The 55,549-nt window shown below is 61.8% G+C and carries 51 protein-coding genes (1 of these 51 running past the window's edge); 29 read left to right on the top strand and 22 right to left on the bottom strand.

All coding sequences use genetic code 11. The features are described 5' to 3' along the window. The first annotated feature begins 52 nt into the window (after window positions 1-52). The 3 genes from ACGK9R_RS07770 to mmuM all read left to right on the top strand — a co-directional run bounded on the left by ACGK9R_RS07770 (window position 53) and on the right by mmuM (window position 3,252). A complete protein-coding gene (locus tag ACGK9R_RS07770; RefSeq protein ID WP_394579947.1) occupies window positions 53-682 on the top strand; it encodes a LysE family translocator in 630 nt (209 codons plus the stop codon). Window positions 683-868: 186 nt separating this feature from the next. Beyond that, on the top strand, window positions 869-2,287 hold the full coding sequence (locus tag ACGK9R_RS07765) for an amino acid permease (protein ID WP_394579946.1): 1,419 nt from the start codon (window positions 869-871) through the stop codon (window positions 2,285-2,287). After that, window positions 2,284-3,252 carry a homocysteine S-methyltransferase gene (gene mmuM / locus ACGK9R_RS07760; RefSeq protein WP_394579944.1) on the top strand — a complete coding sequence of 323 codons (969 nt, stop codon included), beginning with the start codon at window positions 2,284-2,286 and terminating at the stop codon, window positions 3,250-3,252. The genes ACGK9R_RS07765 and mmuM overlap by 4 nt, the downstream gene beginning before the upstream one ends. A gap of 13 nt (window positions 3,253-3,265) precedes the next feature. Here mmuM and ACGK9R_RS07755 read toward each other — a convergent pair whose 3' ends face one another. Further along, complete coding sequence (locus ACGK9R_RS07755; protein WP_394579942.1) at window positions 3,266-4,174, bottom strand: LysR family transcriptional regulator; 909 nt, start codon at window positions 4,172-4,174, stop codon at window positions 3,266-3,268. A 101-nt stretch (window positions 4,175-4,275) separates the two neighbouring features. Between ACGK9R_RS07755 and trpB the strand changes: the two genes are divergently transcribed. From trpB to ACGK9R_RS07735, 4 genes are all read left to right on the top strand, one after another. Further along, window positions 4,276-5,505 carry a tryptophan synthase subunit beta gene (trpB, locus tag ACGK9R_RS07750; protein WP_394579940.1) on the top strand — a complete coding sequence of 410 codons (1,230 nt, stop codon included), beginning with the start codon at window positions 4,276-4,278 and terminating at the stop codon, window positions 5,503-5,505. Next, on the top strand, window positions 5,502-6,359 hold the full coding sequence (gene trpA / locus ACGK9R_RS07745; protein WP_394579938.1) for a tryptophan synthase subunit alpha: 858 nt from the start codon (window positions 5,502-5,504) through the stop codon (window positions 6,357-6,359). Before trpB ends, trpA begins: the two co-directional genes overlap by 4 nt. A 386-nt stretch (window positions 6,360-6,745) precedes the next feature. Then, complete coding sequence (locus tag ACGK9R_RS07740) at window positions 6,746-7,258, top strand: hypothetical protein (RefSeq protein ID WP_394579936.1); 513 nt, start codon at window positions 6,746-6,748, stop codon at window positions 7,256-7,258. A 506-nt stretch (window positions 7,259-7,764) separates the two neighbouring features. After that, complete coding sequence (locus ACGK9R_RS07735; RefSeq protein WP_394579934.1) at window positions 7,765-8,760, top strand: glycosyltransferase family 2 protein; 996 nt, start codon at window positions 7,765-7,767, stop codon at window positions 8,758-8,760. A gap of 639 nt (window positions 8,761-9,399) precedes the next feature. Here the strand turns inward: ACGK9R_RS07735 and ACGK9R_RS07730 are convergent. After that, window positions 9,400-10,134: an SDR family oxidoreductase gene (locus ACGK9R_RS07730; protein ID WP_394579932.1), complete on the bottom strand. Its 735-nt coding sequence runs from the start codon at window positions 10,132-10,134 to the stop codon at window positions 9,400-9,402. 240 nt (window positions 10,135-10,374) lie between these two features. Between ACGK9R_RS07730 and ACGK9R_RS07725 the strand changes: the two genes are divergently transcribed. Genes ACGK9R_RS07725 through ACGK9R_RS07715 form a run of 3 tightly spaced genes read left to right on the top strand, consistent with a single transcriptional unit; the run spans window position 10,375 to window position 11,560 of the window. After that, a complete protein-coding gene (locus ACGK9R_RS07725; protein ID WP_394579930.1) occupies window positions 10,375-10,716 on the top strand; it encodes a hypothetical protein in 342 nt (113 codons plus the stop codon). 15 nt (window positions 10,717-10,731) lie between these two features. Beyond that, window positions 10,732-11,115, top strand: a complete 384-nt coding sequence (locus tag ACGK9R_RS07720) for an NUDIX domain-containing protein (RefSeq protein ID WP_394579928.1) — start codon at window positions 10,732-10,734, stop codon at window positions 11,113-11,115. Between the two features lie 13 nt (window positions 11,116-11,128). Continuing rightward, window positions 11,129-11,560 (top strand): GNAT family N-acetyltransferase, encoded by a 432-nt coding sequence (locus tag ACGK9R_RS07715; RefSeq protein WP_394579926.1) that lies wholly within the window; start codon window positions 11,129-11,131, stop codon window positions 11,558-11,560. Window positions 11,561-11,578: 18 nt separating this feature from the next. Here the strand turns inward: ACGK9R_RS07715 and ACGK9R_RS07710 are convergent, their stop codons facing one another. After that, on the bottom strand, window positions 11,579-12,547 hold the full coding sequence (locus ACGK9R_RS07710) for a putative zinc-binding metallopeptidase (RefSeq protein WP_394580552.1): 969 nt from the start codon (window positions 12,545-12,547) through the stop codon (window positions 11,579-11,581). A gap of 209 nt (window positions 12,548-12,756) precedes the next feature. Here ACGK9R_RS07710 and ACGK9R_RS07705 point away from each other — a divergent pair, with 209 nt between their 5' ends. The 3 genes from ACGK9R_RS07705 (at window position 12,757) to ACGK9R_RS07695 (ending at window position 14,739) form a co-directional block, all read left to right on the top strand. After that, window positions 12,757-14,103, top strand: a complete 1,347-nt coding sequence (locus ACGK9R_RS07705) for a carboxylesterase family protein (RefSeq protein ID WP_394579924.1) — start codon at window positions 12,757-12,759, stop codon at window positions 14,101-14,103. 111 nt (window positions 14,104-14,214) lie between these two features. Further along, window positions 14,215-14,472: a DUF4160 domain-containing protein gene (locus tag ACGK9R_RS07700; protein ID WP_394579923.1), complete on the top strand. Its 258-nt coding sequence runs from the start codon at window positions 14,215-14,217 to the stop codon at window positions 14,470-14,472. Between the two features lie 3 nt (window positions 14,473-14,475). Further along, window positions 14,476-14,739: a DUF2442 domain-containing protein gene (locus tag ACGK9R_RS07695; RefSeq protein ID WP_394579921.1), complete on the top strand. Its 264-nt coding sequence runs from the start codon at window positions 14,476-14,478 to the stop codon at window positions 14,737-14,739. Between the two features lie 181 nt (window positions 14,740-14,920). Here ACGK9R_RS07695 and ACGK9R_RS07690 read toward each other — a convergent pair whose 3' ends face one another. After that, complete coding sequence (locus ACGK9R_RS07690; protein ID WP_394579919.1) at window positions 14,921-15,172, bottom strand: hypothetical protein; 252 nt, start codon at window positions 15,170-15,172, stop codon at window positions 14,921-14,923. A gap of 92 nt (window positions 15,173-15,264) precedes the next feature. After that, entirely contained in the window at window positions 15,265-16,158 is an 894-nt protein-coding gene (locus ACGK9R_RS07685) for a LysR family transcriptional regulator (protein ID WP_394579918.1), read from the bottom strand. 174 nt (window positions 16,159-16,332) lie between these two features. On the opposite strand from ACGK9R_RS07685, the gene ACGK9R_RS07680 reads away from it, so the two are divergent. From ACGK9R_RS07680 to ACGK9R_RS07665, 4 genes are all read left to right on the top strand, one after another. Continuing rightward, entirely contained in the window at window positions 16,333-17,517 is a 1,185-nt protein-coding gene (locus ACGK9R_RS07680) for a YbfB/YjiJ family MFS transporter (RefSeq protein WP_394579916.1), read from the top strand. A gap of 16 nt (window positions 17,518-17,533) precedes the next feature. Beyond that, entirely contained in the window at window positions 17,534-18,136 is a 603-nt protein-coding gene (locus ACGK9R_RS07675) for a glutathione S-transferase family protein (RefSeq protein ID WP_394579914.1), read from the top strand. Between the two features lie 525 nt (window positions 18,137-18,661). Further along, window positions 18,662-18,964 (top strand): hypothetical protein, encoded by a 303-nt coding sequence (locus tag ACGK9R_RS07670; RefSeq protein ID WP_394579913.1) that lies wholly within the window; start codon window positions 18,662-18,664, stop codon window positions 18,962-18,964. A gap of 202 nt (window positions 18,965-19,166) precedes the next feature. Further along, window positions 19,167-19,610, top strand: coding sequence for a hypothetical protein (locus tag ACGK9R_RS07665; protein ID WP_394579911.1), 444 nt, complete (start codon window positions 19,167-19,169; stop codon window positions 19,608-19,610). Window positions 19,611-19,637: 27 nt separating this feature from the next. Here the strand turns inward: ACGK9R_RS07665 and recD are convergent, their stop codons facing one another. Together recD and recB are read right to left on the bottom strand one after the other, a co-directional pair. Then, window positions 19,638-21,986: an exodeoxyribonuclease V subunit alpha gene (gene recD, locus ACGK9R_RS07660; protein WP_394579909.1), complete on the bottom strand. Its 2,349-nt coding sequence runs from the start codon at window positions 21,984-21,986 to the stop codon at window positions 19,638-19,640. Next, window positions 21,983-25,639, bottom strand: a complete 3,657-nt coding sequence (gene recB, locus ACGK9R_RS07655) for an exodeoxyribonuclease V subunit beta (RefSeq protein WP_394579906.1) — start codon at window positions 25,637-25,639, stop codon at window positions 21,983-21,985. The genes recD and recB overlap by 4 nt, the downstream gene beginning before the upstream one ends. A gap of 202 nt (window positions 25,640-25,841) precedes the next feature. Here recB and pncB point away from each other — a divergent pair, with 202 nt between their 5' ends. Then, window positions 25,842-27,026: a nicotinate phosphoribosyltransferase gene (pncB, locus tag ACGK9R_RS07650; RefSeq protein WP_394579904.1), complete on the top strand. Its 1,185-nt coding sequence runs from the start codon at window positions 25,842-25,844 to the stop codon at window positions 27,024-27,026. Between the two features lie 15 nt (window positions 27,027-27,041). Here the strand turns inward: pncB and recC are convergent, their stop codons facing one another. Beyond that, on the bottom strand, window positions 27,042-30,572 hold the full coding sequence (recC, locus tag ACGK9R_RS07645) for an exodeoxyribonuclease V subunit gamma (protein ID WP_394579902.1): 3,531 nt from the start codon (window positions 30,570-30,572) through the stop codon (window positions 27,042-27,044). 87 nt (window positions 30,573-30,659) lie between these two features. Further along, complete coding sequence (locus tag ACGK9R_RS07640; protein WP_394579900.1) at window positions 30,660-31,022, bottom strand: DUF5362 family protein; 363 nt, start codon at window positions 31,020-31,022, stop codon at window positions 30,660-30,662. Between the two features lie 211 nt (window positions 31,023-31,233). On the opposite strand from ACGK9R_RS07640, the gene ilvD reads away from it, so the two are divergent. After that, entirely contained in the window at window positions 31,234-32,967 is a 1,734-nt protein-coding gene (gene ilvD, locus ACGK9R_RS07635) for a dihydroxy-acid dehydratase (RefSeq protein ID WP_394579898.1), read from the top strand. Window positions 32,968-33,031: 64 nt separating this feature from the next. On the opposite strand, the gene ACGK9R_RS07630 is transcribed toward ilvD, so the two are convergent. Next, window positions 33,032-33,304, bottom strand: coding sequence for an XRE family transcriptional regulator (locus ACGK9R_RS07630; RefSeq protein WP_394579896.1), 273 nt, complete (start codon window positions 33,302-33,304; stop codon window positions 33,032-33,034). A gap of 204 nt (window positions 33,305-33,508) precedes the next feature. On the opposite strand from ACGK9R_RS07630, the gene purE reads away from it, so the two are divergent. The 3 genes from purE to ACGK9R_RS07615 all read left to right on the top strand — a co-directional run bounded on the left by purE (window position 33,509) and on the right by ACGK9R_RS07615 (window position 36,906). Beyond that, window positions 33,509-34,021: a 5-(carboxyamino)imidazole ribonucleotide mutase gene (gene purE / locus ACGK9R_RS07625; RefSeq protein ID WP_394579894.1), complete on the top strand. Its 513-nt coding sequence runs from the start codon at window positions 33,509-33,511 to the stop codon at window positions 34,019-34,021. 9 nt (window positions 34,022-34,030) lie between these two features. Beyond that, complete coding sequence (locus ACGK9R_RS07620; RefSeq protein WP_394579892.1) at window positions 34,031-35,149, top strand: 5-(carboxyamino)imidazole ribonucleotide synthase; 1,119 nt, start codon at window positions 34,031-34,033, stop codon at window positions 35,147-35,149. A 161-nt stretch (window positions 35,150-35,310) separates the two neighbouring features. Further along, window positions 35,311-36,906, top strand: a complete 1,596-nt coding sequence (locus tag ACGK9R_RS07615; protein WP_394579890.1) for a diguanylate cyclase domain-containing protein — start codon at window positions 35,311-35,313, stop codon at window positions 36,904-36,906. Here ACGK9R_RS07615 and ACGK9R_RS07610 read toward each other — a convergent pair. The 7 genes from ACGK9R_RS07610 to ACGK9R_RS07580 all read right to left on the bottom strand — a co-directional run bounded on the left by ACGK9R_RS07610 (window position 36,884) and on the right by ACGK9R_RS07580 (window position 42,772). Continuing rightward, a complete protein-coding gene (locus ACGK9R_RS07610) occupies window positions 36,884-37,726 on the bottom strand; it encodes a TraX family protein (protein ID WP_394579888.1) in 843 nt (280 codons plus the stop codon). The genes ACGK9R_RS07615 and ACGK9R_RS07610 overlap by 23 nt on opposite strands. 140 nt (window positions 37,727-37,866) lie before the next feature. After that, window positions 37,867-38,637, bottom strand: coding sequence for a transporter substrate-binding domain-containing protein (locus ACGK9R_RS07605; protein ID WP_394579886.1), 771 nt, complete (start codon window positions 38,635-38,637; stop codon window positions 37,867-37,869). Between the two features lie 126 nt (window positions 38,638-38,763). Next, a complete protein-coding gene (locus ACGK9R_RS07600) occupies window positions 38,764-39,495 on the bottom strand; it encodes an ABC transporter permease (RefSeq protein WP_394579884.1) in 732 nt (243 codons plus the stop codon). 1 nt (window position 39,496) lies between these two features. Next, a complete protein-coding gene (locus ACGK9R_RS07595) occupies window positions 39,497-40,198 on the bottom strand; it encodes an ABC transporter permease (RefSeq protein WP_394579882.1) in 702 nt (233 codons plus the stop codon). Window positions 40,199-40,212: 14 nt separating this feature from the next. Further along, on the bottom strand, window positions 40,213-40,983 hold the full coding sequence (locus tag ACGK9R_RS07590) for an ABC transporter ATP-binding protein (protein ID WP_394579881.1): 771 nt from the start codon (window positions 40,981-40,983) through the stop codon (window positions 40,213-40,215). A gap of 208 nt (window positions 40,984-41,191) precedes the next feature. Further along, complete coding sequence (locus ACGK9R_RS07585; RefSeq protein ID WP_394579879.1) at window positions 41,192-42,178, bottom strand: succinylglutamate desuccinylase; 987 nt, start codon at window positions 42,176-42,178, stop codon at window positions 41,192-41,194. A 153-nt stretch (window positions 42,179-42,331) separates the two neighbouring features. Then, window positions 42,332-42,772 (bottom strand): hemerythrin domain-containing protein, encoded by a 441-nt coding sequence (locus ACGK9R_RS07580; protein WP_394579877.1) that lies wholly within the window; start codon window positions 42,770-42,772, stop codon window positions 42,332-42,334. 172 nt (window positions 42,773-42,944) lie between these two features. On the opposite strand from ACGK9R_RS07580, the gene wrbA reads away from it, so the two are divergent. Continuing rightward, window positions 42,945-43,544, top strand: coding sequence for an NAD(P)H:quinone oxidoreductase (gene wrbA, locus ACGK9R_RS07575; RefSeq protein WP_394579875.1), 600 nt, complete (start codon window positions 42,945-42,947; stop codon window positions 43,542-43,544). A gap of 110 nt (window positions 43,545-43,654) precedes the next feature. Then, window positions 43,655-44,833, top strand: coding sequence for an alpha-hydroxy acid oxidase (locus ACGK9R_RS07570; protein WP_394579873.1), 1,179 nt, complete (start codon window positions 43,655-43,657; stop codon window positions 44,831-44,833). Here the strand turns inward: ACGK9R_RS07570 and ACGK9R_RS07565 are convergent. Continuing rightward, on the bottom strand, window positions 44,830-45,903 hold the full coding sequence (locus ACGK9R_RS07565; protein ID WP_394579872.1) for a tartrate dehydrogenase: 1,074 nt from the start codon (window positions 45,901-45,903) through the stop codon (window positions 44,830-44,832). The two genes, ACGK9R_RS07570 and ACGK9R_RS07565, sit on opposite strands and share 4 nt — an antisense overlap. A gap of 178 nt (window positions 45,904-46,081) precedes the next feature. Here ACGK9R_RS07565 and ACGK9R_RS07560 point away from each other — a divergent pair, with 178 nt between their 5' ends. After that, window positions 46,082-47,017, top strand: coding sequence for a LysR family transcriptional regulator (locus ACGK9R_RS07560; protein ID WP_394579870.1), 936 nt, complete (start codon window positions 46,082-46,084; stop codon window positions 47,015-47,017). Here ACGK9R_RS07560 and ACGK9R_RS07555 read toward each other — a convergent pair. Then, window positions 47,009-47,788 carry a zinc-dependent peptidase gene (locus ACGK9R_RS07555; RefSeq protein ID WP_394579868.1) on the bottom strand — a complete coding sequence of 260 codons (780 nt, stop codon included), beginning with the start codon at window positions 47,786-47,788 and terminating at the stop codon, window positions 47,009-47,011. The two genes, ACGK9R_RS07560 and ACGK9R_RS07555, sit on opposite strands and share 9 nt — an antisense overlap. Window positions 47,789-47,900: 112 nt before the next feature. Here ACGK9R_RS07555 and ACGK9R_RS07550 point away from each other — a divergent pair, with 112 nt between their 5' ends. Together ACGK9R_RS07550 and ACGK9R_RS07545 are read left to right on the top strand one after the other, a co-directional pair. Continuing rightward, window positions 47,901-48,320, top strand: a complete 420-nt coding sequence (locus tag ACGK9R_RS07550) for a secondary thiamine-phosphate synthase enzyme YjbQ (RefSeq protein WP_394579866.1) — start codon at window positions 47,901-47,903, stop codon at window positions 48,318-48,320. Window positions 48,321-48,416: 96 nt separating this feature from the next. Further along, window positions 48,417-50,672 (top strand): glycosyltransferase, encoded by a 2,256-nt coding sequence (locus ACGK9R_RS07545; protein WP_394579864.1) that lies wholly within the window; start codon window positions 48,417-48,419, stop codon window positions 50,670-50,672. Here ACGK9R_RS07545 and ACGK9R_RS07540 read toward each other — a convergent pair. The 3 genes from ACGK9R_RS07540 to ACGK9R_RS07530 all read right to left on the bottom strand — a co-directional run bounded on the left by ACGK9R_RS07540 (window position 50,654) and on the right by ACGK9R_RS07530 (window position 53,566). Next, window positions 50,654-51,355: a TVP38/TMEM64 family protein gene (locus ACGK9R_RS07540; RefSeq protein ID WP_394579862.1), complete on the bottom strand. Its 702-nt coding sequence runs from the start codon at window positions 51,353-51,355 to the stop codon at window positions 50,654-50,656. The genes ACGK9R_RS07545 and ACGK9R_RS07540 overlap by 19 nt on opposite strands. Window positions 51,356-51,420: 65 nt before the next feature. Beyond that, complete coding sequence (locus ACGK9R_RS07535) at window positions 51,421-52,356, bottom strand: ABC transporter substrate-binding protein (RefSeq protein WP_394579861.1); 936 nt, start codon at window positions 52,354-52,356, stop codon at window positions 51,421-51,423. A 31-nt stretch (window positions 52,357-52,387) separates the two neighbouring features. Continuing rightward, the gene (locus tag ACGK9R_RS07530) at window positions 52,388-53,566 is read right to left on the bottom strand and encodes a TauD/TfdA family dioxygenase (RefSeq protein WP_394579859.1); all 1,179 of its coding nucleotides are present in this window, start codon (window positions 53,564-53,566) and stop codon (window positions 52,388-52,390) included. A 127-nt stretch (window positions 53,567-53,693) separates the two neighbouring features. Between ACGK9R_RS07530 and ACGK9R_RS07525 the strand changes: the two genes are divergently transcribed. Together ACGK9R_RS07525 and ACGK9R_RS07520 are read left to right on the top strand one after the other, a co-directional pair. Then, complete coding sequence (locus tag ACGK9R_RS07525; RefSeq protein WP_394579857.1) at window positions 53,694-54,557, top strand: LysR substrate-binding domain-containing protein; 864 nt, start codon at window positions 53,694-53,696, stop codon at window positions 54,555-54,557. A gap of 99 nt (window positions 54,558-54,656) precedes the next feature. After that, window positions 54,657-55,549 carry the 5' portion of an alanine/glycine:cation symporter family protein gene (locus tag ACGK9R_RS07520; protein WP_394579855.1) on the top strand. The gene runs 559 nt beyond the window's last position, so 893 of the gene's 1,452 nt are visible here — the first part of the coding sequence; the start codon lies at window positions 54,657-54,659; its stop codon lies beyond the right edge, outside the window.

Raw genomic sequence — 55,549 nt, 5'->3', positions numbered from 1 at the left:
TTCAGTCGGCGGCCAGCAGGGTCACCACCCACCGATAAAAAGGAAATATCCCGTGGATGCACTAACGTGGCTGACCTATGTCGGCGTCATTTTCGCCCTGATCATCTTTCCCGGGCCGGTGGCGCTTCTGTGCACCAGCCACGGGCTGAAGTTCGGCCGCAAGCAGGCCGCGGCCACGGTGCTGGGCGGCGTGGCAGCCTCGCTCTTGCTAATGACGATCTCATCGCTCGGGCTGGGCGCCGTGCTTGCCACGTCCGAAACCGCCTTTTACGCGCTCAAGATGGTGGGCGGGGCCTATCTGATCTACTTAGGGATCATGGCCTGGCGCGATACGTCCAGCCCGGCGATGCCATGCCCGAACGCGGTCGCGGGGCCGAAGGTATCCGCCACAACGCGCTTTCGCCGCGGCTTTACCGTGGGCATCAGCAATCCCAAGGATCTGCTCTTTTTCGCCGCACTGTTTCCCAACTTCATCGACGTGAGCCAGCCGCAGCTTCTCCAATTCGTCATTCTGGCGCTGAGCTGGCTGGTGATCGATTTCACCCTGATGTCGACCTACGCGGGGTTGGGCGCCAGCATCAGCCGCTGGTTCCAGACCCCGCGGCGCTACAAGCGGTTCAACCGGGCGACCGGAGGGCTGTTCATGGCTGCTGGCGGGACGCTGATCGCCTCGAATCAGTAGCGCGGGGCTCACTCTTTGGCGTGGCATCATTCTCAGCCATTGCGCTGCGCGCCTTCATATGTCATTAAAATATAGATGATCAGTTTTTAATTCCTTTTTGCTTTCCTGAGTTTGCACTAAAATGGCGCGCCCATTGAGCGGGATCGCGAGCCCTATGGGCCGAACAGGCAATTTTCAGGACGTATCATGAACGAGCAAGAGGGCGCGCACTTCAAGCGCAGTATGAGCACGCGGCACCTGGTGATGCTGTCGCTTGGCGGCGTGATTGGCACCGGGCTCTTTCTGAGTTCGGGCTATACGGTGCAGCAGGCGGGCCCGCTGGGTGCGGTGCTGGCGTACCTGGTGGGCGGTATCGTCGCCTGGCTTGTGATGATGTGCCTGGGCGAGCTGGCCGTGCACATGCCGGACTCCGGCGCCTTCAGCGCCCACGCCACGCGCTATATCGGCCCCGGCACCGGCTACATGGTCGCCTGGATGTACTGGCTCACCTGGACGGTGGCGCTGGGCTCGGAGTTCACCGCGGCGGCGGTGTTCATGGGACGCTGGTTTCCCGATATTCCCGGCTGGTACTGGAGTGGGCTGTTCGCCGCCATCGTCTTCGGCGTCAATGCCTTCACCTCGCGCTTTTTCGCCGAATCCGAATTCTGGCTTTCGCTGATCAAGGTGCTGGCGGTGGTCGCGTTTGTGCTGATCGGCGCCGCGGCGATCATTGGCTTCGTGCCGCTGCAGGATGAGACCGGCGCCGCCGTAGCGTCGCCTGGGCTCTCGGCACTGTGGGGCGAAGGCGCGATGCCGCCAAGCCTTCTGACCATCGGTATGACGCTCTTGGCGGTGATGTTCGCCTTCTCCGGTACCGAGCTGATCGGCATCGCCGCCGGCGAAGCTGAAAACCCGGCGCGCAACGTCCCCAAGGCGATTCGCGCTACCCTCTGGCGGCTGATTCTGTTCTTCGTCGGCACCATGATCGTGATCGCCGCACTCTTGCCGCACACCGAGGCCGGGCTCAGCCAGAGCCCGTTCGTCGCGGTCTTCCAGCGCATCGGCGTGCCGGGTGCGGCCGACATCATGAACTTCGTGATCATCACCGCGCTGCTCTCGGCGGCCAACTCCGGGCTTTACGCCTCGGCGCGCATGCTCTGGACGCTCTCGGACCAGGGTACGCTGCCCAAGTCGCTTGGCCGGCTCAACAAGCGCGGTATCCCCATGAACGCGCTGCTACTGAGCATGATCGGCGGCTTCGGGGCGCTTTTCTCGAGCGTCTACGCGCCGGAAACCGTGTATCTGGTGCTGGTGTCGATCTCCGGGCTTGCGGTGGTGGTCGTGTGGATGGCGATCGCGCTGAGCCAGTTCAACTTTCGCCGCCAGTATCTGCGGGAAGGCGGTCGGCTGGAGGATCTGATCTACCGCACGCCCGGCTACCCGTTCGTGCCGCTGATCGCCTTCGGCGCCTGCCTTGCTGCCTGTATCGGCATCGCGTTTGATCCGCAGCAGCGCGTAGCACTCTACTTTGGCGTGCCGTTCATCGCGCTGTGCTACCTGATCCACTACCTGCACCGCCGCCAGTCGGCCAAACGTGCCTGCACCGCCAAGGAGACCAGCGCATGAGCCAGCACGCCAACCCCATCCAGACCCTGCTTCGCGACGTGCCTTTCATGGTGATCGACGGGGCGCTGGCCACCGAGCTCGAAGCGCTGGGCTGCGATCTCAACGACAGTCTCTGGTCGGCGCGGCTGTTAAGCGAGGCGCCGGAGACGATTCGCCAGGTGCACCAGGCCTACTTCGAGGCCGGCGCCGACTGTGCGATCACCGCAAGCTACCAGGCGACGATTCCGGGCTTCGTCCAGGCGGGGCTTACCGAGCAAGAGGCGCGCACGTTGATCACGCGCTCGGTAACGCTTGCAGTTGAGGCCCGAGACGCCGTCTGGCAGCCTGAAAGTGGGCGTCCGAAACCGCTGGTGGCCGCCTCCGTGGGTCCGTATGGCGCATATTTGGCCGATGGCAGCGAGTACCGCGGTGGCTACGACCTGGATCGCGCCGGGCTGATCGATTTCCACCGCGAGCGGCTTGCGCTGTTGCTGGAAGCCGGTGCGGACCTGCTGGCGGTGGAAACGTTGCCATCACTCGACGAAGCGCTGGCGATCACCGACCTGCTCGCCGAGCACCCCGGCGCGCAGGCGTGGATTACCTTCTCGGCCAAGGATGGCGCGCACATCAGCGACGGCACGCCGATCACGGAGTGCGCCCGGGCGTTGGCGGGCCTCCCCGGTGTGGCAGCGGTCGGTGTCAACTGCACCGCGCTTGCCCATATCGAGCCATTGATCGAGGTGATCAAGCAGGCATGCGATTTACCGGTGCTGGTCTACCCGAACTCTGGTGAGGAGTACGATCCGGCCACCAAAACCTGGCACCCGGCCAAATGCGGCCACACGCAAAGCGCACCTTCGGGGCTTATCCAAGGAGCAGCGGCCTGGCTTGCCGCAGGTGCGTCTGGCATTGGCGGCTGCTGCCGTACCACGCCCGACGACATTCGCGCGCTGGCACTGTGGCGTGAAAAGCTTACAAGAGATTGACTGTTAAACTGCCTTAATCGTCGCTAAGCGCCTGTTTGAACCACTCGACCAGCCGCTCACGCCGCTGCGCGCCCGAGCGGCTTCCGTTCTTATCGAGCAGCCAAAGGCAGAGCCTGGCCGGGGTTTCGATGCTACCCCAGGGGGCGACGAGCCGCCCGCTTTTCAAGTCGTCCTCCACCAGCAAGCGGGGCGCGATGGCAACGCCGAGGCCCGCCGTTGCGCCTTCCAGCAGGTAATAAAGATGCTCGAAGCGCTGGCCCTTGCTGAGTGCGGCATCGAGCGCCGCTGATGAAAGCCTCTGGGCGCGCGCCCACTGTGGCCAGGCCTGGGGGCGCGATGCGGTGGTCAACAGCGGCTGCTCGAAGAGCGCCTCCGGGCGGGCCGGGTCGAGTCGGGCGGCGAGGGCAGGGCTTGCCACGGCGCAGATCTCTTCGGCCATCAGTTCGACGACCGTGACGTTCGCGGGCCAGGGCGGTTCGGCAAATAAGAGCATCGCGCTTACCCGTTCGGCCTGCTCGGGTATCTCGCTTTGGCTGACCACCACCTGCAGGTTGAGCTCGGGCAGCGCCAAGTGAAGCGGCTCCAGCCGTGGAATCAGCCAGCGCGCCAGAAGGCTTCCGGGGCAGGCGAGGGTAAAAGGCGCGCCTTCCACCTCACGCTTGAGCGTAGCGCAACTCTCATGCAGGCGGGCAAAGGCTTCACTCAACCCGCTTTGCAGCGTTTCTCCGTGAGGCGTGAGCGCAATCCCGCGCCCCGCCCTGGCGAAAAGCGCGGTGTTGAAATGGGCATCCAGACTTTTCAACTGGCGGCTCACGGCGCCGTGGGTCACGTTGAGCTCCCTGGCGGCAGCGCTCACGCTACCCTGGCGCGCGGTGGCTTCAAAGGCGCGCAGGGCGCTCAAGGGGGGCAGGCTCTGGTTCATCGATAGGTGATCTCAGCTCACAGGTAGGTGATATCTTATCGATTTTTTTACCGCTTGGCTTTGGGTAGCGTGAAGGCATTCGCCCATGACCCGAGGTCGCCATGAATCAACCCGTGAATCCCGCGCTCACCCTGCCCGATGCCAATGGCCTGTTCGGCCAGTTCGGCGGGCGCTTCGTGGCCGAAACGCTGATGCCGCTGATCCTCTCGCTGCAGGAGGAGTACGAGAGCGCCAGGCAGGATCCCGATTTCCAGCGCGAGCTGGACTACTTCCAGAGTGACTACGTGGGGCGGCCGAGCCCCTTGTATTTTGCCGAGCGGCTCACCGAGCACTTCGGCGGCGCGAAAATCTACTTGAAGCGCGAGGAGCTCAACCATACCGGCGCGCACAAGATCAACAACTGCATCGGCCAGGTGCTGCTCGCCAAACGCATGGGCAAGAAGCGCATCATCGCCGAAACCGGCGCGGGCATGCACGGCGTGGCCACGGCCACCGTGGCGGCGCGCTTTGGCCTTGAGTGCGTGATCTACATGGGCAGCACCGACATCGAGCGCCAGCAGCCCAACGTGTTCCGCATGAAACTGCTGGGCGCCGAGGTGATCCCGGTCACCTCCGGCACCGGCACGCTGAAGGACGCCATGAACGAGGCGCTGCGCGACTGGGTAACCAACATCGATGATACCTTTTACATCATCGGCACCGTGGCAGGGCCGCACCCGTACCCGGCCATGGTGCGCGACTTCCAGGCGGTGATCGGCCATGAAACCCGCCGCCAAATGGAAGAAAAAGAGGGCCGCCTGCCGGATTCGCTTATTGCCTGCATTGGCGGCGGCTCTAACGCCATGGGGCTTTTTCATCCGTTTTTGAACGATGAAAGCGTGCACATGGTCGGCGTCGAGGCGGGCGGCAAGGGCGTGGCGACGGGCCAGCACGCCGCAAGCCTCAACGGTGGCGCACCCGGCGTGCTGCACGGTAATCGCACCTTTTTGCTCCAGGACGAGGATGGTCAGATCATCGACGCCCACTCTATTTCGGCGGGGCTCGACTACCCCGGTATCGGCCCCGAGCACGCATGGCTTCACGAGCAGGGCCGCGTCGAGTACGTATCCGCCACCGACGACGAAGCGCTCGAAGCATTCCAGATTTGCTGTCGCGAAGAGGGCATCATTCCGGCGCTTGAAACCGCCCATGCCCTGGCAGAAGTCGCCAAGCGCGCGCCCACGTTACCCCGCGATCACCTGATGGTGGTCAATCTGAGCGGGCGCGGTGACAAGGACATGATGAGCGTTGCCCACCATCTCAAAGACACGCTAGGAGACAAGTTCCAATGAGCCAGGCCAACTCGACCGTCGGCACCAAACGTATTGAGCGCTGCTTTGCCGCCCTAAAATCGCAAAACCGCCCGGCGCTGGTAAGCTTCCTGACCGCCGGCGACCCGGACCCGGAGACCTCGCAGCGCCTGCTCGATGGCCTGCCGGACGCGGGCGTCGATATCATCGAGCTGGGCATGCCTTTCAGCGACCCGATGGCGGATGGCCCCGCGATTCAAAAAGCCGCGCTGCGTGCGCTGGCGGCAGGGCAAACCCAGGCCAAAACGCTTGCCATGGTGAAGCGCTTTCGTGAGACTAACCGCGAAACGCCCATCGTGCTAATGGGTTACTACAACCCCATTTACCGCTACGGCGTCGATCGTTTTCTAAAAGATGCCGCTGATGCGGGGGTAGACGGGCTGATCGTGGTCGACATTCCCCCGGAGCACGACGACGAACTTTGCACCCCCGCCGCGCGCTACGGTATCGATTTCATCCGCCTGGCGACCCCCACCACCGATGCCAAGCGTCTGCCCCGTGTGCTTGAAAGCGCCTCCGGCTTCATCTACTACGTCTCGGTCGCCGGTGTGACCGGCGTCGGCGCACCGACGCCGGAGAAGCTCGAGCGCGCCGTGGCTGAGCTGAAAAAGCACACGCCGCTTCCTGTGGGCGTCGGTTTCGGCATTCGCACGCCGGAACAGGCCGCCACTATCGGCTGCTTCAGCGACGCCTTGGTGGTCGGCTCAGCGCTGGTCGAGCGCATCGAGCATGCCAAGAACGGTGACGAGGCCGTCGAAGGCGTGCATGGGCTCGCGCGCGAGCTGGCCCAGAGCGTTCGTGCGTGCCGCTACGCAGCCGAGCCTCTGGACAGTTGATCTCCCGCCGTTAATACGGTCGTCATGAGCGTATCCCGGCACATCGAGTGTGGCGCGATGCGCTCATAAAATCATTGCCTGAGCCCCTTATCCCTTAATGGCCTCTGACCAAATGAATAACCTCATGCCAAATGAGGTGGAGCTGTCATTTTTTTAGAAGTGTGGATAATTTTAATTAACTTCTGCTATTTCGCCCGCTCGTCGACCCCTGGCCGTAATCGAATGATTTTATTTGGTTTTGTCTCCCATGCGCTTAATGGCGCACGGGCAGGTGTCGTTGCAAGTATTAATTATAATTAATTTCCATTGGGGTGCTCGTCCCAAAACGGTATGCAAGGGAGGCCGACCGCGGTCGGCTCGAAATATCGAATATGTTTGGAATATAAGTGAAACTGTTAAAACTCACCGCCGCCGTCGCTACGCTTTCCATCATGACCGGCTGCGCGTCGATCGTCGGCGACAAGGAGCAGTCGGTCACGATAAGCTCCGTACCCAGTAACGCGCAGGTCATCATCGTCGACGAGCGCAGCCAGCAAGTACACTCGGCGACGACGCCCACTACCGTGATGCTGCGTAAATCCGATGGCAGCTATTTTGGCGGTAAAACCTGTAACGTCGAAATTTCAAAAGAGGGCTACGAGAGCCGGTTCGTGCCCATCAACTCTACGCCGAACGGCTGGTACATCGGCGGTAACATTCTGTTCGGGGGGCTGATCGGCTGGCTCGTGGTCGACCCGCTCACCGGCGCCATGTACAAGCTGACGCCGGATACTCTCAACGCCACGCTGGGTGAACGGGTCACAACGCTGGACAACGGCGACTCGAAAATCTCGATCGTACTGATCGAGGAAGTGCCGTTGCAAATGTGCGATCAGATGCGCTACCTGGGCCACATTTAGCTCCGCCGTTAGCACGACAAAATCTTGGCCATTGTTGAAGCGATGCCCAGGGTTTTGTTTGATAATCGTCGACCAAAGTCCTCACCTGTGCAGCAGTCCTGCACTATGGGACTGTGCAGCTACGAAGGGGGCACTTCACTATGGCCCATTGGTTCAGGTTGACAGACGCTTTGGTTTTTTAGCGATACGTGGCGCTGACTGCTGATCAATTGGACTTGTTACAACATATTACTGCATCTCTTCTGGCTAATTTTACGCTCAAGGTCAATAGTGTTGCTGTAAACGCTAATCATTCAGAAATAATTGCGGATCAATGCTGGTCTCAAGTTAGAAGAAATTTGGTATCGTTGAGTTAGATGACGGTACCCTCGTGCCCTGCCGCACTTAATTGATTATAATCAAGAGAATGCCGGTGCTGGTTATTGCTTCCTTACTGCATAGCCAAAAGTACGTTAATTGTTTTATGCAATCAATATTTAAACTTGATCGATTCAATGGAGAAGTTGATGAGCATTAATGGTTTAAAGCCTTTTTCTGAATATAGTTTAAAAAAGACGACTACTAACTCACCAGTTGTATCTATAATAATATCTACTTATAATCGAGAAGTGTTGCTCGGTAAGTGTTTAGAGAAGCTCAAAAAATGTGATTATAATAAAAGTGATATGGAAGTCATAGTTGTAGATGATTGTTCAAGCGATCAAACTTTGAATGTTGTTAGAAAATATCAAAACGACTTCCCGAACTTTTTCGTTTGTAAAAGAAAACATAATTCTGGAGGAGCCTCGCTGCCTAGAAATAATGGTATCGAAATCGCATCCGGAAAATGGGTTTTATTTCTTGATTCTGATGATTATTTAACAAGCTACGCCATTTCCGACGCTATCAATGTTACAGAGACTGATAGCACTATTGATATGGTTTGCATGCCCTACTTCAAGGCACCAAATAGTACGCGTAAAATTTGCCGTTCGGCTTTCAGGTATCCAAGTACGGTTAAAAATCTCACATTCTTTGAAACAAATTTGATTAATTCCTTAAATTCAGTAGGGAAGTTGTTTAAAAGATCTTTGATAATTGAGCACGCAATTTATTTTCCTAAAAAAATAAGAGTTAGAGAAGATAATTTCTTTACAATGAAAATGTATAGTCTTCTGAAAAACATTGCCATATTAGGTAACCAAAAAGAATATTATTTCTGTAATGAAAAAGATGAGGTTTCATTATCAAAGAAAGGCACGCCGCCAAGAGATGCAACTAAAATATACTTATCAGCTTTCGACTTTATTGAAGCGCTAACTATAAGTGATCAACATAAAAACGATTATCTCGCTCTCTATTTGAATCGTTATACGGGTATGATCAGCAGAGGAGAGTATTCGCCTTTAAGATTTTTGAATCATACTAAAGAAAGGTTGGCTGATGTACAGAAAAGTTCCTACATATCAATCGAAGCAAAATCTTTCATAGATGATTTATTTAGTGGGAAATATGATAAATAATGGCGCGCATAGCTGTCTCGAATCGAAACATTGAGTAAGCATATAGTATAACAGTTGTCGGCTTGCATGTGATTCATCACGCGTTTAGTAAATGATGGTGTAGTGCTTTATATAAATTATATTTTTTTTCGGACAATAGTAACGCATGATTACCTGCTTAAGGTTTTCCTGAGGTAAAGCGCCGATTTATTAGTACATCGCTGTTACACTCTGCATGACTAGCGTCGAATGCGCTCGGGACGTCACGTCGTTCAGAAACTGGTGGGGAAGATCCTCGCGGTCGTGTAGGTGCCAGCGATCAACTCTCGTTTCGACTTGACACAACGACTTGAAGTGTTGGCGTTACATACACTCCTCTTTCAATGATTGAGTGAGGCGTTGCACGAATCCGGTGTCGTGGACTGCTATATGAAACTATTAGTCTTCACCGAATTCGTGTTGTGGCAACTGTTTAGCATGAGCCTATTATCGAAACGATTTCAATACGCGCCCCGCACTCTGAACGATGGATCAGCGCTTCTTCCATTGCCGTCTCCGTAGCCTTGCCCCCTTGATGATGTCCATGACCACTGCAGCCTTGTATTTCGCAGTATAGGGTAGTCGCGACTTGCTCTATCGTTTGTGGGCGCTTCAACACGATCAAACGATGCCACCGTTGGCGCGCAGCGTCTGGCCGTTGATCCAGCCGCCGGCAGGGGAGGCGAGAAACGCCACTACGCTCGAGATGTCCTCGGGCTCGGCCAGGCGCTCCAGTGGCGGCATCTTCCTGAGCCGCTCGACCAGCTCGTCGGTTTTGCCGTCGAAAAAGAGCTTCGTGGCGGTGGGGCCGGGGGCGACCGCGTTGACCGTGATCTCCCGCCCGCGAAGCTCCTTGCACAGAATCGCGCCCAGGGTCTCGACTGCCGCTTTCGTTGCCGCGTACACGCTGTAGTTCTCGAGCTTCAGGCCCACCACGCTGGTGGAAAGGTTGATGATACGCCCGCCGTTTTGCAGGCGCTTCGCCGCCTCACGCATGGTGTAAATCGAGCCTTTCAGGTTGGTGTCGATGTGGGCGTCGATCAGTTCGTCGTCACACTCGGCCAGTGGCGCGAGTTTCAATACTCCGGCGCTGTTGACCAGCACGTCGAGGCGACCGTACTGCGCTTCGAGCTCATCGAAGAGCTGGCGCACCGCGCCGGCATCGGCCACGTCTGCTTTAAATGCCCTCGCGCTACCGCCTTTTTGCTCGATCTCCTCGACCACCTTGGCCGCTTCATCGCCACTGTTTGCGTAGTTGACCGCCACAATAAAACCGTTTTCGGCCAGCTCGTGGGCGATGCTGGCGCCGATGCCGCGCGAACCGCCGGTGACTAGCGCTACTTTCTGCTCGTTCATGCTCTCTCCAAATGGGTGCGTAACGCATATCAGCATAGGCTAAATTGCGTGCAGCGCTAACGCTTGAGCCATGTAGCTCAAGGTGCGTCGGGCAGAGACTGATGTCGCGGCCGTATTGGCTCGGCGTTATACCTAAGATTCACGTGAAGCGATGGCTGAAGTGGCTCGCATCGTTACTCCGAATTGCAGCGAGGGCGAGCTTGTGAACCGACCACGCCATAGGCATTATCGAAGCACTGAATGAACAGCAACGATTCGAGGCACTGTATGGGTAAGCTCTTGTCATTGATGGGTTTAGTGGCGCTGGCCTATGCAGGGATTTATGTCTACTACGGCCACGCCGTGGAGCGCGAAGTGGAGCAGGCGCTCAGCGAACGCGGGCTTTCCAGCGTCACGGTGGAAAGCGTTGACTACGGGCTCTGGGCGCCGGTGAGCTCCTCGACCGAGATCACGCTGAACGTGACCTATCGCGGCGCTCAGGCGGCGTTGAACCTGGGCGTGGAAGGGCACCCGCTCTTTTCCGATGAAGTGGTGATCCGCCTTGATGGGCTGCAGGCGCTGCGCTTGGGACTCAATTTATAGCCGATAGGAGCGGGCATGTTTCCGGTATCGATCAAGGGTGTGCTCGCACTTCCCGGCGGCCAAGTGGTGCTGGCGCTCAACGACCGCGACGAGTGGGAGCTGCCCGGCGGGCGTATCGAGGTTGGCGAGAGCGCGCCTGAGTGCCTGGCGCGGGAGTTCAAGGAGGAGCTCGATGTCGACGTGAGGGTGGAGCCAATCCTCGACAGCTACCTGTTCGAAGTGATTCCCGGCAAACAGGTGTTCATCGTCACCTATGGCTGTACGCTTGTCGGAGAGTTCGCGCCAAAGGTGAGTGACGAGCATTCGCGTATCGCCACCTTCAACCTCGATAGGCTGCCTGCCAACCTGCCGCCTGGGTACGCGCGCTCGATCCACGCGTTCGACGCTTCACTCTCCTGATTGGAATGACCCCATGCACTACCGCCCCATGGCCCTCGATGACTACGCCGCTGCCGTGGCGCTCTGGCAGCAAACGCCGGGCGTGCGCCTGCGCGATGCGGACTCTTTCGAAGGCATCACGCGCTATTTATCGCGCAACCCGGGCTTGAGTATCGTTGCCGAACAAGGTGGAGAACTCATCGGCACGATCATGGCGGGCCACGACGGCCACCGGGGATTCATTCAGCACCTGGCGGTGGCCGAGCGCCACCGCGAGCAGGGCATCGGCACTGCGCTGGTCAATCGTTGCCTGGACGCCTTGCGCGCGGAGGGCATCGACAAGGCGCACCTGATGTTGCTGGTGGATAACGAACCCGGCAAGCGCTTCTGGCAACGCATGGGCTGGCAGTTTCGTACTGATATCGCGCTGCACTCGTTCGTACTGAGCGATAGCCCTACCGCTTGAAAGGGATGAAGCGGAGACTCAAAGCCCCTGCGCACCCCGGCGCAGCCAGCCGTGCACGAACGCGAGCTTTTGAAGCGTGACTTCGGTCAGCATGAAGGGATAAACGTCAGATAGCCCCATCGCGCGGTTGACGTGGTTCACGCCGGCGATGAGCTCGATGGCGATGTTGATCAGCCGCTCGGCGTCCGGCTCGGCGTAGGCGTCCCACTTGTGGTCGCGGGGCAGCGCCGGTGAATCCATGCCCGATGAGACGAAGCTGTCGGTGATATCGGTCAGGTGCAGAATGTGCGAGACGGTTTCCGCCCAATCCTCGTGGGGGTGGGCCGAGGCGTAGGTGGAGACGAACTCCTTGCGCCAATCCTTCGGCGGGCCTTCGTTGTAGTGGTGCTTGAGCGCCTCGCCGTAGTCGGCGCGCTCGTCGCCGAACATCTCACGAAACGCTTTCAGAAAGTCTTCACGCAGGCTCAGCCGCCACCACAGCATGTGGGCGATCTCGTGGCGCATGTGGCCGATCATCGTGCGGTAGGGCTCGTCCAGCGCTTCGCGCCGGGTGGTGACCAGCACCGGGTCCGCCTCGGCGATGCTGATTGTCACCACACCATCCACATGGCCCATCATCACCGGCTTTTTGCCTTCCGCCAGCAAATGAAACACCGGCGGGGCGCCCGGGTCTTCCGGGCGAAACCAGTTCCAGCGGCCCAGGTTGTCGATCACCCAGCGCTTGGCGACCTCGGTTTGTGCCCAGTTGGCGGTGGCGTCGGGAATGCTCAAGTCCGGCGCCATGGCAGTCATCGCGCAGGCGCGGCAAAGCGCTCCTTCTTTCGGTGCAATCCAGTTGCAGCCGATCACTTCGCGGTTGGCGCAAAACGGCGGCATGGGGATGAACGCTCGGGCTTGAGGGTCGTAGCCGACCGGCACGCCGTCGGCGGTAAGCAGGTTATCGAACCACAACGAACCAGCACCGACGGGGTTGGAGAAAACGCGCATGGGCAGGGCACTCAAAAGGCAGAAGCCTTGAGTCTAGGTGGTGCCAGGCCAAGGCGTCCAATCTCTTCTGCAGGCGTTCTCGCTGTTTTCGTCTTTCATCACGGCGGGTAGAAATCCCAACGGACGCGGGAAGCCGCCCGCTATCGGCGCGTGCTATGCTGCGCCTGCTTTTTTTCTTCAAGAATTCTTATGTCCTCGAGCCATCCCTCATGACCCACGCCGAGCCCGCGCCCTATGAAGGCCCGCATTTTACCGCCCCCGCCGGCGAGATCATCGGCTGGTATGACCGCGGCGCGATTCGCGCCACCGGCATCCGCTACGCACGCGTTGAGCGCTTCTGCCCGCCGGTGGACCAGCCGCCGTCCTCCACACCCATTGACGCCACGGCCTGGTCGCCGGCAGCGCCGCAGAATATCGAGCCCGAACTGAACCGGGCGCTAGGGGTAAGCGCGGACGAGTTCGCCGTTTGCGAAGACGCGCTGCATCTTTCGATCACGCTGCCGGAGCGTCCGGCCCAGGCGCCGCGCCCGGTTATGGTGTGGATTCACGGCGGCTCCTACGTGTTCGGCACGGCGGACTTGCCGGTATTCGATACCCGCCCGCTGGCGCTTGAAAACGATGTGATCGTGGTCGGCGTGAACTACCGGCTGGGGCTTCTGGGGTTTCTCGGCGGGGAAGGGCGCCCAGCGAATTTGGGGCTGCTCGATCTGATCTCGGCGCTGCGCTGGATTAAAGCCAATATCGAAGCCTTCGGCGGCGACCCCAACAACGTGACGCTGTTCGGCCACTCCGCCGGGGGCGATGCGGCGGCGCACCTGATGATCGCCGAAGGCGCCGAAGGGCTTTTCCAGCGCGCCATCATTCAGAGCGCGCCGCTGGGCATCAGCCGGGGGCGCGCCAAAATGAACGCTAAAATGTTCGAACAGGCCGTCAAAGCCACCCGCGATATGCCGCTGGGCGAGGTACTGACCCTGCAAACGGGAGTCGTGAAGGCTGCCCAGGGCTTTGGTCTGAAGTCCGCCATGCCGTTTGCGACCCAGTACGGTCACTACCCGCTGCCGGAGGAGAAGCAGGCTCCCGCCGCCTGGCGCCGCGCGGCAAAAAGCATCGATGTACTGATCGGGTACACCGCCGAGGAAACCGCGCTGTTTCTGGTTTTATCACCTACGCTTACGCGCCTGCGGGCAATGCCGCTGCTCGGCGCAACGCTCACCGGGGCGTTGGTGGCCGCCACCACGCGCAAGGTGTATAAACGCGATGCCCATGCCTTCGCTCGCCGCCACGCCAAAGCTGGTGGCCACGCTTTCGTTTACCGATTCGATTGGAACAAGGGGCGCGCGCCTTATGGCGCCGCGCATACGTTGGAATTACCGCTTTTGCTGGGCGAGCCGCCAAGCTGGCGTGATGCGGATATCGTCAAGGGCGTGGAGCAAGACGAGCTTCACGCGTGCGGCCAGCGCCTGCGTAAACTGTGGGCGGACTTCGCTAGAGGCGGGCGATTGCCGGAGAAGGGCCACCGCGAGCCGGGCATCGCCGAGTGGTGGCTGGTGAAATAACACTGTTCTACTCCCTTGCAGTATCGAAGGTATCATTATTAGCCAGAACTTTTTAACGTTACCTGGACGTAATAAGATAGATCAACTATCCGATTTTCTGAGTCATCGGTCATGCCTGTCATTAGCAGATTTTACGGTGTACTTATCGCCATGTATTTCAACGACCATAACCCACCGCATTTTCATGCCAAGTACGCGGGCTATGAAGCGCTGTTTGCATTCGACGGAACCATACTTGAAGGGGACTTGCCCAAAAGGGCGACAGCATTCGTAAAAGAGTGGATTTTCTTGCATGAAGCCGAGCTAGTAGAAAATTGGCGGCGTGCGAGAGCTGGTGAGCCTCTTAACGATATCGCACCGCTGGAGTGAATCATGCTTCATATTACATCTGTTAAGTACCTGACGGGTTACAAAATATGGATAGGCTTCGATGATGGCACGTCCGGAGAAGTGAACTTGGATGGTGTTTTGAGCGGCCCGATATTTGAGCCGCTAAAGGATATGGCATTTTTTAAAGAGCTAGCCGTGGATCCGGAGCTCGAAACGATCGTTTGGCCCAATGGGGCAGATTTAGCGCCAGAGTTTCTTAAAGACTTGTGTAACCAGCAACTCAAGCCAGCGTCTCCAGTTTCTTGAGCGGGTAGCTAAGCCAAAACTATTGAGAGCTCATATCGCATGGCTCGCCGCCTGAATCAAGCGAAGAGCATAAATTGCATTGCGCGCCCCCGATTGATTTCGCGGCCTGAAATTAACTCGAAAAGGGCATAACGCTTCAATCGCATTATGCCCTTTTCAATGCGAATCCGGCCCATAAACACTACTCATCGCGTTTGCCAGCATCCGCTCGCGAAGCGTCGTAATCCTGGGTGTCGTCGGCTTCAGAGCCTGGTTCACTCGTGCTCTGGGCTTCGAAACGCCGTGCCGCCTCAATGGCTTCTGGTTCGCGGTCGTGGCGAGAAACCTCCTTGGGCGCGTCCATATCGGTCACATCCACCACGCGCCAGCCGGATACGATGATGGCGTCGCCACGGTCTTCGCTGATGGGTTCTACGCGTGCAGTGCGGGTCATCGTCATTCCTCCTTGAGTGCTCGATGGGTCTTTCACTATGGCAGAGGATGGAGATTCTTGCCGTGACAACGGCCCATCGAGCGGCCCAGCGCCTAAGCGGCGGTAGGGCTGTGACGTGTTGCGCTGACGCTCTCTCGCACGGTAGCGGCGAAGCGTTCGAGCGCGGGTGTCCAGGTGTTGGGTTGCGCCGCGACGAAGTAGGTATCCACCTGGGCGATGGGGGCGGGCAGCGCCAGCGTGTGCACCTCGAAGCGGTGGCGGTGGGCCTCCACGGTGGCGCGTGGCAGCAGGGCATAGCCCATGCCCGCCGCAACGCAGCCGAGCATCGCATCCAGCGAGCCGAACTCGAAAATGCGGCTGGCGTTGATACCGTGCGAGGCGAGCAGCAGCTCGATCCGCTGGCGGTAGCTGCACCCCTGGCGAAAGGCCAAAAACGCCGAGGCGGTGAGCGTCTCGACAGAAGGCATCGACGCCATCGGCTCGGCGCCCACCAACACCAACTGCTCGTCGAAGGCTTTAAGGCCGTAATAGTGCTCGTGCTTGAACGGCCCGGCAATAAAGGCGCAGTCCAGTTGGCCGCTCAACAGTCGCTCGGTCAGCTCCGCCGTAGGGCCGGTCGTGAGATGAATATCCACCTCCGAGTATTGGGCGTGATACGTCGCCAGAATGGGTGGCAGGCGCAGGGCGGTGGTGGTTTCCATGGCGCCGATGCGCAGGCGCCCGCAGGCCTGTGCCTGGTCTTGAAAGAGCGCCACTGCTTCATCGTGGGTACTCAGCATGCGCTCGGCGTACTCGGCCAGCGCCAACCCCGCGCTGGTCGGGCGAACCTGCCCGGCGCGCTGAATGAGTTGCACGCCCAGCTCCTCCTCCAGCTTCTTGATATGCGTGGTCACATTGGACTGCACCGTGTGCAGCTTCCTGGCCGCCGCCACGAAACTGCCGCTTTCGACCACCGCCATGAACAGCCGCAGCGATTTCAACTGCATGGTTGCCTCCCCGTCGCGCCAACGCGATTAAAGATATATTGGCCTCCATGGTATCTCAAAAAGAGATAGAGGTGATCAAAACCAATCGTTTCCATAAAACGCGTATCAAGGCGTAGGCTTGGGTTCGCCACGCGTCGTTTTCCTGGCGCAGTGGCATGAAAAGGATAGAAACCGATGAGACGCCACTCCCTTTCCCCTGACTTACCTGCGCTTTTGACCGGCATCATGGCAACTCTTGCGGGCATTGGCATCGCGCGTTTTGCCTACACGCCGCTGCTGCCCGCCATCGTCGAAAGCGGCTGGTTCAGCGCAAGCCAGGGCGCGTACCTGGGCGCTGCCAACCTGTTGGGCTACTTCATTGGCGCGCTTTCGGCCCACGGGCTCAGCGAGCGCTATTCGCCGCGCCGGGTCATGGCTGCGTGTTTTATCGCCATCGTGCTCAGCTTTTGGTTGTGCGCCTGGGAAAGCGGCTTTGGCTGGTTTTTTTTCTGGCGGCTGGTGTCCGGCATCGCCGGGGCGGTTTTGATGGTGGTGGGGCCCTCGCTGGCGCTCACCGCCACACCGCCGGAACGTCGCGCTCATGTGGGCGCTATGGTCTTTACCGGCATTGGTTTGGGGGCGCTGTTATCCGCTTTCGTCGTGCCGCTTCTGCTGGAACTAAGCCTTGCGGCCACATGGGGCGCATTAGGGCTTTTATGCCTGGCCGCTGGGCTTATAGGTACCCGCGAGGCCGCGCATCTGAGCACACCCCATGCCGCCGTGGCAGGCGGAAGCGAAAGCTCGCCCCATACGGCCGCTGTGAGTATCGCCGTGATACTGCTCATGGCAGCCTACGCGCTGGATGCGGTGGGCTTCGTTCCCCATACGGTGTTCTGGGTGGATTACCTGGCCCGCGAGAATGCCTTGGGCAGCCGGGCGGCGTCGGTTCAGTGGGGTATCTTCGGCGTGGGTGCGCTGTGCGGGCCATTCATTGTACGGGTACTGGCCCAGCGCATCGGCTGGCATTGGGGCCTGGTCGTGGCCTTCGTCGCCAAAGCCGTAGCGGTGGCGCTGCCGGTCTACTCGCTCTCCCTTATCAGCCAGTCACTTTCTTCTTTTCTGGTGGGGGCGATGATTCCCGGCATCGTCGCGCTCACCTCCGGCCGCTTGGCCGAGATGGTCGGCCCCGTGGCCCACAAAAAGCGCTGGGGGCAAGCCACCGCCGCCTTCGCCGCCGCCCAGGCGGCAGCGGGCTACGCCATGTCAGCGCTCTATACCGCTTTGGGCACCTACACGCCGCTTTTTGCCATTAGTAGCGCGATGCTCGTGGCCGGTGTCGTGTTCGTCTTGCTTAGCCACCGCGCCGAAAACGCTCACTAACGACAGGAGAGACACAATGCACCTCTACCTCAACGCCACCTCGCCCTACGCCCGCTTGGTGCGCATCGTGCTGCTGGAAAAAGGCCTGGTGGAGGCCGTCAAGCTCCACTGGTGCGACCCCTGGGCCGACGACCCGGAGCTTTTAGAAGCCAACCCCGCCGGGCGTATCCCCGCGCTGATCACCACTGAGGGCACCACGCTCAGCGAATCCCTGTTGATCGCACTCTACCTGGACCACGCCTACCCACAACGCCCCCTATTCCCTGCCGACCGCCTGGCAGAGGTATTACACTTGGCAGGACTCGGCCAGAACCTGATGGACGCCGCGTTCAACAGCGTGATCGCAAGAAAGCACCGCGGCGACGAAGCGGACAGCAGCGTATTAGGAAAACGCCGCCACCGCGCCATAAAACGAATCCTGGAGCAGCTAAACTGCGAACTGGGCAACTCCCCCACGAACGACACCCTCTCCCTCGGCGACATCGCCACTGCCGGCGCGCTGGACTATCTCGCCTTCAGGCTACCGGAGGTCGCGTGGGAAGAGGCCTATCCTGGGCTTGCGGCTTGGCATGGTTGGGTAATTGGGTGGACGAGCTTTCGGGAGACGGCGTTTGTTTAGTGAGTGTTCGCCCGAACTAAAAGGGGTTGATTTTTATGAGTTACCTGGTTGTCAATAAGCATAGTTTTAGCCTAATATAGTAAAGCTAAATTTGCATGAAGTAAATGTTTGCTTTTAATGTGCTTTAAGTAATATAAAAATATTGTGCGATTTTATTTTTTATCTATTGAATTTATAATTAAAAAGGATGGTGTAATGAAAGGGTTTTTAACGGTTGTATGTTTTTTTATATGCTTTAGCTCTTCATCTTCAGCACAGATATCTGGTCCTGGATATATGCAGCACCCAGCATGCCATGGGCGCGACAATAATTTATGCGACACTCTCGGTCTTATGATTAATGCGAAGGGTATGGGGTGCTATAGAGTAATCGAAGTGAATTATCTATCTCACGACTCTTATAATGCAAAATGTGAGCTGGCTTCTTATAACAGGAGTGAAATAGAATATGTTATTCAGTTTTCTGAGAGCAGGCGGCAATATACTGTTACTCCCCAATAAATAAAATTCCTCTGAGGTAAAAAAGTGAATAAAATTATACCTGCATTGATAGTTGGTGCAATGATGTACTCGCAAATTTCTCCAGCAAATGAAGATGAGTATATCGATAATATAACTGCTGTAGCATGTGATTTTGAGCATTTGCCATTAATTTTGATGATAAATAGGGATGGCATGGGTGGCTCAAAAAATACATTGCAAATTGGTAGTTCTAGGCCTGTTCCTTTAAACATTGGATCCAGCATGATGTCGGCAAGTTTTCAGGGCCAAGAGTATTTTTTCTCTCTAAGAATGCCTACAAGCGTTACTGTAGATTCAGCAGGATGAGATCCTGTTACTTACCATGGTGATTGCGTTTCTTATCTGCTTCCACCTAATTGAGTCTAGTCTTATAAATAGCTGGATTTTTCGATATTTTCTGATGGTTTTTTGTTTATCAATTTTTTTTTGATTTTTATAGATGTATACTTTTTCTTATGAAAGCGTTTTTTTAAGATAAGGTGTTACGCTAATGTAATCAGGAGCTAGTGTGATTGTTGGTGAGATAAAGTGTGCAGATGATATGGCATTTTTAGCTAGTGAATCTGTGAAGCAAGTAAGGGTTAATAAGCAGTATCGTGATCTTATAAGTGCAATTCTTATGGCGAATCACATAGCAGATTGGCACTACATAAAAGACCTTGGACTTGGAGAAAAAGGTTTTGGAAAACAAGAAAGAGAAAAAATGAAGCAAGCCTATCCTGAATGGGATATTTTAAGAAAACTTGCGAATGGTACAAAACATTGTAAGTTACAAGCTAGCAAAAAAGAACTAAAGTGGGAGGATTTTGATTTTTGGAATAGCCCCGGTCATGTGGGTGAAGACTGGCTTGACTGGTTTGTTGATTTTGATGATCGTCCGCGTTCGGTTATTGTTTTGATAGAAAGTTTCTTGAAGAAATTTTCTGATAAATCGTCACGCCCAGCTAAATAAAATATAAAGATTCCCATGTTATAGGAATTAATTGTCTCTGGAAAAACCGCTAACCCTCAGCACCTCTCTCACCACCGCTTCCCCCAACACCCCGCGTTTGGCTTCCACCACGGTGAGCCATTCGCGCGCACGAGTGATGCCGGTATAGACCAGCTCGCGGGTCAAAATCGGGTTGAGCGTGGCGGGTAGCAGCAGGGCGGTGTGGACGAACTCGGAGCCCTGGGATTTGTGCACGGTCATGGCGAATACGGTTTCCACCGCGTGCAGGCGTGAAGGCAGTACCCAGCGGATGGGCTTTGCCGGGTCGCTGGTGGGAAAGGCGACGCGTAAAAGCGACTGGCCGGGCGCGCGCGGGTCGGGTACGGCGAGGGTGATGCCGATGTCGCCGTTCATCAGTTTTAGCGCGTAGTCGTTCTGGGTGACCAGTACCGGGCGGCCCTCGTACCAGCCTTTTTCGAGCGTCACATCGTTGGCGGTAAGCCAGCCTTCGCGGCGCAGGGTGTGAGCAATGCGCGGATTCAAGCCTTCCACGCCCCAAGGGCCCTTGCGCAGCGCGCACAGAAGCTGAAAGCGCCCGTAAGCGGTCAGCACCTGGCCGGCCCAGGTATCGAACGCGTGCGGGTCGGTCTCGAAGGAGGCGCCTTCCGGGCGCTGGGTGTTGAGCACGTTCAAATAGTGGCGGTAGCCGGTGGGCGGGGCCACGGGCTTGCCCTTGTGGTCGGTGCGGCCTTCGCCGTTTTGAGGAAAGCCCGCGGAGCTTCCGTTGAGGACGAGCTCGTCCAGCGTGGTGTCCTTCTGGCCGCTCAGCACGCGGTGCTGCACATCCGGGTAGCCCTGGCGCAGCAGCTGGTTGACTGCCTGCTGTTTATTGCGGTTGCTCATGGCGTGGCCGGGCTGGTTGATCGCTTGGGCGAGCTGGCCGATGCCGCTTTGCTCATCGAAGCGGTGGCTGACCCGCAGCATGGTGATTGCCTGGTCCAGCGGCTCGCCGTGGTCATCGGTGAACTGAGCGGGTATCGCTTGGCCGGTAGCGGCTTCGAGCCACTGTGCGGTGGCCGGAGTGTAGTGGGCGGCGTCGGCGCGGCGGCACAGCTCGCCGAGTACCGCACCGGCCTCGACCGAGGCGAGCTGGTCCTTGTCGCCCAACAGCACCAGCTGGGCGTTCGAGGGTAGGGCGCCAAGCACCGCGGTCATCATTTCGATATCCACCATCGAGGCTTCGTCGATTACCAGTACGTCGAGCGCCAACGGGTTGTTCGGGCCGTGGCGGAAGTGGCGGGTGTCGGGGCGGGCGCCCAATAGCCGGTGGAGGGTGGTGACCTCGGTAGGGATCGAGGCTTGGAGCGTTGGGGTGGCTTGATCGTCGCGAGCTGAAGCTCCCTCCCACGGGGTTTTCTGCTGCCACGACGTTTCCTGCTTCCCTTGGGCTTCCTGCTTACCCGAGGCATCCTGCTGCCAAAGTGATGCGAGCTCATGGAAGGGGAGCCGGTTGACCTGGCCGGCGATGGACTCGTTAAGGCGGGCGGCGGCCTTGCCGGTGGGGGCGGCCAGTCGGATGCGTAGCGCCGGCTCGCCGCTTGCCATCTGCAGGGTTTGCAGCAGCGCGAGCAGGCGCACCACGGTGGTGGTCTTGCCGGTGCCGGGGCCGCCGGTGATCACGGCGAAGCGGCGGCGGGCGGCCAGCGCACAGGCGGTTTTTTGCCAGTCCAGGGTTTGGGTGCTGGGGAAGAGAGTGTTCAGGGCCCGGGGGAGCAGGTTGGTTGCTGTGGCGTGATCGGGATGACTGGCGTCATCCATCGCCCAGTGAACTGGGCTCCTACACGTATTAGCCAGTTCGGAGACATCTCCGTTTGCGGTGAGGCGGGTGGCGATTTCTTGCTGCAGGGTGCGCTCGAACTGCCAGTAGCGGCGCAGGTATAGCCGCGTGGCGCTTGCGACCAGCGGGGTGTTGCCGGGACCAGTGCTTGCCAGCAGCGGGTGATCGAGCGCGGCCTGCCACTCGGCAAGTGTGAGGGTTTCGAGCAGCGCGCTTGGCAGGATGGGCGGCTCGATCAGGTCGTCGCCTTCCGGTGGCAGCGAAAGCGCGAAATCTGGAGCGGCCAGGGTGGCGGCCAGCTCCAGGCAGACATGCCCACGGCCGAGCTGGTGGCTGGCAAGCGCCGCCGCCAATAGCAAAAGCGCCGGGGCGTCCGGTGCCTCGTTCAGCAGAAAGCGTGCCAGCGCCCGGTCCAGGTCGCGCAGCCAGCCGCGCGCCACCCAGCGCTCGAGCAGATCGAGCAGCGCCTGAGGCTCAAAAAGCGCCGGGTGGGGTGTGGCGGGCTCACTGGCCGGCGGCGCGTCGAAAAGATCGAAGGTCTGCGTGTCCTTACGGCTCATGCGGTGGCCTCCTGCGGGGCGCCGGTGAACAGGGTGTCCAGCGCCTCGATCAGCGCGACCGGGGCGGGCTCGGCGTAAACGCCGCGGCCCTGGCTGCGGCTGCCGCGCAGAAACACGGTGAGCGAGCCGCCCAGGTGGTGGTGCGGGTCGTAATCCGCCAGGCGCGCTTTTAACAGCCGGTGAAGAGCGAGCAGGTAGAGTGCGGCCTGCAGGTCGTAGCGTTTTTCCAGCAGCGCTTGGCGCAGCGTCTCCTGCTCGTAGGCGGCGTCGGTCGGGCCCAGGTAGTTGGACTTCCAATCCAGCACGTAAAAACGGCCGTCGTGCTCGAACGCCAAGTCGATGAACCCCTTCAACATGCCGTTGAGCGTGTCGCGGTCCAGTGCCGGGCGGGCGTGGCCAGGTAGAAGGTGCTGGCTCACCAGCGCGTCGATCCGGCGGGTGTCGACCGCTTTGGCGGCGAGCCAGAACTCGAGCTCCACCTGGTAGTCACCTAGCTTGGTCAGCGCCACGCTTTGCGCACCGCCCAGCGGCAGGGGCGTGACTAAAAGCGCCTTCAACCAGCCGGAAAGCGGCGCTTGCCATGCCTGCCAGCCGCGAAGCTGCACCCGGCGCCAGAGCATGTCCTCGAAGGCCTCGTTATTTTCCAGCGCGGCGGCAAAGCCGGTGCGGCCCGCCCATTCCAGAAGCCCGTGCAGAAAGGTGCCCGGCCCCGGCCCGCGGGGAAACTTGTGCAGGTGAAAGGCCTGGGGCTCGGCCAGGTCCTGGGGCTCGTCGAGCACCTCGAACGCGGTGGCTTCCTGGGCAGTGGTGGGCTCGAGCGGCGTGCTCGAAGGCGCGGTGAGCGTGCCGGAAAGGCGCAGCGCCGAGTAGCTGGCGATCCACCAGTGCTCGCGGGCCGGGCGCTTGGGCACGCGGGCGTGGCCCAGGGTTTCGCTGCTCGCCGTCGGCGTCAGCCGCCGCGCGGTGGGCGCTGGCGGCTCGGTGACGCGGATGTCGCTACCTTTCGCCAACGCCTCCAGCGCCGATGAAAGCGCGGCGGGGGCGATGGGCTGGCCCGCGTTCAACAGATACCCCATAGCGCTTGCCTCGGCCTCCTTCAGCGGCGCCAGGCCAAGCCAGGTGGCGTGGCGGGCGCGGGTCAACGCCACGTAGAGTTTGCGCAAATCCTCGCCCAGGCGTTCGCGGTCGGCCTTCGCCAACACGTTCTCGTCGGCGTTGAGGCCAAGGCGCAGCTGGCCGTCATCATCGTGCCAGCGCAGCGGCAGGTCATCGGCCTTCACCGGGCGGTGGTTCTGAATGAAGGGTAGAAACACCAGCGGATACTCGAGCCCCTTGGACTTGTGAATGGTGACCACCTTGACCAGCGCCGCGTCGCTCTCCAGGCGCAGCTTGTGGCTGTCGTTTTGGCTATCCGGGTCGGCGATCGCCTCCATCAGAAAGCGGATCAGCGCGTGCTCCCCGTCGAGCTCCTGGCTTGCCTGTTGGAGAAGCTCGCCCAGGTGGAGAAGATCGGTGAGCAGCCGCTCGCCGTCCTCGAACTCGGCCAGAAGTCGGGCGGGAATCTCGAAGTCCGCCATCAATTTGCGCACCAGCGGAAGCACGCCCTGGCGCTGCCAAAGCCGGTGGTAGTGGCCGAACTGCACCACCCGTGCCTCCCAGGCCAGTTCGTCTTGCTGAAGGCGATCGAGCTCGGCCAGACTCAGGCCCAGCGCCGGGGTGGCGAGAGCTGCGCGCAGGTGCGCCTCGGCCTGGCGCGAGCTTGCCAAAGGCTCGGCACAGGCCTGCAGCCAGCGCGCGATCTGACCGGCCATCGGCGAGCTGAACACCCGGTCGTTGTCCGAGAGATACACGCTCTTGACCCCGCGCGCGCCCAAGGACAGGCGAATCGCGCGGGCCTCGCTCACCCCATTGACCAGCACCGCCATGTCGGAAGGTTTCAGCGGCGTGAGCCCTTGCTCGTTTTCGAAGCCGCTTTCGCCTTTTTGACCCGCCTCCAGCAGCTCGGCCATGTAAGAGGCACAGCGCTCGGCCATTTCGCTCTGGTAGGCGGTTTTGGAAAGCGGCTCGTCGCTTGAAAGCGGCCAGAGCGTCATCGCGGCGAGCGCCGCGCCTTCGTGCACCAGGCGCTCCTTACGCCCGCGAGCGTCGACCGGTAGAAACGGCAGCGGATTGTCGCCGTGCTCATCGCGAAACAGAAACGCGCCGCGCGGGTGCTCGTCGGCGTAGCGAAAGCAGTGGTTGACCGCCTCGGCCATCGCCCGGGTCGAGCGGAAGTTGGTCGAAAGCGTGACGTGGCGCCCGGTGGTGTCGGTGCGGGCCTGCAGGTAGGTGAAGATGTCCGCGCCGCGAAAGGCGTAGATCGCCTGCTTGGGGTCGCCGATCAGCAGAATCGCGCTGTCCCGCGTTGGGGTGGCCACCTGGTAGATCGCATCGAAAATGCGGTACTGCACCGGGTCGGTGTCCTGGAACTCGTCGATCAGCGCCACCGGAAACTGGCGGCGGATTTGGGCGGCCAGCGCTTCGCGGTTGGGGCCCTGAAGAGCTCGGTCCAGGTGGGTCAAAAGCTCGGTCGGGCCCATTTCGGCGCGGCGCTGCTGCTCGCGCTCGAGGCGCACCTTGCACCACTGCACGGCGTGCGTCAGCAGGTCCGCGCGCGGGTCGGGCAGCGCGTCGAGATTGGGCTCTAGCGCAGCGAGCGCTTCCCACACCTCGGGGCAGGGCGGCTCGCCGGTTGTCCAGATCTCGGCCATGCCCTTGGGCGTCATGCGTTTCCAGGCGGCGTCGGTAAGTACCGGGCGCTCCAGGTCGCTTTCGCACCACTCCCTGAGTGCCCCAAGCCAGTTGGCGCGGCTTCTGGCGTTGAAGCTCTGCCCCTTGAACGCCTTGGCGCTGGCCGCCTCCTCGAGCGCGGGGACCAGCGCATCCAGCCACTCGGGCCAGGGCGCTTTCAGCGCGGTAAGCGCTCTGGTTTTCTCCGCCTGGGTGGCAGCCAGCACCTCGCGCGGCGGCGGGCGGGTATCGCCAAGTGCGTCGCTTTCGCCCAGCAGCCGGGTCACTTGGTCGTGCAGGGCATCCGGGGACTCCCAGTAGCGGCTGATATGGCTCAAGGCCTCCACATCGAGTGGGTAATAGAAGGTACGCCAGTAGTCGCGCACGACCTCCAGGGTGAGCTCGCGCTGGTCGTTCTCCAGGTTCAGCGAAAACAGGCTACCGCTGTCGAAAGCGTGTTCGCGCAGCATGCGGTAGCACCAGCTGTGAATGGTCGACACCGCCGCTTCGTCCATCCACTCCGCGGCCAATTCAAGCCGCCGCGCGCAGGCGGGCCAGGCAGCTTCATCGTACTGGGCGCGAAGCGCGCATAGCAGGTCGTCGTCAAGTGCGCCGCGAAACACCGCCGCCGCTTCCACCAGCCGCGCGCGAATCCGCTCGCGAAGCTCTTGGGTTGCGGCGTTGGTGAAGGTGACCACCAGAATCTCCGGCGGGGTGAGCGGGCGAAGGTAAGCGGTGTCGTCCTCACGGGAGTGGCCGCCTAGCACCAGGCGTACGTACAACAGCGCAATGGTGAAGGTTTTGCCGGTGCCGGCACTCGCCTCAATCAAACGGCTACCGTGCAGGGGCAGGCGCAGGGGGTCGAGCGGGGCGGGTGGGCTCATGGGGTCTCCGGGCGCGGTAATCAAAAGCGCCCAGGGCGCTGGCCTGGCACTATATCGCGACGGCCTGGGGGGATCAAAACCCGGTGGAAAGGGCAGCGGGCTGTATGATCACAGCGTCACCTGCTAATCTTGTGCGCCTGACGTACCGCCGCGGCGAAACGCCGCGCGCGAGGTAACGGGTTCACGCCGACGATGAGACACCATGCTGACATCGCTTCTCGATAACGATTTTTACAAGATCACGATGCAGAACGCCGTGATCAAACGCTTTCCCTACGCCCACGCGCACTATGCGTTCATCAACCGGGGGGAGCATCGCTTTCCAGAAGGGTTCGGCGCGGCACTGCGTCAGGAAGTGGATAAGATGGCATCGCTCGCCTTGAGCGAGGAAGAGAAGCGCTATCTGGAAACCACCTGCCCGTACCTGGACCCCACCTATCTCGACTTTCTTGCCGGCTTTCGCTACGACCCGTCGGAAGTCATCGTCGAGCAGCAGGGCAGCGAGCTTTCCGTGGTCATCGAAGGCCCCTGGTACCGCACTATACTGTGGGAAGTGCCGCTGATGTCGCTGATCAGCGAGCTCTGGTACCAGCTTCGCGGCGAACACGCCCCGGACAACACCGCCGAGCTGATCGAAGAGCGCACCCGCGAGAAGATCGAGCACTACCGCGATCTGGGGCTCAAGATCGCCGAATTCGGCACCCGCCGGCGCTTCTCTTTCGCGGTGCACGACCGCGTGGTGGGCGCGCTGCGCCACTACGGCGGCGAAGCCTTCACCGGCACCAGCAACGTCTATCTGGCCATGCGCCACGGGGTGAAGCCGATCGGTACTCACGCCCACGAGTGGTTCATGTTCCACGGCGCGCGCTTTGGCTTCAAGATGGCCAATAGCCTGGCACTCGAGCACTGGGTGGACGTCTACCGCGGCGATCTTGGCATCGCGCTGACCGACACCTTCACCTCGCGGGCGTTCTTCGAGAGCTTCGACAAGAAGTTCGCCAAGCTCTTCGACGGCGTGCGCCACGACAGCGGCGACCCGGTGGATTTCGCCAAAGCGACCATCGAGCACTACAAGCGCCTGGGCGTGAACCCCCAGACCAAGTCGATCATCTTCTCCGACGCCCTGACCCCGGAGCGCGTCGAGCGCATTCAGGCGTTCTGCCAGGGGCGTATCGGTACCGCCTTCGGCATCGGTACCAACTTCACCAACGATGTGGGCGTAGAGCCGATGAACATGGTGATCAAGATGGTCAAGGCGCGCCCGGAAGGCCAGGGGTGGTTGCCGGTGATCAAACTTTCGGATGTACCGGACAAGCACACCGGCGAGCCGGAAATGATTGCGCTTGCCAAGCGGATTCTGGCGCTAAGCCGCCCGCCGGAGGCGTGAGACGGCCCTTGCGCCTCACGCGCGCTTGGCGGGTTTGACCATTCGGTGAAGCGGAGCGTAGAGGCTCTCCACCAGCTCGGGAAAGCCCTCGCCCTGGACGCGCTCGCTGAAAAGCCGCTCGAAGGTGGGCCACTGGTGGGCGAGGTAGGCGCTTTTGCTCACATCGCCCTTCGGGCGCTCGCCCTCATAGGCTTTTTGCGCGCTGGCGTAGGCTTTGCTCTGCGCGTCGCTCTCGAGCGTTCCCAGCTGGTTGAGCCACTCGAACCCGGCCTGGGGCGAAAGCGGCAGCGGCGCCTGCTGGCCGCGCTGCCAAGCCGCGAGCTGCGTACATAGATGCGCGTGGGCGATCTCGGCGGCCACCGGGGCGAGCGTGACGTGGCCCGCCCGGGAGATCAGCCGCGTGGTCATGGGGGCGCTTGCGTTACCCGCCAGGTGTGCTACCCAGTGGCGCAGCAGATGATGCCACTGGTACTTGTTCTGGCTCACCAGGCTCGAACTCAGCAGCAGTACCCGGCAGCGCTCGCCAGCCTCATCGTAGCGAAGCTCGCCCAACCAATCCTCCAGCACCGGGCCCTGCTCGGGAGTGACGCGTACCGCCAGCGGTGCGCGCTCCACGTTCGGCCACGTCTCCAGCGCATTTTCATACTCCTCGAACAGCGCTTCCATCGGCTCGGCGAGCGCTATGCGCATGCGCTCGCCAAAAGCGCCCATCGCCAGCACCCCTTGGCCCTGAAAACGGTCGAGCGTGGCGTTGAGTGCCTCGATGCGCGGCTCGTTCTGGTCCACCGCGCGGCGCTGGGCGGCGATCAGCCGATCCTGCAGCTGCCAGTTCTGCAGGCCGTCGAGCGTGAAGGGTTCGGCGTCGAGCTCGGCGATGGCGTCCTGCTCGAAGTACACGCCCAGGCGCGTATTGAAGAAGCTTTTTACCGGCTCGCGCAGGAAAAGGCCGAGCTGGGTCAGGTTCAGGGTGGTCGGCTCGGCCTCGGCGGGCGCGGGGAGCGGAGCTTTGTCACGCGCGTTACGTGCGGCATGCACCTCGCGCCACTCGTGGGCGTAGGTAAATAGCCGCTCGGTGGGGTCGAAGTAGCGCCGGCTGAAGGGCTGCAGCGGGTGCTCGGTGGTCAGCCGGGCCAGAAGCGGTTCGGCTTCGCCGCGGTGCCAGCCGGCGGCCAGGTGCTCCCGCAGCTGGCCGACCAGCACAGAGGGCGGTAGGTCGCTATTGTCGATCTGGCTTTTGCCCATCCAGCTGACATACAGCTGGTCGCGGGCAGAGAGCAGCGCTTCGAGAAACAGGTAGCGGTCGTCTTCGCGGCGCGAGCGGTCGCCTGGGCGGTAGTCGCCGCCCATCAGGTCGAAATCGAGCGGCGGTTGGGAGCGCGGGTACTCACCATCGTTCATGCCCAACAGGCACACCCGCTTGAAGGGAATCGCGCGCATCGGCATGAGCGTGGCGAAGTTGACCGCGCCGGCCAGAAAACGCTGCGAAAGACTGTGCTCATCGATCTGCGACAGCCAGTGTTCGCGCACCATGGAGAGCGGCAGCGGCTGGTCGAGCCGGGCCTCGGCGGTGCTTTCGAACATCTGCTGCAGGCCGTTTTCGAGCTTTGCCAGCATGACGCTTTCCGCCGGGTCGTCGGTGAGAAAGAAGGTCTCCAGCAGCTCGCGCAGCCGGGCCACCCAGCTGGCGGCATCGACCGGCTCGCAGAAGCGCTCCCAAGCGGCTTCGAGCTTTTCCAGAAGCGTGGCCAGGGGCCCGGCCAGGCGCGCCTCGAGCCCACCGATATCATCGAAGGGCTCGATGCCCTGCCAGGCACCGGCCTCGCCCACGCTGTAGCCGAGCAGCAGCCTTCGCAGGCCAAAGGCCCAGGTGTTCTGGGCAAGCCCGCCGGGCAGCTCCAACTTCTGGCGCGCGCGGGCGTTGAGCCCCCAGCGGATGCCGGCGCCTTCCATCCAGCGCTCGAGGGTGGGCAAATCGCGCTCCTCGAGCCCAAAGCGCTGGCGCAGCGCCGGCACGTCGAGCAGGTCCAGCACGTCACTGGTGGAAAGGCGCAGCTCCGGCAGGCGCAGCAGCTTCTCCAGCGCGATCATCAAGGGCAGCCGGTGACGGCTCGCCTGGTCCGAGAGCGTGTGTGGAATGAAGCGCGGGTCATCCTGATCGAGCTGGCCGAATACCGCCTCGATGTGCGGCGCGTAGCGGTCGATGTCCGGCACCATGACGATGATGTCCCGCGGGCGCAGGTTCGGATCACGGCTGAACGCGGCGAGCAGCTGGTCGTGGAGGATCTCGACCTCGCGCTGGGGGCCGTGGGCGATATGAAAGACGATCGAATCGTCGTCGTCACGCGGTGGCGGCCAGTGCTCGTGGGTTTCACACACCGGGCGTAGCTCGCGGATATCGTCCTGCAGCTGGCTCAAGAGCGTGCCGCCGTCTTGGGAGAAGGGCTCGAACATGTCGATGCGCAGCGCGCGCTGCTCGAACAGCGACTGATAATCGCCGGTGTCGTCGTGCTCGTCGATCAGGCGCAGGTAGTCGCGGCCCTGCTTGCCCCAGGCGGCGAGCAGCGGCTGGGCGTGCAGGTGCAGCGCGCCTTCCGCGTCGCCGGTGCCGAGTACGTCCAGCGCCTCCGGCATGCCCGCCTTGCGTCGCTGGCGGTAGCGGCTGGCGCGCAAAAGATCCTTGTGCTCGATGATGTCCGCCCAATAGTACTGGCAGGGGTTGTGCACGCAGAGCACGATCTGGCTGCAGCGCGAGAGTGCGGCCAGGGCTTCAAGAGTCTGCTGCGGCAGCGACGAGATGCCGAAGATGACCAGCCGCCGAGGCACATTGGGCGGGCAGGCCTGGCCTTCGAGATGCTCGGTGGCGGCCAAAAAGCGCTGGTGAACGCTGGCGCGGCTACTATCGAGCCCCGCCGGGCCCAGGGTCGCGGCCACGTCGTCGCGCAGCTGCCGCCAGAGCGCGGGCTGCCAGCGCTGGTGGGGTGGCAGCTCGCGGCGCTCGCCTCGGGCGCCGATCAGCACGTCGTCGCCGGAGGCCCAGGCGTCGAGCCAGTCGGCGCGGTAGACCTGGTACTGGTCGAACAGGTCCGCCAGCCGCTCGGCGAGCTGGTAGTGCTTGCGCTGGTCGCGGTCGAGCGCCAGAAAGCGCGCCAGCGGTTCGAAGGTCGGCTCATCCACAAGCCCGGGTAGAAGGCGCAAAAGCCGCCACACCAGGCGCGATTTGTCGAAGGGCGAGGTTTCCGGTACGGCGTCCTGCTCGCCGCTGACGTGAGACAGCACGGTGCGGTAGGCCTGCCATAGAAAGCGCGCGGGCAGGGTGACGTCGAGCGCGGCGGCGATACCGGTACCGCCGTTATCCGGGTCTTCCGCCAGCGCGAGCTTCAGCCATTGGCCGATGCCGTTGCTCTGCACCAGGATGGTTTCGTTCTCAAGTGGGCCCAGCGGGTGCAGGCGCATCCACTCCACCGCCACGGCGCGCAGATCCTCGAGCCGGTTGGCGTGAACCACCATGAAACCCGGGGTGAGCGGCGGGGCGAACAGACTCGACATGACTACACTCCAGGGATGACGGCGGACGCGCCCGCCCGCAGACTATTCACAACTCACAACTCACAACTCACAACTCACAACTCACTTTCAGTAAGAGAGCGTAACGTTACCAATCCCCATCAGGCCCAGAAAGGTCATGCCGACGAACAGCAGTAGATAGAGCAGCACCAGCACGCCGAAGATGGTGAAGTGAGTCTTGAGCTTGCCGAGTGCAAAGCGCAGCTCGCGCTCGTCGCCGCTCTGGTAGGCCCGCTTGCTGGCGCCGGCGGCCTGCATCAGCACCACCCCGCCCCAGATCGGAATCCAGGCGATGACGATTCCCACCACGGTGATCGCTGTCAGCACGCCGCCCAGAATCAGCATCACGCCGATGAGCTGCATCCAGATTTTCGCGCGGTAAAGCGGCTCTGCCACGTCGCGCAGGAGCTCGTACCTTTGCTGGGTTTCCATGGGTGTCCTCGTTGCTTTTGATGAATCGACGCAGGGTCAGGCGCTGGTGATGTTAATCAGTTTGAGCGCTTTTGTCTTGCCGGGTACGGGGCGACCCTTCGATGAGCTAATTGCGCGGCGGCGCTTGCAGTCGAGCGCGCTCATCGCCAAGCTGGTGCTTTTATCAGCGCACTCTCATTAAACTCTCATTTAAACTATAACGGATTCCGCCATGACCGAGCCGACCAGCACCGCGCAAGACGATTCTCAACTGACCGATGCGCCGAGCCCTTCGCGCCGCCACTCCGCCCCGGTCGTCGACGGCCCCGGCAAGGCAGCCAGTCGCGCGATGCTGCGCGCGGTAGGCTTCAACGACGACGATTTCAAAAAGCCCCAGGTCGGCGTGGCCTCGACCTGGAGCATGGTCACACCCTGTAACAGCCATATCGGCGAGTTGGCCGAGCTTGCCCGTGAAGGCGCCGACGCCGCCGGCGGCAAGGGCGTGGTGTTCAACACCATCACCATTTCTGATGGCATCGCCAACGGCACCGAGGGCATGAAGTACTCGCTGGTCTCGCGCGAGGTGATCGCGGACTCGATCGAAACCGTGGCGGGCTGTGAAGGCTTCGACGGGCTGGTCGCCATCGGCGGCTGCGACAAGAACATGCCGGGCTGCGTGATGGGGCTTGCGCGGCTGGACCGGCCGAGTGTCTTCGTCTACGGCGGCACCATCATGCCAGGCCAGGGCCACACCGACATCGTCTCGGTGTTCGAGGCGATGGGTGCGCACTCACGCGGCGACATGGACCTGATCGAGCTCAAGCAGATCGAAGAGACCGCCATTCCCGGCCCAGGCTCCTGCGGCGGCATGTACACCGCCAACACCATGGCCTCGGCGATCGAGGCGCTCGGCATGAGCCTGCCGGGAAGCTCGGCGCAAAACGCCATCTCCCAGGAGAAACGCGACGACTGCAAAGCGGCAGGCGAAGCGGTGCTCGAGCTCTTGAAAGCCGACATCAAGCCCTCCGACATCATGACGCGCAAGGCTTTCGAGAACGCCATCACCATCGTGATCGCCCTTGGCGGCTCGACCAACGCGGTGCTCCACCTGATCGGCATGGCGCGCACCATTGGCGTGGAGCTTGCGCTTTCGGATTTCACCGAGATCGGCAAGCGCGTGCCGGTGGTGGCGGATCTGCGCCCCAGCGGCCACTACATGATGAGCGAGCTGGTGGCGATTGGCGGCATTCAGCCGCTGATGAAGATTCTGCTCGACGCCGGGTTACTACACGGCGACTGCCTGACGGTAACCGGCAAGACCCTGGCCGAGAACCTGGCGGGCGTTGAGCCCTACCCGATGGATCAGTCGATCATCGCGCCGCTCGATCAGCCCGTGAAAGCCGAAAGCCACCTGCGCATTCTTTACGGCAATCTGGCGCCGGAAGGGGCGGTGGCCAAGATTACCGGCAAGGAGGGCACGCGCTTTTCCGGCCCCGCGCGGGTATTCGGCTCGGAAGAGGAGGCCCAGGCGCGCATCAACGACGGCACCGTGATCGCGGGCGATGTGGTCGTGATCCGCTACGAAGGCCCGAAGGGTGGGCCGGGTATGCGCGAGATGCTCACGCCGACCTCTGCGATCATGGGCCGGGGCCTGGGCAGCGACGTGGCGCTGATCACCGATGGGCGCTTCTCCGGCGGTAGCCACGGTTTCGTGGTCGGTCACGTGTCGCCGGAAGCCTTCGAGGGCGGCCCGCTCGGGCTGGTCGAAAACGGCGATGTGATCACCATCGATGCCGAAGCGGACACCATCGATATCGACGTCAGTAGTGAGGAGATGGCGCGGCGCCAAAGCGCTTGGCAAAAGCCCGCGCCGCGCTACACCCGCGGCGTACTCGCCAAGTACGCGCGCCACGTGAGTTCCGCCAGCACCGGCGCGGTCACCGACCAGGACGACCAGGCGAAATAATGCTCGCCATCAAAAACGCCTCGCGATAGCGAGGCGTTGTTCTATTCCTGAAGGCGGCGTTTGGCTATGGCGCCTCCAGCTCTAAGGTGCGACGCAGGACGTTGAGTTCGTCCAGGTCCAGGTGCTCGAGCCTTCCGGCGAGCAGGTCGCTGATCTTTTGAACGGGAAGGCCAGCTCGGCGGGCGATTTCCCGGCTTCCCAAATCGGAAAGCGCGATCAGACGGATGATGATGCGCATCAGGCGCGTACGTTTTTCAAGTTCCCTGACGTCGAGGTCAGGGCTGCTTCGCGGAGGGTCCAGCGTTTCAGCGTGAGCAGTTGAGTATGCCGTACTCATGTGACTCCATTGGTCAAAAGTGACCGTTACACAATGACGCTAACCGGGGCGCTTTTCAATGCCCTGACCAAGGAAAATTTCGTCATTTGATCGAGGTCCGCGAAGGGGCCCGTTCTGGTAGACTATGCGCCTTCAAATCGACAGCCAAGCCGTGCGGCTTTTCCTCTTTACACCGGTTGAGGCCTTGGGCCCTGGAGCGAATACATGTCCGAGAGCGCACCCAAAGTGGGCGTGATTATGGGGTCGAAATCCGATTGGCCCGTCATGGAGCACGCCGCGAAGATGCTCGAGCGCTTGGGCGTGGCGTTCGAGACCCGCGTGGTGTCGGCGCACCGTACCCCGGATTTGCTTTTCGACTACGCCAAGGGCGCGGCCGAGCGCGGCCTTCAGGTGATCGTGGCCGGCGCCGGCGGGGCGGCGCACCTGCCGGGCATGGTGGCATCGCAAACGCCGCTTCCGGTGCTGGGTGTGCCGGTGGAGTCAAAATCGCTCAAGGGGCTCGATTCGCTGTTGTCCATCGCTCAGATGCCAGGCGGTATCGCGGTGGGGACGCTTGCCATCGGCAAGGCCGGGGCGACCAACGCGGGGCTTCTGGCCGCTCAGATCGTCGGGCTTCAGGACGGCGCCGTGCGCGAGGCGGTCGAGGCGTTTCGCGCCGAGCAGACCCAGGCCGTGCTCGATCACCCCGACCCCAGCGTCGACAGCGACCCGGTTTAGGAGAGCATCATGAATATCGGCATTTTGGGCGCCGGGCAGCTCGGGCGCATGCTGGCGCTGGCGGGCTACCCGCTTGGCAACCGCTTTACCTTTCTGGATACCACCGGTAACCCCAGCGCTGGCGTGGGCGAGGTGATCGTCGATCCGAACAACGAACACTTGGCCGCGTTTCTCGATAAGGTCGACGTGGTGACCTACGAGTTCGAGCATCTGCCCGTTGCGCTGGTACAAGAGATCGAAAAGCACAAGCCGGTCTACCCGGGAAGCCGGGCGATCGCCGTGTGCCAGAACCGGGTCGAGGAAAAGGCGCTGTTTGATCGGCTGAACATTCCCACGCCGGCCTACCGCGTGGTCGAAAGCGCCGAGGCCCTCGAGGCCGCTGCACGTGAGCTTGGCTGCCCGGTAGTCGCCAAGTCGGTCACCGAAGGCTACGACGGCAAGGGCCAGGCAGTGCTCAAATCTCCCGACCAGGCGCGTGATGCCTGGGCGTCGATCGGTCATTCGCAGCTGATCGTCGAGGCCTTCGTCGACTTCGTGCGCGAGGTATCGATCATCGCCGTGCGCGGGCGCGACGGCGAAGTGGTGTTCTACCCGATGGCGGAAAACCAGCACGAAGGCGGCATTCTGCGCTACTCGGTGGCACCGCTGCCGGATCTGGACGCGAGCCTCCAGGCGCTAGCCGACGGCTACATCCGCGCGCTGCTCGACGAGCTCGACTACGTGGGCGTGCTCGCGCTGGAGCTTTTCCAGACCCGCGATGGCAGCCTGCTGGCTAACGAGATGGCGCCGCGGGTGCACAACTCCGGCCACTGGACGATGGACGGCGCCGTGACCAGTCAGTTCGAGAATCACCTGCGCGCGGTTCAGGGGCTGCCGCTGGGCGCTACCCAAGCGCTTGCGCCCACCTGCATGGTCAATGTGATTGGCCGTGAAGGCGATAACGCCGCGCTGTTGAAACTCCCGCATACGCACCTGCACCGCTACGACAAAAGCGAGCGCGCCGGGCGCAAGTTGGCCCATGTCAACGTGGTGGCGGATTCCCATGGAGAGCTGCTGGAAAAAGTACGTCAGTGCCAGGCGCTGATACCCGATGCACCAAAGGTAGCCTGGAGTTTTGAAACCGATTGATGGGCGCTCAGTTTGACTAAAAAACTAATACTAAAGGTTTTGTTTTAATAGTTAATCATACCGCTAGCTTTGATCAGGAAAGTCATATACTAATAGCGTTTTACCTCACTCGAACCGAGGCGGGCTGCGCGCTTGGGCGGCTCGAAGCGCAAGGATCGTATATGTTGTGGAAGCTCAAGCCCGCCTCGATCGTATCAATACCGAGCGAGCAGACGCCCTTGCTTAACGATTTGCAGGCAGCGAAGATCGCACTTTTGTATGAAAAGCTGTGGCAGCCGGTCCTCAGTAGCTTGATCGTCGCGGGCTTCATCGCGATGATCGTCTGGCCCGCCGAGTCAGCCACCGTGATCCTCTGCTGGCTTTCGTCGCTGTGCGCCGTGACCCTCTTTCGCTTGGTGCTTGCTCGCCGCTACCAGCGCGCCGCTTCAAGCGCCCAGCAGAATAAATGGCTTTACCTCTTCAGCGCCGGGACGCTCGTGTCTGCCGCGCTATGGGGCGCGGCGGGCATTGCGTTCTTCGACCCGGGCAACCCCATGCAAACCGCGGCGGTGGCGATCGTGATCGCGGGGGTAGCCGCCGGAGGAACGACCACGCTTTCATCGGTCAGGTGGGTAGGGGGCGGGTACAGTAGCCTCATTTTGCTGCCCCAAGCCGCCGTTTACCTGCTTCATGGGTCGCTGTTGACAACTCAGGTCGGCGCGGTCATCGCGCTGTTTTGGCTGCTTCTTCTGGCGACCTGCGCTCGATTTAATCAAATCATTCACGATAATTTCGCCCTCAAGATAAGCATCGAGGCGCGCAAGGCGGAGCTCGTGGAGGCGGAAAACCGCTACCGCTCGATTTACGAGCACTCTTCTTTGGGTGTTCTCCACTTTGATCGATTTGGCACGATCACCGAGTGTAACGATCAAATGCTGGCGATTCTGGGCGGTGAGCGCGAGGGCTTCATCGGCTACCGTATGCTCGAACGCACCGCCGATCCCGAGGTGGCCCAGGCGGTCAGGGACGCCCTGAAAAAGGGCTCGGGGTACTTCGAGGGTACGTTTCATCTGCCCGGTGTCGAGCAGGGAACGCCACTTCGCGCCATCTTCAACGGTGTCAACAGCTCAAATCTAGAGCGGCTCGGCGGCATCGCAATCGTCGAGGACTTTACCGAGCGCACCCGCAACGAGGCGATCATCTACCGTCAGGCGTATTACGACTCGCTGACCGACCTGCCCAACCGGCGCCTTTTCATCGAACGCTTGATGGGGCTTTGCGACGCCGAAGGCAGCAGCGAGCGCACGGGTGTGGTGATCTTTCTCGATCTGGATCGCTTCAAACTGATCAACGATACCTTCGGCCACGCCGCCGGGGACGACCTGTTGATACAAATCGCCCGGCGCATGGAAGAGCATTTGGAAAACGACGATATGGCCGCCCGGCTCAGCGGTGACGAGTTCGTCATGCTCAAGTTGATCGAGCGGCCCTTCAATGAGGCGACGGAAGAAGATGCCCGTCGCGCCATGGGAGCCCTTCAGGACACCTTGAGCGGGGAGTATCACCTGGAGACCCAGCAGGTCGAGGTGACGCCGAGCATGGGCTACACCTGCTTCAATGCCGCCGAGTGCGACCATACCGAGATATTGAAGCAGGCGGACGTGGCCATGTACCAGGCCAAGTCGGAAGGGCGGGGGCGTCTGCGCCGCTACCGGCCGCACATGCGCCAGGTGTTTCAGCAAGCGTCCGGCCGCGCTACATCGCTAATCGCCCGCTGACCACCACCCACACCGCGATCAGCGCGAAGTGGGCCGGGTACCAGGCAAGCCAGAGCCGGCGCGGCATCGCCCTGAACACCCGTGGGATACGCTGGGAAGCGCCGGCGGCAAGAAACAGCACCAGCACACAGGTACCGACGGTGAAAGACTTGGCCATGTCCGAGGCGTTCATCTGCCCGGCGATCCAGAGAACCGGAAACGCGGAAAGCCCGGCCCAGAGCCGCGACTTGAGCGCGTCACCGCAGTCGTGAAGCGCGTGCATGGCGAACATGAAAAGCGGGATCAATAGTAGCCCATTGTGGCTATATTCGACCCAGAAACCCAGCACGTACCAGACCGTGACCGCTGCCGCCGCGCCCAGCAGCAGCCAGCCAAGCCCAAGCGATTCGCGCGTGTAGCGCCGCCAGCCCTCGCGCGCCAGCGCCCCAAGCGCCAGACTGCTTGCCAGGGTAAAGCAAACGTTCAGGATGAAAGCGTCGCTTGCTCTCGGCATCATCATGTAGGGCACTTGGGCGGCGATGCCGATGACCATGATGCGCCGGGCGTAGCGCAGCGGGTTTCGCGTGTTGAACAGCCCGTGCCAGGCGACCATGGCCGCAAACAGCGGAAAGGCGATACGTCCGATCGACGAGCCCGCCCACTCAAGCCCCCAGTCGCCGGGCAGCACGTAGCGCACCAGGTGATCGATGGTCATGGTGAAGAGCGCCAGCCACTGGCCCCAGGCCGTCCAATGGGAAAGCGGCCGTTCGCTTTTGCTTTCGTGGGGGGAAGCGTGCCGGGGGGATAGCGAGTCGGCGGAAGCGCCGGGGGAGTTCGCCATAAAACCTCCATGTTTACATGAACCGAACCTGTCTTCAGACCCGCATGGGGCGGTCGAGTTCAGGGGGCAGGCGCTTACTATACCCCATGAATGCGAAAACCCCGGCGGCTTGCCGGGGTTTTGAGAAGACGATCCGGGAATCACTCGCCGTTAAAGTAGCGCGCGTGGATCTCGTCGTAGGTGCCGTCTTCCTGCAGGGTCGCCAGCGCCTCGTTGAAACGCTCGGCCAGCGCTTCGTCACGCTGGCGGAAGGCGATACCGAAACCGTCGCCGAAGTACTCCCTGGGCTCGGTGATCTGCTCGCCGACCATCACGTAGTCGCCGTCATCGCTTTCGACCAGCGTCGACTGGCCGATCGGGAAGTCGAGAAAGACGATATCCAGGCGCTCGGCGTCCATATCCAGCACCATGTCGTCGGCGGTGGAATAGCGGCTGATGTCGGCAACGCTGCCGTAGTTGTCGGTGACGTAGTTGTCCTGGAGCGTACCGCGCTGTACGCCGATGGTCATCCCTTCGAGCGTTTCTTCAGTGGCTTCGTCGATGTCCAGGTCGCTTGCCGCGAACCAGGCAGACGGCATGGTGATGTAGGGCTCGGAGAAGAGCACCTGCTGGCGGCGCTCGTCGTTGATGGTCATCGAGGACATTACGGCGTCGTAGTTGCGCGCCAGAAGTCCGGGGATGATGCCGTCCCACTCCTGCTCGATCCACTCGCAGGTCACGCCGACCTCTTCGCACAGGGCGTTGCCCAGGTCGATGTCGAAGCCGGTCAACTCGCCTTCCGGCGTGCGGTACTCCATGGGCACGTAGGGTACGTCCACGCCGATACGTACGTGGTCGTAGTCGCGCGCCTGGGCCTGGGTCGCCGCGGCGACCGCCAGACCCATCAGGGAAAGAGTCAGCACTTTTTTCATCGTTTCACTCCGCTGTGGTGTTGAGACGTGTCGTTCTCTCTCCTCTAACCTACCCTGGCCCGGCGCCGGCGCAAAGCGCTAAACGTCTTGTGAACCAACGTTCGTTTGACGCTGACGCTGAACGGCTCAGAGCGGCTGCGGGTTCAGGTGCGCCAGCAATCTTTTTTCCAGAAAGCGAAAGAAGAACAGGATCGCAAAGGTCAGGCAGAGATAGATCAGCGCCACGAACAGGAAAGGTTCGAAAGGCGTATAGAAGCGCGAATAGACGTAGCGCGCCGCGCCGGTAAGATCCATCAGCGTGACTACGCTTGCAATGGCGCTGGCGTGGAGCATGAAGATGACCTCGTTACCGTAGGCGGGCAGGGCGCGGCGAAAGGCGCTTGGAATCACGATGCGACGCATCATGAGCGCCGGCGACATGCCGTAGGCCTTGGCGGCCTCGATCTCGCCCTTGGCGGTCGCCTTGATCGCACCGCGAAAGATCTCGGTGGTATAGGCGGCGGTGTTGAGCGTGAAAGCGATCAGCGCCGGATAGAAGGCCTCGCGAAAGATCGGCCAGAGAAAGCTCTCCTGAATGCCGTCGAAAAAGACCACGCCGTAGTAGATGATATAGAGCTGGATCAGAAGCGGCGTGCCGCGAAACACGTAAGTGTAGGCGTAGATCGGCAGGCTCACCCACTTGCGTTTCGAGCTTCTAAGAATCGCCAGCGGCACCGCCAGTAGCAGGCCAATGACCAGCGAGAGAAATACCAGCTGGGTGGTGGTGACGAGCCCTTCCCAGTAGTGGGCCATGGTGGCCGGGGTGAAGATGGCGTTGCCTTCGAGCAGGTCATGATACCAGGTGGAAAGATCGATCATGTCAGTGCTCCCCGAAACCGATGTTGTAGCGCTTTTGCAGCCGCGCGAAGATCCACTCGGTGACGCTGGCGATGAGCAGGTAGGCCACCGCCACCGGGATCAGGAACAGAAACGGCTCGTGGGTGGCCCGCGAGGCCTCGGCGGCCACGCGCACCATGTCGGTCAGCCCGATCACCGAGACCAGCGCCGTGGTCTTCAGAAGCACCATCCAGTTGTTGGAGAGCCCGGGCAGGGCGTGGCGCATCATCTGCGGAAAGCGAATGCGGCGAAACAGCAGCGCGCCGCCCATGCCGTAGGCCTTGCCCGCTTCGATCTGGCCTTCGTCCACCGCCATGAAGGCACCGCGAAAGGTCTCGCCCATGTAGGCGCCGAAGATGAAGCCGATGGTCAGCACGCCCGCGGCGAAGGCGTTGAAGCTGATATACATGTCGATATCGAAGTTATAATAGAGCGCATCGCTGATGGCGTTGACGCCGATCTGGCCGCCGTAGAACAGCAGCAGCATCAGCACCAGGTCCGGCACGCCGCGAATCAGCGTGGTGTAAACCCCGGCGATACGGCGCAGAAGCCAGCTGCGCGACATCTTCGCCGTAGCGGTCAAGAGCCCAAGCACGATCGCCAGCAGCAGCGACAGCGCGGCAAGCTCCACGGTGACGAAGGCCCCCTCGATAAGGCGCGGGCCATAGCCTTGCAAATCCAGCATGGTTGCCTCGCGAATCAGTAGTGGGGGGCCAGAAACTGCTTGAGGCGCGGCGACTGCGGGTTGTCCAGCACCTCACCCGGCGTGCCGGCCTCCTCGATCAGCCCCTGCTGCAGGTAGATCACTTGGCTCGAGACTTCCCGGGCAAAGCCCATTTCGTGGGTCACCACGACCATGGTGCGGCCTTCACGCGCCAGATCACGCATCACCTTCAGCACGTCGCCGACGAGCTCCGGGTCCAGCGCCGAGGTCGGCTCGTCGAACAGCATCACTTCCGGGTCCATGGCCAGCGCCCGGGCAATCGCGCCGCGCTGCTGCTGGCCGCCGGACATCTGCGCCGGGTAGGCCCTGGCCCGTGCGGTCAGGCCCACGCGCTCGAGCAGGGCGTAGGCATGCTCGGTGGCCTCTTTTTTCGACTGGCCGAGCACGTGTACCGGCGCTTCGATGATGTTCTCCAGAAGCGTCATGTGCGCCCACAGGTTGAAGCTTTGAAACACCATCGAAAGCTTCGCCCGCATGGCCACGACCTGCTTTTGATCCGCGGGTTCGCGCCCGTGGCGAGTCGTCTTGAAGCGGATCGGCTCACCGTGGACGATCAGCTCGCCCTCGTCGGGCTGCTCCAGCAGATTCATGCAGCGCAGAAAGGTACTTTTACCCGAACCCGAAGCGCCGATCAGGGTGATCACATCCCCCTTGTGGGCTTCGAGCGACAGGCCTTTGAGAACTTCGGTCTCCCCGAAGCGCTTTTTGATGTTGCGCACCTCGAGAGGTGTAGGGGTAGTGGCCATAGCCAGGCTCCAGAGCAGAGTTGCCGCTTAAGCAAACGGTGTCGATACGGGCTGTTCTAGCACTTTACATAGCACGTCATGCAGCGGCTGGCGCGAAAAAAGGGGCGATTCTATCAGGCCTTATGCCCGATGCGCTCGTTCTTATACGATTAAATGCGTCCATTGCGCCGATGAGCGGCGCAAACGGCGTCCTTCACCCCGGTATGGCTCAGGCGGGCGCCGCGTCATCCGCTGGCACCACCAGCAGCGCCGCCCGAGCGCCGAGCTCGACATGGGCGTTTGGAAACACCACGTGAAGCGGCGTACTCCCCACCGTGAAATCACCGGCCTCCCCGTCGCGTGCGAGCACGGTGCCCGGCTCGAAGCGGGTAAAGTTCGACACGTCTTCATCGAAGCACAGCGTGAACGCCTCATTCTGGCGCTTGAGCTCGTGCTCGACGCGAAAATGGGGTAGCGCACCCCCGCTTTGGGGCGTTTCGCCGGCACCCAGTGCCGCCAGCAGTGCTCCCATTGGTGCCAGCGCGGCGAGGTCGTTCTGCCCGAAAGGCGCCACTCGGCCAAGCTCGAAGGTGAACGCTTGGGCCTGGTGGTAGTGACGGCTGTAGTGGGAAAAAGTAAAGCTCGGCTGATGCTGGTGAAGGATGGCCTGCATGTCGGCGCCGGCGAGCCACGCCCACTGCTCGGCCTCTGTGACAGTGGTAGAAAACGGTTCCACCACGAAGCGCGGGTAGCGGCTCTGGCGAATGGCGGTGTGCAGATCGTAATGAAGGCGAGGCAGAGCCGCGTAGCGCTCGAAGAAGGCATCGACAATCTGCATCAGCTCGCGGGCGCGGTCGGCCTCGAAGCCCTGCCGGTCGAGACCGCGCTCGAATAGCCGGTTCAGGTTGGTTTCGACGAAGCGGGTCTGCGCCTTGAGAGCGGGAATGTTACCCAGAATCACCAGCACCGGCGCGTGAAGTTTCGCCGCCCCCGCTTCCAGCGCGCAGAGCCACTGGCCCAGAAGCTCGACCGGCGCGGTTTCGTTACCGTGGATGGCGGCAGAGAAGACGCAGGCGCGGGCATTGTCGCTGATGTCTTCAGGTGTGAGTGCCAGCACCCCGGGGGCGATCAACTGATACGCGCCGCTGGCAAACGTGCCGGTGCGCCTCGAAGGCGTCTTGTCGTCGAGCGTCCACTCGAGCCAATGGCTCAGCATGCAAGGCTCCCGTTTTTTTATTGGTTGGTCTTGTTATTTAACACGGCGTTCGAGCCGACACAAAAGGGGTGTCGCCTGGGTGTAAAAGCAGGGGCGTGAGGTGAACACTAAAAAAGCGCCTACCCGGGGGTGGCGCTTTCGAGAGCGGCGGGTTTACTCGGCGCGCTGGCGCTGCATTTCCTGCTGGTATTCGCCAGCGAGCGTTTGCTTCTGTTTATCGGCCAAACCGCGCCCGGCCATCTGGAAGACTTCCTGCTCTTCTTCATCCAGGTGGTGGGTCACCAGGTGTTGAAGTTCCTTGGCGTGCACCAGCCAGTTGCTGGCGCTGTAGTCGGTGTCATCGAGAAGCTCGATCAGCTCGTCGATCTCGTGGTGCTCGGCGACGCTGTGGCGCGCTTTTTCCTGAGTCAGGTCGATCTCCATCATCGGCAGGTACAGCGCCCGCTCTTCGGCGTTGGCGTGGTATTTGAGCTCGGCGCGCACCTGCTTGTAGAGCGTATCGCGCTCGGTGCTGTCACCGTGGGTTTCTACCAGTCTGGCGAGCAGGTCGCGCTGAATGTCATGATCCTTGCGAAGCGCTTCGAATATGGTCATTTTCAAACTCTCTTTTTGATGGTCACGGTCGCTAGAAAAGCTAGTGCGCGATAGGGGAAAGCGCAAGGCGTAAGCGCCGGGCGCGAAAGCCAAACTGGCCACCCCTTCACCTGAGTTAATTTTCCGCTAGGCTAAGGAGGCAGTCGTTCTGTCAATCCCACTGGAGAGAGCAATGACCAAGGTATTGGTACTTTACTATTCCATGTACGGGCACGTGGATACGCTGGCCGCCGCCGTCGCCGAAGGCGCCGAGTCTGTTGAGGGCGTCGAGGTCACGGTCAAGCGGGTGCCGGAAACCATGCCCGCCGATGCCTACAAGAACGCCGGCGGCAAGCAGGACTTCACTACGCCACAAGCCGAGCCCGGCGAGCTCGCCGACTATGACGCCATCATCGTCGGCACGCCCACCCGCTTTGGCAACATGGCCGGTCAGATGCGCACCTTCTTCGATCAGACCGGTGGGCTCTGGGCCAACGGCTCGCTGCGCGGCAAGGTGGCGAGCGTGTTCACCTCGACCGGCACCGGCGGCGGCGAAGAGATGACCGTGACCTCCACCTGGACGACGCTTGCCCACCACGGCATGGTGATCGTTCCCATCGGCTACGGCATCGAAGAGCAGTTCGATATCTCCGAGGTCAGCGGCGGCAACCCCTACGGCGCGGCGACCCTGGCCGGCGGTGACGGTTCGCGGCAACCCAGCGAGCGCGAGCTGAAGCTGGCGCGTTTTCAGGGCAAGCACGTGGCGGGTATCGCCGCCAAACTGGCTGGCTGAGACCTTGGGCTAATTGCCCGGCGGTACGTACCCGCTACGATGGTGTCATCGCAAACCCCACAAACGTGGGGTTTGTCTGTTTATGCACGGCCAACTTTCAGGGGGAGCGCGTGAGTCGACTCGACAAGGCCCGTAATCTGCACGACTTCGAGGCGCTCGCGCGCCGCCACCTACCCCGCCCCCTGTTCGGCTATATCGCCAACAGCGCAGAAGAAGGCGTGACCCACGCGGCCAATCGTAGCGCCTTCGATCGCTATTGCCTGATGCCGCGGGCGATGGTCGATGTGTCTGCCATCACGCTCGAGACCAAGCTGTTTGGCACGCGCTACCAGGCACCTTTCGGCATCGCGCCGATGGGTATTAGCGCGCTGTCCGCCTACCGGGGCGATATCGTCCAGGCCCGGGCGGCAGCGCGGGAGGGGCTTGCCATGATTCTGAGCGGAAGCTCGCTGATTCCGCTCGAAGAGGTGCTCAAGGTGGGGGAGACCGACTGGTTTCAGGCGTATCTGCCCGGCACGCTCGAACAGATCGAGGCGCTTCTGGCACGGGTCGAGAAGGCCGGCTATCAGAAGCTGGTCATCACCGTGGATTACCCGGTGCCGCCCAACAGCGACAATAACCGTAAAAGCGGTTTCTCTTCACCGCTGCGACCCAGCTTGCGGCTGGCTTTCGACGGCGTAACGCGCCCGCGCTGGCTGTTCGGTACCTTTTTGCGCACGCTCTATCATCACGGCATGCCGCACTTCGAGAACAACTACGCCACCCGCGGCATCGCGGTCATGTCGAAAAACGTCAACCGTGATTTCTCCGGGCGCAGCCACCTGCAGTGGGAATACCTCGAGCATGTGCGAGCGCTTTGGCCAGGCAAGCTGATCGTCAAGGGCATTCTCAACCCGGAAGATGCGAAGCAGGTCGAGGCGCTCGGCGGCGACGCCGTGATCGTTTCCAACCACGGCGGGCGCCAGCTCGACTACAGCCCGGCCGCGCTCGAGGCGCTGCCGGCGGTGGTCGAGGCGGTCGACAGCATCCCGGTGATGATCGACAGCGGCTTTCGCCGCGGTACCGACGTGATCAAGGCGCTCGCCCTCGGCGCGTCCTTCGTGTTCATCGGCCGCCCGATGAACTACGCCGCCGCCATCGCGGGCGAATCCGGCGTGCGTCACGCCTTGAGGCTCATCAAGGAAGAGCTCGCCCGCGACCTGGCGTTGATGGGCGTGACCGAAATCGGCACGCTTGGCCGCGAGCATTTGATCGACCGGCGCGCCGATCGATCCAGGACGCCGCGTTAGCCTGCGATCCTCTCGGCGATCGCGCGGCCCAGGCTCTCGGTGGTGCCCTGGCCGCCGACGTCACGGGTCAACACGTTTGTATCCCCTTCGGCCAGCACCGCTTCGATGGCATCGACGATCGCTTGGGCAGCATCATCATGGCCCAGGTGCTCCAGCATCATCGCCCCGGACCAGATCTGACCGATCGGGTTGGCGATACCTTTACCCGCGATATCCGGGGCGCTGCCGTGGACTGGCTCGAACAGGCTGGGGAAGTGGCCTTCCGGGTTGATGTTGGCCGAGGGGGCGACGCCGATGGTGCCGGTACACGCCGGGCCCAGATCCGAGAGAATGTCGCCGAACAGGTTGCTACCGACTACCACGTCGAACCAGTCCGGGTGAAGCACGAAGTTGGCGGTCAGGATGTCGATGTGAAACTTGTCCACGGCCACGTCCGGATACTGTTTGGCCATTTCCGCCACGCGCTCGTCCCAGTAGGGCATGGTGATCGAAATGCCGTTGGACTTGGTGGCCGAGGTCAGCTTCTGGCGCGGGCGGCTTTTGGCGAGATCAAACGCGTACTTGAGCACGCGGTCGACGCCGGTGCGGCTCATTACCGTCTCCTGGATCACCACTTCGCGCTCGGTGCCTTCGAACATCTTGCCGCCGATGCTCGAGTACTCGCCCTCGGTGTTCTCGCGCACCACATAGAAATCGATATCGCCGGGCTCGCGGCCGGCCAGCGGGCTCTTGATGCCGGGCATCAGCTTGCACGGACGCAGGTTGATGTACTGATCGAACCGGCGGCGAAACTGCAACAGCGACCCCCATAGCGAAATATGGTCCGGCACCTTCTCCGGCCAGCCTACCGCGCCGTAGAAAAGCGCATCGAAGTTCTTCAACTGCTCGTACCAGTCGTCCGGCATCATCTGGCCGTGCTCGAGGTAGTAGTCGCAGCTGCCGAACTCGAAGGTGGTGAAGTCCAGCTCGAGCGCGAAGCGCTTGGCCGCAGCCTCGAGCGCGCGGATGCCTTCGGGCATGACTTCGGTACCGATGCCGTCACCGGCAATCACTGCAATGGTGTGGGCCATGGGGCGCTCCTTTTCATGATGGAAAGATTGTCGTTGTTAACGTGATCGTAGGGAAAAATGCTCCTGGGCAAAGAGCGGGGCGAAATACCTCTGTCGAGCGCTTTCGAGTGTAGCGCTTTTGGACGCCTGCATAATCGGGCTACACTGCAAGCCATTGTTGCCTAGAAGTGGATAATCCGTGCCCGCCCTCGACGATCTCGCCTTTTTTCAGCAGTTGGCCCGCGCCCGGAGCCTTACCGAAACGGCGCGCTCGCTCGGGCTTTCGCTATCGGCGGTGAGTAAGCGCTTGAAGCAGCTCGAGGCGCGGCTGGGGGTGACGCTGGTCGCGCGTACCACGCGCAAGCTGACGCTGACGCCGGAAGGCGAACGCTATCTGGCGCGCGGCGCGCTGATTCTCGAGGAGCTCGCCGAGCTCGAAAGCCGCCTGGCGGATACCCGCAGCGAAACGCTCAGCGGCCCGCTGCGCATCAATGCCACCTTCGGCTTTGGCCGGACGCACATTGCGCCGCTGCTGTCACGGTTCTGCCACGCCCATCCGGAGCTTCAAAGCTGGCTCGAGCTGACCAACTTTCCCGTCAATCTGGCCGATCAGGGCTTCGATATCGGCATTCGCGTGGGCGAGCCGCCGGACTCGCGGCTGATCGCCCGGCCGCTTTTGAAAAGTCGTCGGGTGCTGTGCGCCGCACCCGACTACGTGGCGCGCATGCCCGCGCTCGAAAGCCCCCAGGCCCTGACCCGCCATGAGTGCCTGGTGGTACAGGAGAACGGCACCGACTTTCCGCTCTGGCGCTTCGAGCCTGTGGGCGGCGGCCCGGTACAGGCGGTAAAAGTCGGCGGGCGGCTTTCTGGCAACGACGCCGAGGTAATCACGCGGCTGGCGCTCGACGGCCACGGTGTGATGCTGCGCTCCTGGTGGGACGTTCACGCGCATCTTCAAAGCGGCGCGCTTACGGCACTGCTGCCCGGCTGGCAAGGCGTGCGGGCGGATTTCATCGCGGTATACGAGGCGCGGCGCCACGTGCCGGCGCGGGTGCGCGCCTTCATCGACTACCTGGAGCAGGAGTTACCCCGGCGCGTGCCGCCACTGCCTGAGTCGCAGGTGATTCTAGTGTGAGACGAGGCGCAAAAGGGTCGCCTGGTTGAAGTAGTCGGCGAGCAGCTGATAGAGCTCGGGGTACGCCTCGACGAGCTGATCCGGCGCGGTAAAAAAGGCCTCGCAGCACACGGCGAAGCATTCGCCCGGGTGGCTGGCGGCGTAGTCGTCGATGGGGGGCTCCACGCCCTGCTCGAGGCAGGCGCTAAGGTCTTCCCACACCGCAGAAAACACCGCGTGCCAACGTTTCGCCGAGAGTGTGCGGGGCAGCGGCGGGAAGCCGTCGATGTCCATGGAGTTGCCCATGTCGAGCTTGTGGGCGAGCTCGTGAATGAGCACGTTGAAGCCGTCGAAGCCGCCGCTCTGCGTGAGATCGGTATAGGAGATGACCACCGGGCCCTGGTAGGAGGTTTCGCCGACGCGCTCGTCGATCACGCGGTGAACGACGCCGAACTCATCCATCTCCTCGAGCTCGCGGGTGAAGCTATCCGGCAGAATCACGATCTCGTGGACGTTGGCGAACGCCTCGCGGTGCTCCGCCGAGCTCCAGCCAAGGGTGAGCAGGCACGCCTGGCCCGCCAGCGCCAGCCGGTCGATCTCATCGAAGGGAGCATCGGAGAGCTCGGCGTGCAGCGTCAGGCGTTTGCTGGCCAGAAAGTGCCAAGCGCGCTCGCCCAAAAGTTCGGTTTCGCTCGGCGTCAGCGCAGCCAGAATCGGCGTGCGCTGGCATGCCTGGTGCCAGGTATCAGCAGGGGGCGAGGAGGGCGTGCGGGTCAACCAGCGTTTGAACATGGGCGTCTTTTTCGGCGTCGAATCTGCGTATTGTGGCGCAGTCGCGCGCCTTTCACCAACCAGGCCGCTGGTACCTGTACCAGCGCTTATATCGACATCCAGGGAGACACGCATGTGGCAGCAACGCGAACTCACGCTGAAGGCGCACCCGCGCGGCTTTCACCTGATCACCGATCAGATCACCCGGGCGCTCGAGGCCATGACGCCGGTCGAGGTAGGGCTTTTGCACGTTTTCATTCAGCACACCTCGGCCTCGCTCACGATCAATGAAAACGCCGACCCCACGGTGCGCGCGGATTTCGAAAGCCACTTCAACCGCGCGGTGCCGGAAAACGCGCCTTACTACCAGCACGTGTTCGAGGGCAGCGACGACATGCCCGCGCACATCAAGGCAAGCCTTCTCGGCGCCAGCGTGCAGCTACCCGTGAGCAAGGGGCGTTTGAACCTGGGTACGTGGCAGGGCGTTTGTCTTTGCGAGCATCGCGACCAGGGCGGGCCGCGCCGGCTGGTGCTCACGCTTGCCGGCGAGTAGGGCGGCGATCTTTCGCGCGCTAGGCCGCGCCGCTATGCTACGCTCTCGACGCTCGCTCAATCCCTTGTCCATGCCTTTGTGAAAGTTGCCCGCGCCATGGCCCATCGACCGTTTCGTTTTTCCCGCAAGCGCTGGCTGCGCCTTGCGTTTACCCTCAACCTGGCGCTGGTGGCAGGGCTCGTGATCCACCAGATATGGCTCTACGCTGCCAAGCCGGCGTTCGAGTCGCTACACACTCTGGAGGTGTCGAAGATTCGCACGGCGCTGGCCGGGCGCGAGAGCTACCGCTTTGCGGTGGTGGGCAATATCAACAACTCCGTGAACGTGTTTCGCAACACGATCGTGCCGAGTCTCAACGAAAGCGGCGTCGACTTCCTGGTCTCGGCGGGCAACGCGGTGGCGAGCGGCCAGCAGGAGAGCTACCGGGCGATTCACGAAAGCCTTTCGCGGCTCGAAATCCCCTACGTGCTTACCTACGGCGAGCACGAGGATAGCGATTTCGGAAGCTATCTTTTCTACGAGTATTTCGGCCCGCACTTTTTTGCCTTCGTGGCGGGCAATAGCCATTTCATCTTTCTCGACGGCACCGGCAAGTCGTCGACCTCCTGGCAGCTCGACTGGCTCGAGCGCGAACTTTCCGCCTCCACCGCCGAGCACCGCTTCGTGTTCGTGGGGCTGCCGCTTCACAACGTGGTCAGCGAGGCGCCGCTGTTCGAGGCCGACAACTATCTGAGCGACCCGCGCTTGGCCGAGGGCATTCAGGCGCTCGCCGAGCGCTACGCCGTCGACACGGTGTTCTCGGCCAATCTCTCGCTCTACTCGCACCAGACGCAAAACGGCGTGGACTACGTCACCACCGGCGGCGGCGGTGGGATTTTGATGGACATGCAGGGCAGCTTTCACCACTACGTGGTGGTCGAGGTGAGCGGCGAGGAGGTGAGTCTCGCCCCGGTGCGCCTGAACGTCGACCAGCCCGGCTGGTGGCGGATCCTCGGCAGCGTGGCCTCGACGATCTACGCCTTCTTCTACGTCAGCTATCCGCGCTTTCTGCTCATCGTGGGGCTTTTGACGCTGCTGGCGATGCGTCTTTACCGGCTTATCTTCGAGGAGCGCGACTACTACCCGAACTTCGATATCGACCCGACGCCCTATCTTTCGAGCCCACTGCGGGTGGCGATGGTGTCGAACAACTACTTTCCTTTCGTCTCCGGCGTGTCGATCTCCGTGGAGCGGCTGCGCCAGAGCCTCGTGGCTCTGGGGCATGGCGTCGAGTTGCTGGTGCCGCGCTACTCGAAACTCTACGCCGATGATGCGCAGGACGATGCGAGCGTGACGCGGCTGCCGACACTGTTCGCCTTTGGCGAGAAGCGCGAGTTTCGCCTTACCAACCCTTTCAACCGCCGCTTTCGCCAGCGCCTGCGCGCTTTTCGTCCGGATATCATCCACGTTCATCACCCGTTCTGGCTCGGCTCGATGGGGCTATGGATGGGGCGCCGGCTCAACGTGCCGGTGATCTACACCTACCACACGCGCCTGGAGCACTACGCCCACTTCGTGCCGCTGCCCGGAGCGCTGTTTCGCAATCTGATTTCGCACTACCTGATCAAGCGCTTCTCCAACCGCTCGAGCGGGGTGATCGTGCCGACCTACTCGGCGGAGGAGTATCTGCGCATGATCGGAGTGAAAACACCGACCCTGGTGCAGCCCACGGGGATCGACACTCGCCGCTTCGCCGCCGCCAATGAGCGCGAGATCGCCACGCTCAAACAGCGTTTTGCGCTGGCCGATGACGAGCGGGTGCTGGTCAGCGTGTCGCGTATCAGTAAAGAAAAGAACATCGGTTTCATGCTCGAGGCGCTGTTTGATCTCAAGGCCCAGGGCGCTGAGCGGTTTCGTCTTTTACTGATCGGCGACGGGCCGGACCGCGACGCGGTGGCGGCGCGGATCGAGGCGCTGTCGCTCTCAAGTGAGGTGACGCTGGTGGGCGCCGTGGCGCCGGACGCCATGGCGAGCTACTACCATCTGGGTGATCTGTTCGTGTTCGCCTCGACCTCGGAGACCCAGGGCATGGTGATTCTGGAGGCGATGGCGGCGGGGTTACCGGTAGTAGCGGTGCGCTCCAGCGGTATCGATGACGTGGTGCGCGACGGCTTCAATGGCTACAAGACGCCGCAGAATCATCGGGTGTGGGGCCAGCGGGTCAGCGAGCTGATGGAGGACCCTGCGCTGCGCGAGCGCTTGGGTCGGCAAGCCCAAACCTTTGCCGAGGATTACGACGTCGAGCGCTTCGGTGAGGCGGTCACCCACTTCTACGCCGAAACCCTCGCTCGCCATCACGGCCGCTCGCGCTGAGCCTTGCGTTTTGCCGCACGGGCGTCGGCGTAGCGCTTCAAACCGAACAAGAGCGCCGCGCCGAGAGCAAGCCCGCCAAGTGCCCACAGCACTTCCCGGTGGCTGGCTGCCGTCAACAGCGCTCCGAGCTGGCTGCCGAGTAGAATCACCGCGGCAAGACCGGGCACGATGCCCACGGTCGAGCCGATCATGTAGTCGCGAAAGCGTAGATGAAAGGCGCCGGCGAGCATGTTGGTCAGGGTAAAGGGTGCCAACGGTAGCACGTTGATGACGATCATGGTGCGAATGCCGCGCTTGGAGAGATAGCCCGAGAGCCCCCGCAGGTGGCGCCCGCCGTAATCCATCAGCGCATCTCGCCCCAGCCAGTGGCCGATCCAGTAGGAGAGTACCGAGAAGCTCAGCGTGCCAAGCGTGGCGTAGAAAAGCCCCCAGGCCGGGCCGAACAGCAGCCCGGTCGCGACCACTAGAAGCGTTAGCGGAAACATCACCAAAAGCAGGGCGTTGTAGACCAGCACCACCGCGGCGAACATCCAGGGCGCGCGGCGCCACTGGCCGACGTACTCGAGCAGTTCATTGAGGCCCTGGACGCTCATGTACCCGGAGTGCTGCAGCCAGCGCCAGATCAGCGCCAGCGCGACGAGCAGGGCGACCAGGCCAAGGGCCTTGTAGAGCGTGCGTGACATTCATCCACCACCGGCGATTTTAAAAGAGCGCCAGCATACGCCAGCGCGCCGGTGGGTTGAAGCCGTTAGCGGGCCTGGCGTGCCTCGAGTGCCGGCCAGGCCGGTTCGCCTTCCAGGGTGGTCACATTGGCCAGCATGGTCTGCACGCGCTCCGGGTGAGTGTCGATCCACTCGCGGGCGACCTCGGCCGCTTCGCGCTCGTTCTGGCCATACTCCTGGATCATCCAGCTCTGCTCGTCGGCGCTGAAAACGAACTGCTCGAAAAAGCTTACCAGATTGGCGTCTTCGGCTACCTCAGCGCGCAGCAGCGTCAGTACATCGCTTTCGCCGTTGTTGTCGCCGAACAGGTTTTCCGGGTCGTCCAGATAGCGCATGGGCAGTTCGAGGTTCATCCAGTGCGGCGTCCAGCCCACCCATACCACCGGCTGCTGGCGATTGATCGCATCGCGCGCGGCGGAGAGCATACCCACTTCGCTGGTGTCGGCCACGCGCCAGTCGCCCAGCCCCCAGGCGTTCTGGTCGATGGCGTCGTGGAGAATTTCACTGGCCGCCGACCCCGCGCCGAAGCCGAGAATTCGCCCACCAAACGCCTCGCGCCGCTCGGCCAGGTCGGCAAAGCTCTGCACGCCCTCCTCGAACGTGTACTCGGGCACCGCCAGCGTCATCTGCGCGCCGTCGACGTTGTTGGCCACATCGACCAGCACGCCCGACGCCTTGCGCGGTTCGAACATCTCGCGCTGGGCGGGCAGCCAAGCGCCCAGAAACACGTCGATATCCCCGCTTTCCATGCCCTGATAGATCACCTGCAGGCCAATCTGCTGAGCGCGGGTTTCGTAACCCAGGGCACCCAGAAGCTGCTCGGCGATCTCGGTCTTGACGGTGATGCCGGGCCAGGCGGGAACGCCGAAATCGAGCGTCGTTTCCTCGGCCAGGGCTTGGGTAGAAAGCGCAGTAGTCCCCAAAATGATAGCGCGGGCGAGCGTGTGGAAAGGCTGTTGCATGAGGTGTCTCCTTGAAGATTCATTTTATGGTTTAGAACGCCGGCTCGCGGTCGAGCACGCGCCGGCGCGACACCAGCAGGTCGCGGTCCAGGTAGAGGCCCTGGAGGTGGCGAGCGCCGCTTTCGGGGTCGAAGGCGCGCCGGCCGTGTAGCACGCGGCGGTTGTCGAAGGCGACCATCTGCCCGGGCAACAGGTCGAACTCGAGCTGGTGCGCTTCGCTGTGAAATAGCGTCCACAGCAAACGGTAGGCCCGGTACCAAGCGGCCATTTCGTTGGAGGGCAGGTCGAGAGCGTCGCGTATCCAGTTGTTGAGGCGGATGTCGATCACCTCGCCCGCCTCATCGAGTTGGATGACCGGCACCCGGGTGCGGATATCGTGGTACTCGTCCTGAAAACGAAAGTCGATAGGCGTGCGGCTCAAAATCGAAAGCGCCTGCGGGTCCTCTCGGCGCAGCGCTTCGACTACTCGCAGGCCGTCGGCGAACAGCGAGCCACCGCCGCTGGCGTCGTTTTCCAGGCAGTAAAGCAGCTGGATGTCCGGCGGCTGGCGCCAGTTGGGCAGGTCGATATGGAGCGCCAGGCCCACGGCGGTGTAGGCCGCGTTATTGGGGTTGGGCTGCGAGCGTACATCGAAGCGGTCGCCGAAGTTGGTGGCCCGCGACGGGCCGATCCGCGCGGCGAGCCGCGTGATTTCCTCCTCTTCGAGCGGTGCATCGGTCACCAGCGCTAGGCCATCGCGCAGCACGGCATCAAGCCACTCACGCTCGCCGGGCAAAGTGAGAAACTCCGCGTGGCGAACGCGCGTCGGCGTGAACGCGTCGCGCCACGCTCTTGGCTCTGGAAGGGGAGAGCCCGCCTGAGCGCCGGGGCGGCGCTGGTGGAGCCAGCCGCTGTGAAAGGCGCTGGCGTGGCCGTCGGCCCATTCGATGTAAAGGTGCCCGTTTGCCAGGGTCACCGCTTTGGGCGCGCTCACCTCACTCAGCGGGGTTAACAGCCGCTCTCGGGTCTGCGGATGTCGGCACTGGGGGCAGGCGCAGTGATCGCGCAGCCAGATGAATGCAAGCGTCGCCTTGTCGCCGTTTTCCCAGCCCAGCGTGATGGCTTCGCCTTCCGTTTTGGCGCTAGCCAGCGGCAGGCCCTGGTCGTAGGGAGTGAGCTCGTTCATGTCCGGGGCCTGAAGCCGGGACGCAGGCGAAACGGCGATGTTCATTCGTTCCTCTGGATAGCTGAGTTTAAAAGTCATCGAAAACAGAGGGATAGGATGAGCATTGGCCGGGCTGGTGACAAACGATTAATCTGACCCCTGAGCCCCGTTTTTATTTATAGGTCGATTTCTCATGCACGAGCTGCCCCCGCTTTTATGGCTACAGGCCTTCGAGTCTGCCGCCCGTACGCTGAGCTTCACTGCCGCTGGCCAGGAGCTTGGCGTGACTCAGGCCGCGATCAGTCAGCGGGTGCGCCTGCTCGAGGATCGCATTGGCCAGAAGCTCTTCGTACGCCACCCGCGAAGCCTGGCGCTGACGCCGGCGGGCCAGGCCTGGATGCCCAGTATTCAGGAGGCGTTTTCGCGTATCAGTGAAGGCACCGCGGAGGTGTTCGGCATCACCGGCGAGCAGCCGGTGACGCTGCGCACCACGCCGATCATTCAGACCGCCTGGCTCGCGCCCCGGATCATCGCGCTGCGCCGGCGTCATCCGGGTATTGCCCTGCGGCTGGTGAGCGCGATATGGCCGGACGACTTCGGCCCTGCCGGGGCGGATATCGAGATCCGCTACGGGCGCGGCGATTGGGGCGGCGTCGAGAAGTACTCGCTGGGCGAAGAGCGGCTGGTGCCGGTATGCGAGCCAAAGCTCGCCGCGCGCCTGACGACCCCGGCGGACCTGGCCGGGCAGACGCTGCTTCACGCCATTGGCTTCGGCGTCGGCTGGGCCGGCTGGTGCCAGGCCGCGGGCGTACCGGATCTGGAGTCGCGCTGCCACGCGCTTGCCTGCGACAACCAGATAACCACGCTGACGCTGGCCAGAGGCGGCGGAGGGGTGGCCTTGACCCACCGGCGTCTGCTGGGGATGGAGCCGGGGTTGGTCCCGCCGTTCGATGTCGATGTGACGAGCGACGAGCAGTTCTGGCTGGTCAGGCCCAAACGTCGTCGGGTCAGCGATGACGCCGCGCGGGTGTGGCAGTGGCTGGTGGATTCGCGTTAGAAGCGGCTTATTGCAAGAAACGCTCACCATTTTTTCTTGCCATCGTGGTGCAACCGTGAAGAATGGTCCGGCTTATATGTCTAAAAAGGTGCACCTTCCATGGATTTTTCACTTCCGTCGCTGTTGACCGGGCTGGTCGATCGCGGCAACGGCTTGTTATGGGGTAGCGTGCTGATCTATCTGCTGATCGGCGCCGGGCTTTACTTCACCGTGCGTACCGGCGCCATTCAGCTGCGCTATTTCGGCCACATGTTCAAACTCCTGCGCGGCTCGCGCCAGAGTAACGGCGGCATTTCATCGTTTCAGGCGCTGTCGACGAGTCTGGCCGCGCGGGTGGGCACGGGCAACCTGGCCGGGGTGGCGGTGGCCATCTACTACGGCGGCCCCGGCGCGATCTTCTGGATGTGGATGACGGCGATCGTCGGCATGTCGACCAGCTTCATCGAGTCCACCCTGGCCCAGGCCTACAAGGTCGACCACGGCGACAATACCTTTCGCGGCGGGCCGGCGCGCTATATCGAGCGCGGCCTCGGGCAGCGCTGGATGGCGGTGCTGTTCTCGATCTGCCTGATCATCGCGTTTGGCCTGGCGTTCAACAGCGTGCAGGCCAACTCCATTGCCCAGGCCATGGAGCAGGCGTTCTCGGTGCCGACCTGGGCGGTGGGCATTGCGCTAGTCGTGGTGGTTACGCCGATCATCTTCGGCGGGCTCAAGTCGATCGCTAAGGTCGCGGAGCTGGTGGTGCCGCTGATGGCGCTGCTCTATCTGATCCTGGCGCTGGTCGTGATCGCGCTGAACCTGCCCGAGCTTCCCGCGGCGATCATGACCATCGTGAAGAGCGCCCTGGGCCTCGAGCAGGCCGCCGGGGGCGTTGCCGGCTACGCCATCTCCCAGGCCATCATGAACGGCATCCAACGTGGGCTCTTTTCCAACGAGGCGGGCATGGGCTCGGCGCCGAATGCCGCCGCCACCGCCAGCACCCGGCCCGACCA

The organism is Halomonas sp. HNIBRBA4712 (assembly GCF_043558675.1).
GTDB lineage: Bacteria > Pseudomonadota > Gammaproteobacteria > Pseudomonadales > Halomonadaceae > Vreelandella.
The sequence above is the reverse complement of the archived record's forward strand: the minus strand, read 5'-3'. Positions and strand labels throughout refer to the sequence as shown.

Excerpts from the sequence above, each read along its gene's own strand:
- ACGK9R_RS07730 (WP_394579932.1), bottom strand. The coding sequence starts at position 10,134 with ATGAACGAGCAGAAAGTAGCGCTAGTCACCGGCGGTTCGCGCGGCATC.
- ACGK9R_RS07685 (WP_394579918.1), bottom strand. The coding sequence starts at position 16,158 with ATGCAGTTGAAATCGCTGCGGCTGTTCATGGCGGTGGTCGAAAGCGGC.
- ACGK9R_RS07565 (WP_394579872.1), bottom strand. The coding sequence starts at position 45,903 with ATGGCCCACACCATTGCAGTGATTGCCGGTGACGGCATCGGTACCGAA.
- ACGK9R_RS07700 (WP_394579923.1), top strand. The coding sequence starts at position 14,215 with ATGCCTGTCATTAGCAGATTTTACGGTGTACTTATCGCCATGTATTTC.
- ACGK9R_RS07755 (WP_394579942.1), bottom strand. The coding sequence starts at position 4,174 with ATGAACCAGAGCCTGCCCCCCTTGAGCGCCCTGCGCGCCTTTGAAGCC.
- ilvD (WP_394579898.1), top strand. The coding sequence starts at position 31,234 with ATGACCGAGCCGACCAGCACCGCGCAAGACGATTCTCAACTGACCGAT.
- ACGK9R_RS07610 (WP_394579888.1), bottom strand. The coding sequence starts at position 37,726 with ATGGCGAACTCCCCCGGCGCTTCCGCCGACTCGCTATCCCCCCGGCAC.
- ACGK9R_RS07725 (WP_394579930.1), top strand. The coding sequence starts at position 10,375 with ATGAACAGCAACGATTCGAGGCACTGTATGGGTAAGCTCTTGTCATTG.
- recB (WP_394579906.1), bottom strand. The coding sequence starts at position 25,639 with ATGAGCCCACCCGCCCCGCTCGACCCCCTGCGCCTGCCCCTGCACGGT.
- ACGK9R_RS07640 (WP_394579900.1), bottom strand. The coding sequence starts at position 31,022 with ATGGAAACCCAGCAAAGGTACGAGCTCCTGCGCGACGTGGCAGAGCCG.
- pncB (WP_394579904.1), top strand. The coding sequence starts at position 25,842 with ATGCTGACATCGCTTCTCGATAACGATTTTTACAAGATCACGATGCAG.
- ACGK9R_RS07705 (WP_394579924.1), top strand. The coding sequence starts at position 12,757 with ATGACCCACGCCGAGCCCGCGCCCTATGAAGGCCCGCATTTTACCGCC.
- trpB (WP_394579940.1), top strand. The coding sequence starts at position 4,276 with ATGAATCAACCCGTGAATCCCGCGCTCACCCTGCCCGATGCCAATGGC.
- ACGK9R_RS07615 (WP_394579890.1), top strand. The coding sequence starts at position 35,311 with ATGTTGTGGAAGCTCAAGCCCGCCTCGATCGTATCAATACCGAGCGAG.
- recD (WP_394579909.1), bottom strand. The coding sequence starts at position 21,986 with ATGAGCCGTAAGGACACGCAGACCTTCGATCTTTTCGACGCGCCGCCG.
- ACGK9R_RS07535 (WP_394579861.1), bottom strand. The coding sequence starts at position 52,356 with ATGCAACAGCCTTTCCACACGCTCGCCCGCGCTATCATTTTGGGGACT.
- ACGK9R_RS07715 (WP_394579926.1), top strand. The coding sequence starts at position 11,129 with ATGCACTACCGCCCCATGGCCCTCGATGACTACGCCGCTGCCGTGGCG.
- trpA (WP_394579938.1), top strand. The coding sequence starts at position 5,502 with ATGAGCCAGGCCAACTCGACCGTCGGCACCAAACGTATTGAGCGCTGC.
- ACGK9R_RS07555 (WP_394579868.1), bottom strand. The coding sequence starts at position 47,788 with ATGTTCAAACGCTGGTTGACCCGCACGCCCTCCTCGCCCCCTGCTGAT.
- ACGK9R_RS07600 (WP_394579884.1), bottom strand. The coding sequence starts at position 39,495 with ATGATCGATCTTTCCACCTGGTATCATGACCTGCTCGAAGGCAACGCC.
- ACGK9R_RS07680 (WP_394579916.1), top strand. The coding sequence starts at position 16,333 with ATGAGACGCCACTCCCTTTCCCCTGACTTACCTGCGCTTTTGACCGGC.
- ACGK9R_RS07675 (WP_394579914.1), top strand. The coding sequence starts at position 17,534 with ATGCACCTCTACCTCAACGCCACCTCGCCCTACGCCCGCTTGGTGCGC.
- wrbA (WP_394579875.1), top strand. The coding sequence starts at position 42,945 with ATGACCAAGGTATTGGTACTTTACTATTCCATGTACGGGCACGTGGAT.
- ACGK9R_RS07530 (WP_394579859.1), bottom strand. The coding sequence starts at position 53,566 with ATGAACATCGCCGTTTCGCCTGCGTCCCGGCTTCAGGCCCCGGACATG.
- mmuM (WP_394579944.1), top strand. The coding sequence starts at position 2,284 with ATGAGCCAGCACGCCAACCCCATCCAGACCCTGCTTCGCGACGTGCCT.
- ACGK9R_RS07545 (WP_394579864.1), top strand. The coding sequence starts at position 48,417 with ATGGCCCATCGACCGTTTCGTTTTTCCCGCAAGCGCTGGCTGCGCCTT.
- ACGK9R_RS07630 (WP_394579896.1), bottom strand. The coding sequence starts at position 33,304 with ATGAGTACGGCATACTCAACTGCTCACGCTGAAACGCTGGACCCTCCG.
- ACGK9R_RS07765 (WP_394579946.1), top strand. The coding sequence starts at position 869 with ATGAACGAGCAAGAGGGCGCGCACTTCAAGCGCAGTATGAGCACGCGG.
- ACGK9R_RS07720 (WP_394579928.1), top strand. The coding sequence starts at position 10,732 with ATGTTTCCGGTATCGATCAAGGGTGTGCTCGCACTTCCCGGCGGCCAA.
- recC (WP_394579902.1), bottom strand. The coding sequence starts at position 30,572 with ATGTCGAGTCTGTTCGCCCCGCCGCTCACCCCGGGTTTCATGGTGGTT.
- ACGK9R_RS07540 (WP_394579862.1), bottom strand. The coding sequence starts at position 51,355 with ATGTCACGCACGCTCTACAAGGCCCTTGGCCTGGTCGCCCTGCTCGTC.
- ACGK9R_RS07550 (WP_394579866.1), top strand. The coding sequence starts at position 47,901 with ATGTGGCAGCAACGCGAACTCACGCTGAAGGCGCACCCGCGCGGCTTT.
- ACGK9R_RS07620 (WP_394579892.1), top strand. The coding sequence starts at position 34,031 with ATGAATATCGGCATTTTGGGCGCCGGGCAGCTCGGGCGCATGCTGGCG.
- ACGK9R_RS07710 (WP_394580552.1), bottom strand. The coding sequence starts at position 12,547 with ATGCGCGTTTTCTCCAACCCCGTCGGTGCTGGTTCGTTGTGGTTCGAT.
- ACGK9R_RS07695 (WP_394579921.1), top strand. The coding sequence starts at position 14,476 with ATGCTTCATATTACATCTGTTAAGTACCTGACGGGTTACAAAATATGG.
- purE (WP_394579894.1), top strand. The coding sequence starts at position 33,509 with ATGTCCGAGAGCGCACCCAAAGTGGGCGTGATTATGGGGTCGAAATCC.
- ACGK9R_RS07580 (WP_394579877.1), bottom strand. The coding sequence starts at position 42,772 with ATGACCATATTCGAAGCGCTTCGCAAGGATCATGACATTCAGCGCGAC.
- ACGK9R_RS07590 (WP_394579881.1), bottom strand. The coding sequence starts at position 40,983 with ATGGCCACTACCCCTACACCTCTCGAGGTGCGCAACATCAAAAAGCGC.
- ACGK9R_RS07735 (WP_394579934.1), top strand. The coding sequence starts at position 7,765 with ATGAGCATTAATGGTTTAAAGCCTTTTTCTGAATATAGTTTAAAAAAG.
- ACGK9R_RS07605 (WP_394579886.1), bottom strand. The coding sequence starts at position 38,637 with ATGAAAAAAGTGCTGACTCTTTCCCTGATGGGTCTGGCGGTCGCCGCG.
- ACGK9R_RS07690 (WP_394579919.1), bottom strand. The coding sequence starts at position 15,172 with ATGACCCGCACTGCACGCGTAGAACCCATCAGCGAAGACCGTGGCGAC.
- ACGK9R_RS07585 (WP_394579879.1), bottom strand. The coding sequence starts at position 42,178 with ATGCTGAGCCATTGGCTCGAGTGGACGCTCGACGACAAGACGCCTTCG.
- ACGK9R_RS07595 (WP_394579882.1), bottom strand. The coding sequence starts at position 40,198 with ATGCTGGATTTGCAAGGCTATGGCCCGCGCCTTATCGAGGGGGCCTTC.
- ACGK9R_RS07525 (WP_394579857.1), top strand. The coding sequence starts at position 53,694 with ATGCACGAGCTGCCCCCGCTTTTATGGCTACAGGCCTTCGAGTCTGCC.